48 protein-coding genes and 1 other RNA gene (2 of these 49 running past the window's edge) are annotated in these 56,841 nt (G+C 69.9%); 28 read left to right on the top strand and 21 right to left on the bottom strand.

Annotated elements, in window-relative coordinates:
- The 12 genes from NGK70_RS23210 to NGK70_RS23155 all read left to right on the top strand — a co-directional run.
- Window positions 1–1,023 carry the 3' portion of an MFS transporter gene (locus NGK70_RS23210; RefSeq protein ID WP_251970817.1) on the top strand. Its footprint begins 246 nt before the window's first position, so 1,023 of the gene's 1,269 nt are visible here — the last part of the coding sequence; its start codon lies off the left edge, out of view; its stop codon occupies window positions 1,021–1,023.
- A gap of 40 nt (window positions 1,024–1,063) precedes the next feature.
- On the top strand, window positions 1,064–2,719 hold the full coding sequence (locus NGK70_RS23205; RefSeq protein ID WP_251970816.1) for an MFS transporter: 1,656 nt from the start codon (window positions 1,064–1,066) through the stop codon (window positions 2,717–2,719).
- A 63-nt stretch (window positions 2,720–2,782) separates the two neighbouring features.
- Complete coding sequence (locus tag NGK70_RS23200) at window positions 2,783–6,580, top strand: nitrate reductase subunit alpha (RefSeq protein ID WP_251970815.1); 3,798 nt, start codon at window positions 2,783–2,785, stop codon at window positions 6,578–6,580.
- On the top strand, window positions 6,577–8,109 hold the full coding sequence (gene narH / locus NGK70_RS23195; protein ID WP_251970814.1) for a nitrate reductase subunit beta: 1,533 nt from the start codon (window positions 6,577–6,579) through the stop codon (window positions 8,107–8,109). The genes NGK70_RS23200 and narH overlap by 4 nt, the downstream gene beginning before the upstream one ends.
- Window position 8,110: 1 nt before the next feature.
- Window positions 8,111–8,824 carry a nitrate reductase molybdenum cofactor assembly chaperone gene (narJ, locus tag NGK70_RS23190; RefSeq protein ID WP_251970813.1) on the top strand — a complete coding sequence of 238 codons (714 nt, stop codon included), beginning with the start codon at window positions 8,111–8,113 and terminating at the stop codon, window positions 8,822–8,824.
- Complete coding sequence (gene narI, locus NGK70_RS23185; RefSeq protein WP_251970812.1) at window positions 8,821–9,546, top strand: respiratory nitrate reductase subunit gamma; 726 nt, start codon at window positions 8,821–8,823, stop codon at window positions 9,544–9,546. Before narJ ends, narI begins: the two co-directional genes overlap by 4 nt.
- Before the next feature lie 54 nt (window positions 9,547–9,600).
- Complete coding sequence (locus NGK70_RS23180; protein WP_251970811.1) at window positions 9,601–10,410, top strand: peptidylprolyl isomerase; 810 nt, start codon at window positions 9,601–9,603, stop codon at window positions 10,408–10,410.
- A 34-nt stretch (window positions 10,411–10,444) separates the two neighbouring features.
- Window positions 10,445–11,323, top strand: a complete 879-nt coding sequence (locus NGK70_RS23175; protein ID WP_251970810.1) for a Crp/Fnr family transcriptional regulator — start codon at window positions 10,445–10,447, stop codon at window positions 11,321–11,323.
- Between the two features lie 194 nt (window positions 11,324–11,517).
- On the top strand, window positions 11,518–12,531 hold the full coding sequence (gene ubiU, locus NGK70_RS23170; protein WP_251970809.1) for a ubiquinone anaerobic biosynthesis protein UbiU: 1,014 nt from the start codon (window positions 11,518–11,520) through the stop codon (window positions 12,529–12,531).
- Window positions 12,532–12,533: 2 nt separating this feature from the next.
- A complete protein-coding gene (locus NGK70_RS23165; protein ID WP_251970808.1) occupies window positions 12,534–13,517 on the top strand; it encodes a U32 family peptidase in 984 nt (327 codons plus the stop codon).
- Window positions 13,514–14,008, top strand: coding sequence for a ubiquinone anaerobic biosynthesis accessory factor UbiT (gene ubiT / locus NGK70_RS23160; protein ID WP_251970807.1), 495 nt, complete (start codon window positions 13,514–13,516; stop codon window positions 14,006–14,008). The genes NGK70_RS23165 and ubiT overlap by 4 nt, the downstream gene beginning before the upstream one ends.
- 82 nt (window positions 14,009–14,090) lie before the next feature.
- The gene (locus NGK70_RS23155; RefSeq protein ID WP_251970806.1) at window positions 14,091–15,275 is read left to right on the top strand and encodes an HPP family protein; all 1,185 of its coding nucleotides are present in this window, start codon (window positions 14,091–14,093) and stop codon (window positions 15,273–15,275) included.
- Between the two features lie 39 nt (window positions 15,276–15,314).
- Here the strand turns inward: NGK70_RS23155 and ccoG are convergent, their stop codons facing one another.
- Complete coding sequence (gene ccoG / locus NGK70_RS23150) at window positions 15,315–16,769, bottom strand: cytochrome c oxidase accessory protein CcoG (RefSeq protein ID WP_251970805.1); 1,455 nt, start codon at window positions 16,767–16,769, stop codon at window positions 15,315–15,317.
- 201 nt (window positions 16,770–16,970) lie between these two features.
- Window positions 16,971–18,590, bottom strand: a complete 1,620-nt coding sequence (gene norR, locus NGK70_RS23145; RefSeq protein ID WP_251970804.1) for a nitric oxide reductase transcriptional regulator NorR — start codon at window positions 18,588–18,590, stop codon at window positions 16,971–16,973.
- A 147-nt stretch (window positions 18,591–18,737) separates the two neighbouring features.
- On the opposite strand from norR, the gene NGK70_RS23140 reads away from it, so the two are divergent.
- A complete protein-coding gene (locus NGK70_RS23140) occupies window positions 18,738–19,649 on the top strand; it encodes a Crp/Fnr family transcriptional regulator (protein ID WP_251970803.1) in 912 nt (303 codons plus the stop codon).
- A gap of 22 nt (window positions 19,650–19,671) precedes the next feature.
- Here NGK70_RS23140 and NGK70_RS23135 read toward each other — a convergent pair whose 3' ends face one another.
- Window positions 19,672–20,814, bottom strand: a complete 1,143-nt coding sequence (locus tag NGK70_RS23135) for a M14 family metallopeptidase (RefSeq protein ID WP_251970802.1) — start codon at window positions 20,812–20,814, stop codon at window positions 19,672–19,674.
- Between the two features lie 11 nt (window positions 20,815–20,825).
- Window positions 20,826–22,322, bottom strand: a complete 1,497-nt coding sequence (locus NGK70_RS23130; RefSeq protein ID WP_251970801.1) for a glutamate-cysteine ligase family protein — start codon at window positions 22,320–22,322, stop codon at window positions 20,826–20,828.
- A 182-nt stretch (window positions 22,323–22,504) separates the two neighbouring features.
- On the opposite strand from NGK70_RS23130, the gene NGK70_RS23125 reads away from it, so the two are divergent.
- Window positions 22,505–23,752: an MFS transporter gene (locus tag NGK70_RS23125; protein WP_251970800.1), complete on the top strand. Its 1,248-nt coding sequence runs from the start codon at window positions 22,505–22,507 to the stop codon at window positions 23,750–23,752.
- 25 nt (window positions 23,753–23,777) lie between these two features.
- Here NGK70_RS23125 and NGK70_RS23120 read toward each other — a convergent pair whose 3' ends face one another.
- The 7 genes from NGK70_RS23120 to cobA form a co-directional block, all read right to left on the bottom strand.
- Window positions 23,778–25,781, bottom strand: a complete 2,004-nt coding sequence (locus NGK70_RS23120; protein ID WP_251970799.1) for a nitric oxide reductase activation protein NorD — start codon at window positions 25,779–25,781, stop codon at window positions 23,778–23,780.
- A complete protein-coding gene (locus tag NGK70_RS23115; protein ID WP_251970798.1) occupies window positions 25,781–26,800 on the bottom strand; it encodes a 4Fe-4S binding protein in 1,020 nt (339 codons plus the stop codon). Before NGK70_RS23115 ends, NGK70_RS23120 begins: the two co-directional genes overlap by 1 nt.
- A gap of 100 nt (window positions 26,801–26,900) precedes the next feature.
- Window positions 26,901–27,755: a CbbQ/NirQ/NorQ/GpvN family protein gene (locus NGK70_RS23110; RefSeq protein ID WP_251970797.1), complete on the bottom strand. Its 855-nt coding sequence runs from the start codon at window positions 27,753–27,755 to the stop codon at window positions 26,901–26,903.
- A 35-nt stretch (window positions 27,756–27,790) separates the two neighbouring features.
- A complete protein-coding gene (locus NGK70_RS23105) occupies window positions 27,791–29,242 on the bottom strand; it encodes a cbb3-type cytochrome c oxidase subunit I (protein ID WP_251970796.1) in 1,452 nt (483 codons plus the stop codon).
- Between the two features lie 15 nt (window positions 29,243–29,257).
- Window positions 29,258–29,692, bottom strand: coding sequence for a c-type cytochrome (locus NGK70_RS23100; protein ID WP_251970795.1), 435 nt, complete (start codon window positions 29,690–29,692; stop codon window positions 29,258–29,260).
- A 31-nt stretch (window positions 29,693–29,723) separates the two neighbouring features.
- Window positions 29,724–31,022, bottom strand: a complete 1,299-nt coding sequence (locus NGK70_RS23095) for an NnrS family protein (protein ID WP_251970794.1) — start codon at window positions 31,020–31,022, stop codon at window positions 29,724–29,726.
- Window positions 31,023–31,034: 12 nt separating this feature from the next.
- Window positions 31,035–31,931, bottom strand: a complete 897-nt coding sequence (gene cobA, locus NGK70_RS23090) for a uroporphyrinogen-III C-methyltransferase (protein ID WP_251970793.1) — start codon at window positions 31,929–31,931, stop codon at window positions 31,035–31,037.
- 157 nt (window positions 31,932–32,088) lie between these two features.
- Between cobA and NGK70_RS23085 the strand changes: the two genes are divergently transcribed.
- A complete protein-coding gene (locus tag NGK70_RS23085; protein ID WP_251970792.1) occupies window positions 32,089–32,505 on the top strand; it encodes a response regulator in 417 nt (138 codons plus the stop codon).
- 84 nt (window positions 32,506–32,589) lie between these two features.
- On the opposite strand, the gene dxs is transcribed toward NGK70_RS23085, so the two are convergent.
- From dxs to xseB, 3 genes are read right to left on the bottom strand one after another with little or no spacing between them, the layout of a single operon-like run.
- The gene (dxs, locus tag NGK70_RS23080; RefSeq protein WP_251970791.1) at window positions 32,590–34,524 is read right to left on the bottom strand and encodes a 1-deoxy-D-xylulose-5-phosphate synthase; all 1,935 of its coding nucleotides are present in this window, start codon (window positions 34,522–34,524) and stop codon (window positions 32,590–32,592) included.
- Between the two features lie 58 nt (window positions 34,525–34,582).
- Window positions 34,583–35,485 carry a polyprenyl synthetase family protein gene (locus tag NGK70_RS23075; protein ID WP_251970790.1) on the bottom strand — a complete coding sequence of 301 codons (903 nt, stop codon included), beginning with the start codon at window positions 35,483–35,485 and terminating at the stop codon, window positions 34,583–34,585.
- A 55-nt stretch (window positions 35,486–35,540) separates the two neighbouring features.
- On the bottom strand, window positions 35,541–35,756 hold the full coding sequence (xseB, locus tag NGK70_RS23070; protein WP_428985551.1) for an exodeoxyribonuclease VII small subunit: 216 nt from the start codon (window positions 35,754–35,756) through the stop codon (window positions 35,541–35,543).
- A gap of 350 nt (window positions 35,757–36,106) precedes the next feature.
- Between xseB and NGK70_RS23065 the strand changes: the two genes are divergently transcribed.
- The 4 genes from NGK70_RS23065 to NGK70_RS23050 all read left to right on the top strand — a co-directional run bounded on the left by NGK70_RS23065 (window position 36,107) and on the right by NGK70_RS23050 (window position 39,728).
- A complete protein-coding gene (locus NGK70_RS23065; RefSeq protein ID WP_251970788.1) occupies window positions 36,107–37,237 on the top strand; it encodes an aromatic ring-hydroxylating oxygenase subunit alpha in 1,131 nt (376 codons plus the stop codon).
- 86 nt (window positions 37,238–37,323) lie between these two features.
- Complete coding sequence (locus tag NGK70_RS23060; RefSeq protein WP_251973878.1) at window positions 37,324–38,211, top strand: DMT family transporter; 888 nt, start codon at window positions 37,324–37,326, stop codon at window positions 38,209–38,211.
- A 55-nt stretch (window positions 38,212–38,266) separates the two neighbouring features.
- Window positions 38,267–39,124 carry a sulfurtransferase gene (locus tag NGK70_RS23055; protein WP_251973877.1) on the top strand — a complete coding sequence of 286 codons (858 nt, stop codon included), beginning with the start codon at window positions 38,267–38,269 and terminating at the stop codon, window positions 39,122–39,124.
- 169 nt (window positions 39,125–39,293) lie between these two features.
- Window positions 39,294–39,728 carry a universal stress protein gene (locus NGK70_RS23050; protein WP_251970787.1) on the top strand — a complete coding sequence of 145 codons (435 nt, stop codon included), beginning with the start codon at window positions 39,294–39,296 and terminating at the stop codon, window positions 39,726–39,728.
- Window positions 39,729–39,826: 98 nt separating this feature from the next.
- On the opposite strand, the gene NGK70_RS23045 is transcribed toward NGK70_RS23050, so the two are convergent.
- From NGK70_RS23045 to ompA, 7 genes are all read right to left on the bottom strand, one after another.
- Window positions 39,827–40,645 carry a TIGR00266 family protein gene (locus NGK70_RS23045; protein ID WP_251970786.1) on the bottom strand — a complete coding sequence of 273 codons (819 nt, stop codon included), beginning with the start codon at window positions 40,643–40,645 and terminating at the stop codon, window positions 39,827–39,829.
- Between the two features lie 150 nt (window positions 40,646–40,795).
- Window positions 40,796–41,545 carry a hypothetical protein gene (locus tag NGK70_RS23040; protein WP_251970785.1) on the bottom strand — a complete coding sequence of 250 codons (750 nt, stop codon included), beginning with the start codon at window positions 41,543–41,545 and terminating at the stop codon, window positions 40,796–40,798.
- Window positions 41,546–41,556: 11 nt separating this feature from the next.
- Window positions 41,557–42,975, bottom strand: coding sequence for a M48 family metallopeptidase (locus NGK70_RS23035; protein ID WP_251970784.1), 1,419 nt, complete (start codon window positions 42,973–42,975; stop codon window positions 41,557–41,559).
- Window positions 42,976–43,122: 147 nt separating this feature from the next.
- Window positions 43,123–43,482, bottom strand: a transfer-messenger RNA (tmRNA) gene (ssrA, locus tag NGK70_RS23030).
- Window positions 43,483–43,496: 14 nt separating this feature from the next.
- A complete protein-coding gene (gene gph / locus NGK70_RS23025; protein ID WP_251970783.1) occupies window positions 43,497–44,162 on the bottom strand; it encodes a phosphoglycolate phosphatase in 666 nt (221 codons plus the stop codon).
- Window positions 44,163–44,261: 99 nt separating this feature from the next.
- The gene (ubiG, locus tag NGK70_RS23020) at window positions 44,262–44,969 is read right to left on the bottom strand and encodes a bifunctional 2-polyprenyl-6-hydroxyphenol methylase/3-demethylubiquinol 3-O-methyltransferase UbiG (protein ID WP_251970782.1); all 708 of its coding nucleotides are present in this window, start codon (window positions 44,967–44,969) and stop codon (window positions 44,262–44,264) included.
- A gap of 93 nt (window positions 44,970–45,062) precedes the next feature.
- Window positions 45,063–45,782, bottom strand: a complete 720-nt coding sequence (gene ompA / locus NGK70_RS23015; RefSeq protein ID WP_251973876.1) for an outer membrane protein OmpA — start codon at window positions 45,780–45,782, stop codon at window positions 45,063–45,065.
- Window positions 45,783–46,070: 288 nt separating this feature from the next.
- Between ompA and gyrA the strand changes: the two genes are divergently transcribed.
- The 9 genes from gyrA to lapB all read left to right on the top strand — a co-directional run.
- On the top strand, window positions 46,071–48,767 hold the full coding sequence (gyrA, locus tag NGK70_RS23010) for a DNA gyrase subunit A (RefSeq protein ID WP_251970781.1): 2,697 nt from the start codon (window positions 46,071–46,073) through the stop codon (window positions 48,765–48,767).
- Entirely contained in the window at window positions 48,767–49,324 is a 558-nt protein-coding gene (locus NGK70_RS23005; RefSeq protein WP_251970780.1) for a DUF2059 domain-containing protein, read from the top strand. The genes gyrA and NGK70_RS23005 overlap by 1 nt, the downstream gene beginning before the upstream one ends.
- Before the next feature lie 40 nt (window positions 49,325–49,364).
- Window positions 49,365–50,456: a prephenate dehydratase gene (gene pheA, locus NGK70_RS23000; protein WP_251970779.1), complete on the top strand. Its 1,092-nt coding sequence runs from the start codon at window positions 49,365–49,367 to the stop codon at window positions 50,454–50,456.
- Between the two features lie 13 nt (window positions 50,457–50,469).
- On the top strand, window positions 50,470–51,351 hold the full coding sequence (locus NGK70_RS22995; protein ID WP_251970778.1) for a prephenate dehydrogenase: 882 nt from the start codon (window positions 50,470–50,472) through the stop codon (window positions 51,349–51,351).
- 96 nt (window positions 51,352–51,447) lie between these two features.
- Window positions 51,448–53,460, top strand: a complete 2,013-nt coding sequence (locus NGK70_RS22990) for a bifunctional 3-phosphoshikimate 1-carboxyvinyltransferase/cytidylate kinase (protein ID WP_251970777.1) — start codon at window positions 51,448–51,450, stop codon at window positions 53,458–53,460.
- 176 nt (window positions 53,461–53,636) lie between these two features.
- On the top strand, window positions 53,637–55,364 hold the full coding sequence (gene rpsA, locus NGK70_RS22985) for a 30S ribosomal protein S1 (protein ID WP_251970776.1): 1,728 nt from the start codon (window positions 53,637–53,639) through the stop codon (window positions 55,362–55,364).
- A 147-nt stretch (window positions 55,365–55,511) separates the two neighbouring features.
- On the top strand, window positions 55,512–55,856 hold the full coding sequence (locus NGK70_RS22980) for an integration host factor subunit beta (RefSeq protein ID WP_251970775.1): 345 nt from the start codon (window positions 55,512–55,514) through the stop codon (window positions 55,854–55,856).
- Window positions 55,857–55,931: 75 nt separating this feature from the next.
- Window positions 55,932–56,252, top strand: coding sequence for a LapA family protein (locus NGK70_RS22975; RefSeq protein ID WP_251970774.1), 321 nt, complete (start codon window positions 55,932–55,934; stop codon window positions 56,250–56,252).
- Window positions 56,242–56,841, top strand: the 5' portion of a protein-coding gene (lapB, locus tag NGK70_RS22970) for a lipopolysaccharide assembly protein LapB (protein ID WP_251970773.1). Its footprint extends 549 nt past the window's final position; the window shows 600 of its 1,149 coding nt (coding positions 1–600); the start codon lies at window positions 56,242–56,244; its stop codon lies off the right edge, out of view. The genes NGK70_RS22975 and lapB overlap by 11 nt, the downstream gene beginning before the upstream one ends.

Raw genomic sequence — 56,841 nt, 5'->3', positions numbered from 1 at the left:
GTCACCGTGCCGCCGATCTTCCTGATGGGCTACGCCACGCAGTACTGGCAGTTCCTCGTGATCGGCCTGTTCGTCGGCCTGGCCGGCGGGGCGTTCTCGGTGGGCACGCCCTACGTCGCGCGCTGGTTTCCGAAGAACCGACAGGGTTTTGCGATGGGCGTGTTCGGCGCCGGCAACTCGGGGGCGGCGGTCAACAAGTTCGTCGCGCCCAGCCTGGTGGTGGCCTTCGGCTGGACGATGGTGCCGCAGGTCTATGCCGCGGTGATGCTGGGCACGCTGGTCCTCTTCTGGTTGTTCAGCCACAGCGACCCGGACCACCACGTCTCGCACGACGTGAAGTTCGTCGACCAGCTCAAGATGCTCAAGGACCCGAAGGTACTGAAGTACTGCCAGTACTACAGCATCGTCTTCGGCGGCTACGTCGCGCTGTCGCTGTGGATGGTGCAGTACTACGTCGGCGAGTTCGGGCTGGACATCCGCAGCGCCGCGCTGCTGGCGGCCTGCTTCAGCCTGCCCGGGGGCGTGCTGCGCGCCATCGGTGGTTGGCTGAGTGATCGCTTCGGCGCCCACGCGGTGACCTGGTGGGTCATGTGGGCCAGCTGGGTCTGCCTGTTCCTGCTGAGCTACCCGCAGACCGATTTCACCGTGCAGACGGTCAACGGGGCGCGGACCTTCCACATCGGCCTGAACGTCTACAGCTTCACCGCGCTGATGTTCGCACTCGGGATTGCCTGGGCCTTCGGCAAGGCCAGCGTCTTCAAGTACATCAGCGACGAGTACCACGCCAACATCGGCACGGTCAGCGGCATCGTCGGCCTGGCAGGAGGCATGGGTGGCTTCATCCTGCCGATCCTCTTTGGCGCGCTGATGGACTGGACGGGGGTGCGCTCCAGCGCCTTCATGCTGCTGTACGGCGTGGTCTGGGTCTCGCTGATCTGGATGTACTGGACCGAGGTGCGCCGCACCGAACTGATGGGCCACCAGGCGCCGGTGGCGCCGTTCACGCAGTCCTTCGCCCGCTGACGCCGGTGCACCGGCTTCCTCCCAACCTAGAAGACCATTCATGAGCACACGCACGAGCACGCTGCCGGCCGGCAGCGGCCATCGCAGCGCCGCCGACATCGAGGACTGGCGCCCCGAGGACGACACCTTCTGGAACCGCACCGGCAAGGCGATTGCCTACCGCAACCTCTGGCTGTCGGTGCCGGCGCTGCTGTGCGGCTTCGCCGTCTGGGGCATGTGGGGCATCATCAGCGTGCAGATGCTCAACCTGGGGTTCCCCTTCACCCAGGCCGAGCTGTTCACGCTCACGGCCATCGCCGGCATCTCCGGCGCGACGATGCGCATCCCGGCGTCCTTCCTGGTGCGCCTGGCGGGTGGGCGCAACACCGTCTTCCTGACCACCGCGATGCTGCTGTCGCCGGCCATCGGCACGGGCATCGCGCTGCAGCACCCGGAGTGGCCACTGTGGGTGTTCCAGCTGATGGCGCTGTGGTCGGGCGTGGGCGGCGGCAATTTCGCCAGCTCGATGTCCAACATCAGCACCTTCTTTCCCAAGCGGCTGCAGGGCACCGCCCTGGGCCTGAACGGCGGGCTGGGCAACTTCGGCGTCACCACGATGCAGATCGTCATCCCGCTGGTGATGACCGTCGGGCTGTTCGGCGCGCTGGGTGGCGACCCGACGGTGCTGAAGAAGGACAGCGGCTGGATCCTCGGCAAGATCGTGGCCGGTACGCCGACCTGGATCCAGAACGCTGGTTTCGCCTGGGTGATCTCGCTGCTGCCGCTGTCGATCGCCTGCTGGTGGGGCATGAACAACCTGAAGACGGTGTCGCCCTCGACCGGCAACCCGTTCACGGCGTTCGCCAAGATCATCTACCTGTACTCGCTGGCGTTCGTGCCCTCGATCGCCATCTTGTACATCTACCTGCCCAAGCCCACCGGCCTCGGGCTGATCAACATGTGGGTGGCGGTGCCGCTGGACATCGTCTGCGCCCTGATGGTGATGAAGCTGGCGGCCTTCGGCCCGATGAAGGAGAACATCGCCAAGCAGTTCGAGATCTTCAAGAACAAGCACACCTGGTCGATGACGGCGCTGTACATCGTCACCTTCGGCTCCTTCATCGGCTTCTCGATGGCGCTGCCCCTGGCGATCACGGTGATCTTCGGCATCAGCCACGTGCCCGATGCCAACGGCGTGATGCAGCACACGCTGAAGAACCCGAACGCGCCCTCGGCCTTCACCTACGCCTGGCTCGGCCCCTTCATCGGCGCCGCGGTGCGGCCCGTGGGTGGCTGGATCGCCGACAAGTGGGGCGGCTCGCTGGTCACACAGATCATCTCGGCCATCCTGGTGGGCGGCTCGGTGGCCACCGGCATGGTGATGACGCAGGCCTATGCCTCGGCCACGCCGGAGCAGTACTTCCCGACCTTCCTGGGCCTGATCCTGCTGCTGTTCTTCGCCAGCGGCATCGGCAACGGCAGCACCTTCCGCACCATCGGTGTGGTGTTCGACCGCCAGCAGGCCGGCCCCGCGCTGGGCTGGACCTCCGCGGTGGCCGCCTATGGCGCCTTCATCGCCCCGGTGGTGATCGGTGACCAGATCAAGCGCGGCACGCCGCAGCTGGCCTTCTACGGATTCGCGGTCTTCTACGCGCTGTGCCTGGTCCTGAACTGGTGGTTCTACCTGCGCAGCAACGCCTACGTGAAGAACCCCTGATCGCCGCACCCGGGCGCAGAAGCCGCGCCCGGCCGCCGGCCCCCCTTTTCTCAAGAGGACACGATGAGTCACTTTCTAGACCGCCTCAATCACTTCGCGTTGCCCAAGGAAAGCTTCTCCAACGGTCACGGCGTCGCCACCGGCGAAGACCGGACCTGGGAGGACGCCTATCGCAACCGCTGGGCGCACGACAAGATCGTGCGCTCCACCCACGGCGCCAACTGCACCGGCTCCTGCTCCTGGAAGATCTACGTCAAGGGCGGCATCGTCACCTGGGAAACCCAGCAGACCGACTACCCGCGCACCCGCTGGGACCTGCCCAACCATGAGCCGCGCGGCTGCCAGCGCGGCGCCAGCTACAGCTGGTACCTGTACAGCGCCAACCGCGTCAAGCACCCGATGGTGCGCGGTCGCCTGCTCAAGCACTGGCGCGAGGCCCGCCTGAAGCATGCCCCGGTGGACGCCTGGGCCGCCCTGATGGCCGACTCCGCCAAGCGCCGCGACTACCAGAAGGTGCGGGGCCTGGGCGGCTTCGTGCGCTCGAGCTGGGACGAGGTCAACGAGCTCATCGCCGCGGCCAACGTCTACACCGCCAAGCAGCATGGGCCGGACCGCATCGTCGGCTTCTCGCCGATCCCGGCCATGTCGATGGTCAGCTACGCCGCCGGCAGCCGCTACCTCAGCCTGATCGGCGGCGTGCCGCTGAGCTTCTACGACTGGTATTGCGACCTGCCTCCCTCCTCGCCGCAGATCTGGGGCGAGCAGACCGACGTGCCGGAATCGGCCGACTGGTACAACTCCAGCTTCATCATTGCCTGGGGCTCCAACGTCCCGCAGACCCGCACGCCAGACGCCCACTTCTTCACCGAGGTGCGCTACAAGGGCACCAAGACGGTGGCGGTGACGCCCGACTATTCCGAGGTCGCCAAGCTGGCCGACCTGTGGATGCACCCCAAGCAGGGCACCGATGCGGCGCTGGCGATGGCCATGGGCCACGTCATCCTCAAGGAGTTCTACTTCGACCGCCGCGCGCCGTACTTCGACGACTACGCGCGCCGCTACACCGACCTGCCGCTGCTCGTGCAGCTCGAGCAACAGACACTGGAGGACGGCAGCACCGCCCTGGTGCCGGGGCGCTTCGTGCGCGCCACCGACTTCGCCGACTCGCTCGGCCAGACCAACAACCCGGACTGGAAGACGGTGGCCCTCGACGCCAGCGGTCAGGTCGTCGTGCCCAACGGCTCGATCGGCTTCCGCTGGGGCCCGGACGGCCGGGCCGACCAGGGCAAGTGGAACCTGGAAGCCAAGGAAGGCGGCGCGGACGCGGAGGTGTCGCTCAAGCTGTCGTTGATGGAGGCCAACGCCGACGGCAGCAACGCGGCGCACCAGGTGGCCGAGATCGCCTTCCCGTATTTCGGCGGCGTGGTCAACCCGCACTTCAAGTCCAACAAGCAGGGCGGCGCGATCCGCCGCGTCAAGGTACCGGTCACCCGCCTGGGGCCGGATGGCCCGTGGGTGGCCACCGTGTTCGATCTGCAGGTGGGGCAATACGGCGTCGAGCGCGGCCTGGGCGACGGTGCCAAGAGCTTCGACGACAACGCCGCCTACACCCCGGCCTGGCAGGAGAGCATCACCGGGGTGCCGCGCCAGCAGGTCATCACGGTGGCGCGCCAGTTCGCCGAGACGGCCGAGAAGACCCACGGCAAGGCCATGGTGATCATCGGCGCGGCGATGAACCACTGGTACCACGCCGACATGAACTACCGCGGCGTCATCAACATGCTGATGATGTGCGGCTGCATCGGCCAGAGCGGCGGCGGCTGGGCCCACTACGTGGGTCAGGAGAAGCTGCGCCCGCAGACCGGCTGGACCGCGCTGGCCTTCGCGCTGGACTGGCTGCGCCCGCCGCGCCAGCAGAACGGCACCAGCTTCTTCTACGCCCACACCGACCAGTGGCGCTACGAGAAGCTGGGCATGGACGAGATCCTCTCCCCACTGGCCGACAAGCAGGCCTACAAGGGCAGCGCGATCGACTTCAACGTGCGCGCCGAACGCATGGGCTGGCTGCCCTCGACGCCGCAGCTCAACGTCAACCCGCTGACGCTGGCGCGTGAAGCCAAGGCCGCCGGCGTCGATGCGAAGGACTACACCGTTGCCGCGATCAAGGCCGGCAAGATCGACTTCGCCTGCCACGACCCGGATGCGCCGCAGAACTGGCCGCGCAACATGTTCGTCTGGCGCAGCAACATCCTGGGCTCCAGCGGCAAGGGCCACGAGTACTTCCTCAAGCACCTGCTGGGCACCAGCAACGGTGTGCAGGGCAAGGACCTGGGTCCGCAAGACGCCAAGCCCACCGAGGTGAAGTGGCACGCGCAGGCACCGGAAGGCAAGCTCGACCTGCTGGTCACGCTGGACTTCCGCATGAGCACGACCTGCCTGTACTCGGACATCGTGCTGCCCGCGGCGACCTGGTACGAGAAGAACGACCTCAACACCAGCGACATGCACCCCTTCATCCACCCGCTGTCCGCGGCGGTGGACCCGGCCTGGCAGAGCCGCAGCGACTGGGAGATCTACAAGGGCTTCGCCAGGAAGTTCAGCGAGCTCTGCGTCGGCCACCTCGGCGTCGAGCAGGAGGTGGTGCTCACGCCGCTGCTGCACGACACCCCGGGAGAGCTGGGCCAGCCGCTGGGCGTGGCCGACTGGAAGCGCGGCGAGTGCGAACTGATCCCGGGCAAGACCGCGCCCTCGATCTCGATCGTCGAGCGAGACTACCCGAACGTCTACAAGCGTTTCACCGCGCTGGGCCCCTTGATGAACAAGCTGGGCAACGGCGGCAAGGGCATCGGCTGGAACACCCAGGTCGAGGTCAAGCAGCTCGGCGAGCTCAACGGTGTGGTGCGCGACGAGGGCGTGACCAAGGGCATGCCGAAGATCGAGACCGACATCGACGCCACCGAGGTGATCCTGCAGCTCGCCCCCGAGACCAACGGGCACGTGGCGGTGAAGGCCTGGGAGGCGCTGGGCAAGGCCACCGGCCGCGACCACACCCACCTGGCGCTGTACCGCGAGGACGAGAAGATCCGCTACCGCGATGTGCAGGCGCAGCCGCGCAAGATCATCAGCTCGCCCACCTGGAGCGGCATCGAAAGCGAGACCGTTTCCTACAACGCCGGCTACACCAACGTGCACGAGCTGATCCCCTGGCGCACGCTGACCGGGCGCCAGCAGTTCTACCAGGACCACGCCTGGATGATCGCCTTCGGCGAGGGCTTCTCCAGCTACCGCCCGCCGGTGGACGTGAAGGCCACCGCCGAACTGCACAACCAGCGCGGCAACGGCAACCCGGAAATCCTGCTGAACTTCATCACACCGCACCAGAAGTGGGGCATCCACTCCACCTACACCGACAACCTGATGATGCTGACCCTCTCGCGGGGCGGCCCGATCATCTGGCTCAGCGAGGTGGATGCCAAGAAGATCGGCGTGGAGGACAACGACTGGGTCGAGCTCTTCAACGTCAACGGGGCGATCGCTGCGCGTGCGGTGGTCAGTCAGCGCGTCAATGAAGGCATGACGCTGATGTACCACGCGCAGGAAAAGATCGTGAACACGCCCGGCAGCGAGATCACGAACGTGCGCGGTGGCATCCACAACTCGGTCACCCGCATCGTCGTCAAGCCCACCCACATGGTCGGCGGCTACGCGCAGCTCAGCTACGGGTTCAACTACTACGGAACCATCGGTACCAACCGCGACGAGTTCGTGATCGTGCGCAAGATGAAGAAGGTCGACTGGCTGGACACGCCGGTCGGTGCCGAGCGCATCACGACCGTCCAGGCCCAAGGAGAAAACGCATGAAGGTCCGCGCCCAAATCGGCATGGTGCTGAACCTGGACAAGTGCATCGGCTGCCACACCTGTTCGGTCACCTGCAAGAACGTCTGGACCAGCCGTCCCGGCGTCGAATACGCCTGGTTCAACAACGTCGAGACCAAGCCCGGCATCGGCTATCCCAAGGAGTGGGAGAACCAGTCCAAGTGGAACGGTGGCTGGGTGCGCAAGGCCGACGGCAGCATCGCCCCGCGCCAGGGGGGCAAGTGGCAGCTGCTGATGAAGATCTTCGCCAACCCGAACCTGCCGGAGATCGACGACTACTACGAGCCCTTCACCTTCGACTACGACCACCTGCAGAGTGCGCCGGAGATGAAGGCCGCGCCGACCGCCCGGCCGCGCAGCCTGATCACCGGCCAGCAGATGGACAAGATCGTCTGGGGTCCGAACTGGGAGGAGATCCTCGGCGGCGAGTTCTCCAAGCGCAGCAAGGACGCGAATTTCGAGGGCTTCGATGCGGCGCAGAAGGCCATGGTGGGGGAGTTCGAGAACACCTTCATGATGTACCTGCCGCGCCTGTGCGAACACTGCCTGAACCCGGCCTGCGTCGCATCGTGTCCGTCCGGCAGCATCTACAAGCGCGAGGAAGATGGCATCGTCCTGATCGACCAGGACAAGTGCCGCGGCTGGCGCATGTGCGTCTCGGGCTGCCCGTACAAGAAGATCTACTACAACTGGAAGAGCGGCAAGGCCGAGAAGTGCATCTTCTGCTACCCGCGCATCGAGTCGGGCCAGCCGACGGTGTGCTCGGAAACCTGCGTGGGCCGCATCCGCTACCTGGGCGTGCTGCTCTATGACGCCGACCGCATCGCCGAGGCCGCCAGCGTCGAGAAGGACCGTGACCTCTATCAGGCCCAGCTCGACGTCTTCCTGGACCCGCACGACCCCAAGGTGATCGAGCAGGCCCGCCGTGACGGCATCCCCGAAGCCTGGCTGGAGGCTGCGCGCAAGAGCCCGGTCTACAAGATGGCGATGGAGTGGAAGGTCGCGCTGCCGCTGCACCCCGAGTACCGCACGCTGCCGATGGTCTGGTACATCCCGCCGCTGTCGCCGATCACCTCGGCGGCCAATGCCGGCCAGATTGGCGTCAACGGCCAGATACCGGACGTGAATCAGCTGCGCATCCCGGTGCGCTACCTGGCCAACCTGCTGACTGCCGGCGACACCGTGCCGGTGGTGAACGCCCTGGAGCGCATGTTGGCGATGCGGGCCTACAACCGCAGCAAGCACGTGGACGGCGTCAACAACCAGGCGGTGCTCGACCAAGTCGGCCTGACCCAGCACATGGTCGACGACATGTACCAGGTGATGGCGATCGCCAACTACGAGGACCGCTTCGTCATCCCCACCACGCACCGTGAGTACGCCGAGAACGCCTTCAATGTGCGCGGCGGCTGCGGCTTCAGCTTCGGCAACGGCTGCTCGGAGGGCGTGGGTGAGACCAGCCTGTTCGGCAGCGACAAGAAGCGCACCATTCCCATCAAGGCGGAGATCTGACATGGGCAACCTGTTCAAGGCGTCCCCTCCGCCTGCGTCGCGTACGCTGCGTGTGCTGGCCCGGTTGCTGGGTTACCCGGATGCGGAGTTGCGTGCCAACCTGTCGGCCATGAGCCAGGCGCTGCACGACGAGGCGGCGCTGTCGAAGCAGCGACTGGCCGAGCTGGATGCGCTGCTGGCGCAACTCGGCCGGCTCGATGCGCTGGATGTCGAAGCCGACTACGTGCAGTTGTTCGACAGCGGCCGGCGCACCTCGCTGCACCTGTTCGAGCACGTGCACGGCGACTCGCGCGAGCGGGGGCCGGCCATGATCGACCTGGCGCAGACCTACGAGAAGGGCGACCTGTACCTGGCCGAAGGCGAGATGCCCGACCACCTGCCGGTGGTGCTGGAGTTCGCCTCGACCCAGCCGCCGCGCGAGGCCACCGGCTTCCTCGGCGAGATCGCCCACCTGATCAACGTGATCTTCAACGCACTGGAAAAGCGCGAGAGCCGTTACGCCAGCGTGATGGGCGCGCTGCTCGACCTGGCGGGCGAGCCGTCCCGGCCGGTGCAGATCGCCGACGAGGAGCCGATCGACGAGAGCTGGGAGGAGCCCGCGGCCTTCGACGGCTGCCACTCCACCGGCCAGGAACGCCCGGGCGACGCCAAGCCCGTGCACATCGTCCGGCGCCCCGCCGGCTCTGATCCCCAGCGTTCGGGAGCTTCCGCATGAGCACCGCATACAACTTTCTCTTTGTTGTCTATCCCTACATCTGCCTGGCAGTGTTCTTCATGGGCAGCCTGGCGCGCTTCGACCGCGACCAGTACACCTGGAAGAGTGACAGCTCGCAGCTGCTGCGCACCGGTCAGCTGCGCTGGGGCAGCAACCTGTTCCACGGCGGGATCCTGTTCCTGTTCTTCGGCCACCTGTTGGGCCAGCTGACGCCACATGCGGTGTATGGGCTGCTGCTGACGTCGTCGCAGAAGCAGTTGGTGGCCGTCGTCGCCGGCGGCGTGGCGGGCACCGCCTGCTTCATCGGCCTGACGTTGCTGCTGCACCGCCGGCTGAGCGACCCGCGCATCCGGCTGACCAGCCACCGCACCGACATCGCCATCCTGGTGATCCTGTGGGTGCAGCTGGCGCTGGGCCTGTCCACGCTGCCGTCGTCGCTGCACCACGTGGCCGAGCCCGTCACCATGCTGAGACTGGCCACCTACCTGCAAGGCATTGCCACGCTGAACCCCGATGCGGCCCTGGTCGCCGGCGTGGAGTGGCACTTCCAGGTCCACATGGTGCTTGGCATGACGATCTTCCTGCTCTTCCCCTTCAGCCGCCTGGTGCACGTGTGGAGCGGCTTTGCTTCGCTGGGCTATGTGCTGCGGCCCTACCAGCTGGTGCGGGCTCGTCGCCTGAACCTGCCGGCAGGCCACAACACCCCGCGCCGGGTGATCTGAGCGGTCTTGCACGGCCGCGTACACCAGCACGAACGACCTTCGAGAGGAGCCGCAGTGACCACCCCTTCCACCGCTTCTGTATTGACCCAGCCGGCCAGCGTCAATGGCGTGGCGCTGCACCTGCCGGGTGAGGCACCCGACACCGGGACCCTGCGCCAGCGTGCCTGCAGCGAACTGCTGCGCCAGGCCGCGCAGGAGGCCGGCCTGCTCGGCATCGAGGACAGCGCCAGCCCCGATGGCGTGCTCAGCGCGGACGCCAGCGACGCCATCGAGCAGCTGCTCGAACGTGAGCTCACCCGCGCCGAGCCGGACGAGGCGGCTTGCCGGCGCCACCACGCGGCCCACGAGGCGACCTACCGTCAGGGCGACCGGGTGCTGCTGCGGCACATCCTCTTCGCGGTGACGCCGGGGGTCGATGTACGGCGCCTGCGCGAGCGCGCCGAGCAGGTCCTGCTCGAGGTGCGCTGCACGGACGCCGCCGACGCGCAGGCATCGGTCGACGACCTCTTCGGTCGGCGTGCCGCCGAGCTGTCGAATTGCCCCAGCGCCCAGGAGGGCGGCCACCTGGGCTGGGTCACGACCCCGGACCTCGCCCCGGAACTGGCGCGCGAGCTGTTCAGCGGCCAGGAGGTGGGTGTGCTGCCGCGGCTGGTGCACAGCCGCTTCGGCCTGCACGTCGTCGAGGTGCTGCGCCGCGAAGTCGGTACCGTCGCACCGTTCGAGTCGGTGCGGGCAGCGGTGCGGCTGTCGCTGCAGCAGCAGTCCTGGGCGACGGCGTTGCGCCAGTACCTGCAGTTGCTGGCCGGCCAGGCACAGGTGGTCGGGGTGCAACTGGATGCTGCCGACACCCCCTTGCTGCAGTGAGTCTTGCCCAACAGATTGAAGGATCGGAGCGACGATGCAACCCTTTGCCTTTCCCGCCGCAGCCGCTGAGGCTCGTTCCGGTCTGCGGGCAATGGCCTGCCTTCCCCTGGCGCAGCCGCCTGCCACGACGGTCGGCACCGGGGGGCGCCGCAATGCGCAGGGTGAAGCCGACATCGCCCTGCTGCGCCGGGCCTTCGACCCGGCCGAACCTGCCGAGGTGTCGCTCGACACCCTGCGCACGAACAGCCTGGTGGTGCGCCACCCGATCGGTCCGCTCCAACTCTCCAGTCCGGCTGCGCCCGTGCCCGCCTGGTGGCTGCTGCGCCGTGGGCGCATTGCACTGGGCTGGCAGACCGAGCAGGACCTCTTTGCCGAGAAGCGCCTGATCGGCCCGGGAGAGTGGCTGGACGTTGCCGGCGCCATGGCTGCGCCGGCGGCCTGGATCGAGGCGGCCCAGTGCCGTACCCCCGTCGAACTGCTGGCGGTGCCGGTCAGTGCGCTCCACCAGGCCTGCGCCCAGGATCTCGCCCTCATGCAGGCCGTCGGCAGGCTGCTCGCCACGAGGGTGCGAAGCCTCAGCGACACGCTGCACGACGTCGTGACCGCCGACGTGCCGGCGCGCCTGGCCCGTTGGTTGCTGCGCCGCCTGGAGGCGCGTGGCAACGACCAGCCGTTGCGGCTGGTGCTGACCGAACTGAAGCAGTCGATCGCCGCGCAATTGGGAACCACCTCGGAGACCTTCTCGCGCGCACTGCGAAAGCTGTCCGATGCCGGCATCGTGCAGGTGGAGGGCTATGCGCTGACCGTGCTGGATGTCGACGCGCTGGGTTGCATTGCCTGGCCATCCGTGGGGAGCGTCAGCGCTCGCCAGTCCTTTTCGGCACGTCGTCGCGTCGGGGCGTCGCCGGGTTGAGCTTGCGCAAGCGCGCCGCCGGTCGGCGAGGCGGGAGTTGACCCGCCGCAAATCCACACGTTGCGCGCCACCCAGAATCCCGCTCACCTTCTGGATGGACCGCATCGGGGGGACTGCTGTCCTCCGGTGTGCGTCCTCCGTGTGCCACGGCTGTGGCCTCGTGCCGGCCCGCCCGGGTCAACGTCCGACTCATCATGTCCCCACCCCGCAAACCCCAGCTGGTCTGCCCGGCCGGCTCCCTGCGCGCCCTGCAGTGCGCCGTGGATGCTGGCGCCGACGCCGTTTACCTCGGCCTGAAGGACGCCACCAATGCGCGCAACTTCGCCGGCCTGAACTTCGACGACGCCCAGGTGCAGGCCGGCGTGGCCCATGCCCATGCCCGTGGCGCCCAGGTGCTGATGGCGCTGAACACCTTTGCTGCGGCGCGCGACCCCTCGCCCTGGTTTCGAGCTGCGGACAAGGCGGTGGCGCTGGGCGCGGATGCGCTGATCGTGGCCGACACCGCGGTGATGGCCTGGTGCCGCCGCCGGCACCCGCAGCTGCGCCTGCACCTGTCGGTGCAGGCCTCGGCCACCAGCCACGCGGCGATCGAGTTCTACCGTGAGCGCTACGGCATCCAGCGCGCCGTGCTGCCGCGCGTGCTGACGCTGCAGCAGGTGGCGCAGGTGATCGAGCGCACCGAGGTGGACATCGAGGTGTTCGGCTTCGGCAGCCTGTGCGTGATGGTCGAGGGCCGCTGCGCGCTGTCCTCCTGGGCCACCGGCTGCTCGCCCAACAACGCCGGGGTCTGCTCGCCCGCCTCGGCGGTGCGCTGGAGCGAGGACGCCCGCGGCGTGCAGGCCCGCCTGAACGACGTGCTGATCGACGTCTACGCCCCGGACGAGGCGCGTGGCTACCCGACGCTGTGCAAGGGCCGCTTCGTGGTCGACGGCCGGCGCGGGTACGCGCTGGAGGAGCCGACCAGCCTGAACACCCTGGATGTGCTGCCGCAGCTGATCGGCATGGGCGTGGCGGCCATCAAGATCGAGGGCCGCCAGCGCAGTGCGGCCTACGTCGAGCAGGTCACGCGCGTCTGGCGTGCCGCCATTGACCGCGCGGCTGTCGCGCCCGAGCGCTACCAGGTGGCGCCGGAATGGAGCCACACCCTGGCGCGCCACGCCGAGGGCCAGCAACACACCCTCGGCGCCTACGACCGACCCTGGCGATGAACATGCCGACCTCCGCTTCCCTTGCGGGCACCGACGCCCCTGCCGAGCCGGGCCGCTTCGGCCTGACCATCGGCCCGGTGCTCTACCACTGGCCGCGCCAGGCGCTGATGGACTTCTACGCCGAGGCGGTCGAGACGCCGGCCGACACCATCGTGATCGGCGAGGTGGTCTGCGCGCGCCGGCGCGAGCTGCGCCTGCCGGACTGGCTGGCGCTGGGGGCCGACCTGGCCGCCGCCGGCAAGACGGTGGTGCTGGCCGCCCAGGCGCTGATCGAGACCGAGGCCGACCTGCGCCTGCTGGAGCGCCAGGCCGAGCAGACCGATTTCGCCGTCGAGGCGGCCGACGCCTCCGCGCTGCACCTGCTGGCCGAGCGCGTGCCGCTGGTGCTGGGGCCGCACCTGAACATCTACAGCCGCGCCGCGCTGGTCGAGCACGCCGCGCTGGGCGCCGGGATGGGCCTGGGCCGCTGGGTGGCGCCGGTGGAGCTGCCGCTGGACGACATCGCTGCCATCAATCCGGCCGCCGACCCGGTGTGCACCCCGGCGGGCGCGCCCGTCCAGACCGAGGCCTGGGCCTTCGGCCGGGTGCCGCTGGCCTTTTCGGCGCGTTGCTTCACAGCGCGCCACCACCACCTGCCCAAGGATCAGTGCGGCTTCCGCTGCATCGAGGATCCGGACGGCCTGGCGATGGACACCAGCGAGGCGCGGGCCTTCCTGGTGCTCAACGGCACGCAGACCCAGTCGGCCGCGGTGCAGTGCCTGCTCGGCGAGCGCGAGGCGCTGCGCGCCGCCGGGGTGAGCCGCCTGCGGCTGTCGCCCTGTGCGCGTGGCTTTGCCCGGGTGGTGGAGGACTTCCACGCCGTGGCCAACCAGGGGGCCAAGGCGGCCGAGCGCCTGGCGAGCTGGGCCGCACTCGGCGTGCCCGGGCCCTTTGCCAATGGATACGCCCGGCGCCGAGCCGGGATGGAATGGAGTGTCACCGCATGAACCCGATGCCCGCCACATCCCTTTCGGTGCCCCTCGCCGGTGCCGCCACACGCCCGCTGCCGCCCGGCCTGCCCGTGGCACTGGGGGCGATTCACCGCCGGATCTGTGACCTGGTCGAGCACCTGCCGAGCGCGCCGCCTTCCACACTGGCCGCGCTGGCGCTGAACCGCTGGCTGCTGCACCGGCTGCCTGACGATGCACGGCGCGCGCTGCAGGGCCGCATTGTGGCGCTGCATGTCAGCGACTTCGGCCTGCGCGTGCGCCTGTTGCTCGGGCCGGGTGGTTTCTCGGCAGCGGCCGAGCAGGGCGAGTGTGCGCTGTGCATCCGGGCCACCGCGGGCGGCTTCCTGCGGCTGGCGCGTGGCGAGGAGGATCCGGACCGGCTCTTCTTCGAGCGCGAGCTGGTGATGGAGGGTGACACCGAGCTCGGCCTGGTGCTCAAGAACTCGCTCGACGCGATCGGCCCGCTCTGGGAGCGCGGCTCGAATTGACGCCGGGGCACGCAGGCTCATCCAGGCGCGACGCACCTTGTTGGTGCAAGAATCGCGCATGACGTCTTCGCACCAGCCGCCCATGCCTGCCCAAACGGCCGCTTCTGAGCGCCGCCTGCGATGGTGGCAGCGCCTCGGCCTGCAGCGCCAGACCGTCGATTGGCGCGAGCGGCTGCGCGACAGCCTCGGCGCGGCACTGGGCGTGGGCGTATCGGGCAGCGTGGGCTGGTGGTTGCTGGGGGGGCAGGGTGGCGCCCTCTGGCTGGCGGCGCCGATGGGCGCATCCGCGGTGCTGCTCTTCGCGGTGCCCAGCAGCCCGTTGGCGCAGGCCTGGCCGGCGCTGGCCGGCAACGTGGTCGCAGCGCTGGTGGGCACCGCCGTGTACCAGGCCTGGGGCGCCGGGCCGGCTGCGGCCGCGGCGGCGGTGGGCCTGGCGCTGCTGCTGATGTTCCCGCTGCGCTGCGTGCACCCGCCGGGTGGCGGCACCGCCCTGGTGGCCGTGCTGGGCGGGCCAACGGTGCATGCGCTGGGCTGGGGCTTCGCCTTCGTGCCCGTCGGGTTGAATGCCGCCCTGCTGGTCGCGGTGGCCAAGCTCTATCGCCGTGCCACGGCGCCGCAACGCGCGCACACGCCGCCGGTCCACGACAACCGGCACCAGACCCGCGACGCCGCACCGCAGGACCGCATCGGCCTGACGCGAGCCGACCTGGATGCCGCGCTGCGCGATTTCAACCAGTTGGTCGACATCGACCGCGACGCACTGGAGGACCTGCTGCGCCAAGCCCAGGCACAGGCCTGGCAGCGCCGCTTCGGCAGCGTGCGATGCGTGGACATCATGTCTCGCGACCTGGTGACCGCCGAGTTCGGCACCCCGCTGGAGGAGGCCTGGCAACTGCTGTACGTTCACCGCATCAAGGCGCTGCCGGTGGTGGACCGGGCGCGCCGGGTGATCGGCATCGTCACGCTGATCGATTTCATCAAGCAGGCAAGGCTCGACCCGCGCGACCCGCGCAGTTTCGGCGAGCGGGTGCGGCGCCTGTTGAACGCCACCCCTGGGCCCAGTTCGGACAAGCCGGAGGTGGTCGGCCAGATCATGGCCCACCCGGTCCACACCGTGGCCAGCGATGCGGTGGTGGTGGAGCTGGTGCCGCGGCTGTCCGACCTGGGCCTGCACCACGTGCCGGTGGTGGACGCCGAGCGGCGGCTGGTCGGCATGGTCACGCAGTCGGACCTGGTGGCCGCGCTGTACCGGGCGCAGGCGGGCTGATCGGCCGGCGGGTGCCTGGCCGCGTGTTCCCGAGCAGATTCAGCGCGGCACGAGGAAGGTGGTGGCCTCGCGCACGGCGATACCCTGCACCCCCGGGCTGGCCAGCGTCAGCGTGACGGGGTGGGCGCCTGGGGTGGCAGCGGCCTCGGCGGGCAGCGACAGCCGCACGGTGTAGGAGCGCACCTCGCCGGGCTGCAGGGTCCAGACCTGCGGCTCGTCCAGCGCCAGGCCGTTCAGCCCCTTCAGGCCGTTCGGTCCTTCGACGCCGAGCTGGTAGGGCGTGGCCGTCTCGCGCCGGTTCATCAGCTGCACGCGGTAGAGGTTCTCGATGCGGCCGGTCTCGCCGATGCGCGCCATCATGCCGCGGTCGCGGATCACGTCCATGCCCACCACCGGGCGCATCGCCATGCCGTAGCCGAAGGCCGCCAGCGAGCCCGCCAGCAGCGCACCGTAGATCAGCACGCGCGGGCGAATCACCCGGGCGAGCTGCTGCTGGCGCGTCCAGCCCTGGGCCACGCCGTTGCCGGTACCGTAGCGGATCAGGCCGCGCGCGTAGCCCATCTTGTCCATCACGTCGTCGCAGGCGTCGATGCAGGCGGCGCAGCCGATGCACTCGGCCTGCAGGCCGTCGCGGATGTCGATGCCAGTGGGGCAGACCTGCACGCACAGCGTGCAGTCGATGCACGAGCCCAGGCCCAGCGCCTTCGGGTCGGCCTTCCTGGAGCGCGAGCCACGCGGGTCGCCGCGCGCCGTGTCGTAGGCGATCACCAGCGAGTCACCGTCCAGCAGCGTGCTCTGGAAGCGCGCATAGGGGCACATGTAGGTGCAGATCTGCTCGCGCAGCCAACCGGCGTTGCCGTAGGTGGCAAAGCCGTAGAAGACGATCCAGAAGGTGGCCCAGGGCGTCAGCGCCAGCGTGGCCACCTGCATGGCCAGCTCGCGGATGGGCAGGAAGTAGCCCACGAAGGTGAAGCCGGTCACCGCCGAGAAGGCGATCCAGGCCGCGTGCTTGCCGCCCTTGCGGCGCAGCTTGTCCAGGCCCCAGGGCTGCTGGTCCAGGCGCATGCGGGCGAGCCGGTCGCCTTCGGTCTTGAGCTCCATCCACAGGAAGATGTGCGTGTAGACCGACTGTGGGCAGGCGTAGCCGCACCACAGCCGCCCGGCCACGGCGGTGAAGAAGAACAGCGCCAGCGCGCTGATCACCAGCAGGCCGGCCAGGAAGATCAGGTCCTGTGGCTGCAGCACCAGCGCGAAGAGGTAGAAGCGCGGCGTTTCCAGGTCGAACAGCACCGCCTGGCGGTCGTTCCAGCTCAGCCAGGGCACGCCGTAGAAGATGATCTGCGTGACCCAGACCATGATCCAGCGCCAGCGCGCGAACACGCCGCTGACGGCGCGCGGGTAGATCTTGGCGGTTGCCTGGAACAGGGAGGTCGTGGCGGCTGGCGAGGCCACTGGCGAGGTGGCGGGCGCGGCGGGGCCGGGCGGTGGCGTCATGGAGTGGGGCGTGGATGGGGACGCGGATGGGCACGCGTCAGGGCGATGGCAAGGGGCTCGCATGGCGCGGCAAGCGCGGGCTGGCGAGGCGCCGAAGTGTATCGGCGCCCTGTCCCTAAACCGGGAATGTCCCCAGGCCTCTGCCCGCTGGCTTGCGTTTCGGCAGGCGTTGTGGCGCGTGCGGACCGCCGTGCCGGCAGGTCAGCGCAGCGGCTTCAGTTCCAGCCGGCGGGCCAGCTTGTGCAGGTTGCTCGCGTCCACGCCCAGGCGCCGTGCGGCGGCGGCCCAGTTGCCGTCGCAGGCCTGCAGGGCGGCCTGCACGCAGGCGCGCTGGGCGGCGTCGGTGGCCTCTTTCAGGGTCGTGGCCGTGAGGCTGGCGGCGAGGTGGGCGGGCAGCGACGCCGCAGCATCGGGCAGGGCTGCGCGCGTGCCGGCTGCCGTGCCCATGGGCGACCCGCTTGGCTGCTCCAGCGGATCGAGGCCGAGCAGGTCCAGCCCCAGGGTGACGATGTGGTGGCGGTCCTCCAGCCGGCCGGCGGCGCGCAGCGCGGCGCGGCCGATCACGTGCTCCAGTTCGCGCACGTTGCCCGGCCAGCCGTAGGCCAGCAGCGCGCGCTCGGCCTCGGCGGACAGGCGCAGGCTGCGCAGCCCCAGGCGGGCGCGATTGAGCTCCAGGAAGCGCCCGGCCAGCGGCAGCACGTCGTCGCGGCGCTCGCGCAGCGGCGGGATCGGCAGCGGGTAGACCGACAGGCGGTGGTACAGGTCAGCGCGGAAGTGGCCGTCGCGCACCGCCGCGCGCAGGTCGCGGTTGGTGGCCGCGACGATGCGGATGTCCACCTTGCGCGGGCGGTCCGAGCCCAGGCGCTGGATTTCGCCGTTCTGCAGCGTGCGCAGCAGCTTGGCCTGCAGCGGCAGCGGCAGCTCGCCCACCTCGTCGAGGAAGAGCGTGCCGCCCTGTGCGGCCTCGACCCGCCCGGCGCGCTCGCCGGTGGCGCCGGAGAAGGCGCCGCGCACATGGCCGAACAGCTCGCTCTCCGCCAGCGTCTCGGGCAGGGCGGCGCAGTTGACCTGCACCAGCGGCTTCTCGTGCCGCGGCGAGAGCCGGTGCAGCCGGCGCGCGAACAGTTCCTTGCCCACGCCGGTCTCGCCCAGCAGCAGCACCGGCAGGTCGCTCTCGGCCACCACGCGGCTCTCCTTGAGCAGCTGGCGCATGGCCTGGCTGTGCGCGGTGATCTCCCAGTCGGCGTCGGCCGGCATGGCCAGCGCCGGGGCATCCTCCTGGGGCCGCACCGTCCAGTCGCGGCCGTGGCGCAGGGCGTGGTTCTCGCGCTCCAGGCGGGTCACGCGCACGGCGGCTTCCACCCACAGGGCGGCCTGGCGCAGCGCGGCGTGGGCGGCGGCGTTGAAGCGCCCGGGCGTCAGGCCGTCCAGCGTCAGCACACCCCAGGGGCGATCGTCCTGCATCAGGCGGATGCCCATGCAGTCGTGCACCGGCAGGGGCTGGCCCTGGCGCGCGTCGATCAGGCCGTCGTAGGGGTCCGGCAGGCGGCTGCCCTGCTCAAAGGCCACCACCTCGGCGCTGGCCAGGATGGCCGCCAGCCGCGGCTGCTCGTGCAGGCGGAAGCGCCGCCCCAGGGCATCGCGCACCAGCCCCACCGTGGCCAGCGGGCGCAGGCAGTCCGGCGGCTCGCCCGGCTCCAGCGCCAGCAGGGCCACCGCGTCGCAGTCGAAGGCGCCGCTCAGGTGGTCGACCACATGCTGCAGCCGCACCGCCGCCGGCAGCCAGACCGCCAGGTCACGCAGCAGATGGGATTCCGTCATGGTCTAAATCACCCTCTGTGGTGAATTATACCTTCTTCGGATGATGGTAAAAAAGACCCATGCCGAGCTAACTCGTTGATCTCACGTGGAAGATGCCTGGCCCGGGTCTTGCCCTGTAAGGGTGCATCGACGCAAAGGATGTTTCCCATGCAGACCTCGCCCCTCACCTGGACCCGTCAAGACGCTCCTGCCCGGCCGCTGCTGGCCGATGGCCCGCTGCCGTCGCCCGGTCGCGAGGCCTGGGCGGTGCCCGACCTCGCCGGGCTGCCGGTGCGAGCCCACCCGGACATCGCGCTGCTGCGGCGTGCTTTCGCCCCGGCCCGGCCGAGCGAGGCCACGCTGGAGCGGCTGCGCACCCACAGCCTCGTGGTGCGCCACGGCATCGGCAACCTCGACCTGCCGGGCGGCCCGGTGCACCCGGTGCCGGCCTGGTGGCTGCTGCGGCGCGGGCGCATGTCGCTGGGCTGGCTGGCCGAGCAGGGCGGCTTCGTGGAGAAGCACATGATCGGCCCGGGCGAGTGGCTCGACGTGGCCGGTGCGCTGTCGGAGTCGCCCGCCTGGGTGGACGCCGCGCAGTGCCGCACCCCGGTGGAGCTGCTGGCCATCCCGCTGCGCACCCTCTTCGACGCCGCCGCGCAGGACCCCGAGCTGATGCGCGCGGTGAGCCAGCAGCTGGCCAGCCGCGTGCGCACGCTCAGCGACACCCTGCACGACGTGGTCACCGCCGACGTGCCGGCCCGGCTGGCGCGCTGGCTGCTGCGCCGCGTCGAAGGGGCGCTCGACGGGCTGGGTGGGTTGGGCGGCCTGGGCGGCATGGCCGCACCCAAGCTGGTGCTCACCGAACTGAAGCAGGCGATTGCCGCGCAGCTGGGCACCACCTCGGAGACCTTTTCGCGGGCGCTGCGCCGCCTGGCCGATGCCGGCATCGTCAAGGTGCAGGGCTACGAGCTGACGCTGCTGGACCTGCCGGCGCTGCAGGCCATCGCCTACCCCGCGCAGCGCGGCGGCAGTGCGCGCCAGTCGTTTGCCGGCACACGGGGGCAGCGCCTGGCCGGCTGATCGGCCGGGTCGACCGAGGTGCTCAGGCGGCGCCGGCCGCCTGCACCCGCTCGAACGGTACGCGCTCCATCAGGTAGCACAGGCAGTCCTGCCGCACCACGCGCTCGTCCAGGGTCAGCATCGCGGGCATCAGGGGCAGCGCCAGGCGCAGGCGCCCTTGCTCGGTGCGGAAGCAGGCGGCGGCCACGTCGGTGCCGGCCTCGTCGCGCACGTCCAGCGGCATCGGGTGGCGGGTGTGGCCGAACGCGGCACCGGCTTCCAGCTCCCTGAAGTTGAGGTGGTCCAGGCGGGCGTCGAGCAGCAGGTCGGCGGCAGCGGAGGCAGGGTCGTCGTCTTCGCCGACGAAGGCGAAGCGCACGTCCTCGCGCACCTTCACCAGCGCGACGGTGTGGTATAGGTCGATGTCGCTCTCGCGCAGCGGGTGGGCGGGGAACTCGGCCAGGTGCAGGCAGGCGTCGAGGAAGCGCGCCGCGGCTGCCTCGTTGGCCGGCACGCCGGGCTTGCCGCACTCGACGGCCACGGCCGGGCACAGCGGCGCAAAGGCCGCCGTCTGCGTGCCCGGCACGCCGCGGAACAGCACCACGGTGCGCGCGAACATGCGCGCCAGGTGCAGGCTGGCCGCGTCCAGGTGGTTGACGATGCCGTAGTGCGGGTTCAGCCCGGTGTTGTTGTGGAGGTCGATGGCGGCGAAGAGCGCGCCCCCGTCGGCCGCGGCCCGCTCGCGCATCCGGGCGTGCACCTCGGCCATCAGCGCCTGCTCGGGTGTGCCGAGAGCGCTCTCGCCGCCGGGCCAGACGCGGTTGTAGTCGGGCTGGCCGTCCAGGCGGCGCAGGCCGTGGCGGGCGGCGCTCACGTTGCCCACCAGCACCGTCATCGCACGCGGCAGCTCCTGCCGGCCGTGGGCGAGCGCGTGGCGCAGCACCTGCTGCAGGGCCACCCAGCCCACGTCCTCGTTGCCATGCAGCAGCACCGAGACGAACAGCTCCGGCCGGCGCTGGCCGGGCAGGTGCAGCAGCAGCGGGCCGGGAAACAGGCGATGCAGGTCGCTCGCCCGGGTGTCGAGCAGCCCGGGCGGCAGATCCGCCAGGCGGGTCAGGTCGAGGCGGGTGAGGGGCGGGGGCGGAGTGAGGGGTGCAGCAGCAGCGAGGTCGGCGATCACAGGCATCAGGCGATTTTCTACAGGGGCCACTCGTGCACCGGCCGGCCGCTGCGCTGGTGCGCCAGGTAGTCGGCGGTGAGGTGGAAGAAGTCGTGGTGGCGGGCGTGGTGGGCCAGCTGCCAGGCCGCACCGTTGCGGCGGGTGCGCAGGCGCGCGGCGAGCAGGTCCAGGCTGCGTTCGCGGTCGGCGGTGTCGATGTCCAGCCGGGCCAGGCCCTCGCGCGCCTGCGCCAGCAGCTCGGCCAGTACCTCGGTGACCGGGTGGTCGCGGCCATCGAGCCAGCGGATCGTCGCGCCCAGGCCGTCGCGGGCGGCGAGGTAGAAGTTGCGCCGCGCGGCGTCGAAGGGCAACTGCGCCTCGGGTGGCTGCGCCGCAGTGGCGAGCATGTGGGCGCAGCCGTAGTAGAAGGCCGCGTTGGCGATCATGTCGGCCACGCTCGGGCCAGCGGGCATCACGCGCTGCTCGATGCGCAGGTGCGGCCGGCCGTCGGGCTCGAAGCCGATCAGCAGCCGGTTCCAGCGCCACAGCGTGCCGTTGTGCAGCCGCAGGTGGGCAAAGCGCTGCGGCGGCTCCTCGCTCACCAGCGGCAGCAGCACCGGGTAGCGCGCCAGGTTGTCGGCAAACAGCTCGGTCGGGTCGGTGCCGACGTAGCCGCTGCCGAAGCTGACGCGCCGCCGCCCGAGGTGCGCCAGGTCGGTCCGGCCCAGGTCGTGCGGCAGGCCGGCGCCGTCACTGTCGTCGCTGCCCTCGCCGCAATCCACCGCCTGCTCGAACAGCGGGATGCGCGTCTCGTGCCAGAGCGCGCGGCCGAACAGGAAGGGCGCATTGGCCGCCAGCGCCACCAGCGGCGCGCTGAGGATCATCGAGGCGTTGAGGTGCCGTGCCACCTGGGCGGCCGGCACCTGCAGGTGGACCTGGAAGGAGGTGGTGGCGGCCTCCAGCATGACGTCTGCGTGACTGGTGTCCAGCGCACCCCGGGCGGCATCGTCGGTGGCCTGCCCCGGCGCGATGCGCAGGCGCAGCGGCCGGCCGCCGCGTGCGGCCAGCACCTGCTGGTTGAGCGCCAGGTAGCGCCGTGCGGGCGTCATGCTGGCCAGGTCGAGGTCCGCCTCGCGCAGCGTCGGCAGCGTGCCGATGGCCACCACCGTGGCCTCGTCCGCCTGGGCGTTGGCCAGGCAGCGTGCCCAGGTGTTGGCCAGCTCGGTTTCCAGCAGCGACAGCGCCGCGCCCTGCAGCGGCCGCGGCGTGCCGTTGAGCTCGATGTTGAAGCGCGACAACTCTGGCACCACCAGCGGGTCAGCCATGCGCGCCAGGAAGCTCTGATTGCAGGGCTTGGGGAAGCCGTTGTGGTCCAGCAGCCAAGCCTCCAGCTCGAAGCCCGCCATGCGCGTGCGCGGCGCATAGCCATGCCGGGCGAACAGCTCGCGCGCCAGCGCCGTCTCGGCGCGCAGGGCCTGCTCGAAGCGGGCGACATCGTCGGCGCTGAACTCGCTGGCGCTGATCTCCTGGCCCATGGCGGTGGCTCCTCGTTCGGGTCTGGCGGCTGCGCCTATCGTCCGCCCAGCGCTGGCCGATGGCGCAGGCGAGCCCGCGCGCCGCTTGATGGTCATCAAGCCCCCTGGCCGGCTAAGCTCGGTTCCGCACCTGCCGGTCGTTGACCGCACGCTCCCCGCTGAAGTCTGAAGTCTGCCGCCTGATGCCCCGCCATACCCCTTTGCTCTCGCCGGAACTGGTCGTGATCCTGGCCGGCGTCACCGCCGCGCTGCACGTGGGCAAGCTGCCGCCGGCGCTGCCGCTGCTGCGCGAGACGCTGGGCGTCACGCTGCTGCAGGCGGGCTTCCTGCTCTCGCTGGTGCAGGTGGCCGGCATGGCGCTGGGCCTGGTGGTGGGGCTGACGGCCGATGGCCTGGGCCTGCGGCGCAGCATGCTCGCCGGTCTGGTGATCCTGGCCGTGGCCAGTGCGCTGGGGGGCTTTGCCGACACGCCGACGCAGTTGCTGCTGCTGCGCGCGGCGGAAGGCTGCGGCTTCCTGCTCGCCTCCCTGCCTGCGCCCAGCCTGATCCGCCGCCTGGTGCCCGGCGAGCGCCTGAGCCGCCGGCTCGGCCTGTGGGGCGCCTACATGCCCACCGGCACCGCGCTGGCGCTGCTCGCCGGGCCCTGGGTGATGGGCGCCGGCAGCTGGCCGCTGTGGTGGTGGCTGCTGGCGGCCTGGAGTGCGGTGATGGCGCTGTGGCTGGTGCGTGCGGTGCCGGCCGATCCGCCGCGGACGGTGCGCCCGTCTCCGGCGGCTGCGGCCCCTGCTGCGGCGCCAAACGGCTGGGCGCAGCGGCTGCGCCTGACGCTCGGCTCGCGCGGGCCCTGGCTGGTGGCGCTCGCCTTTGCCGCCTACTCCAGCCAGTGGCTGGCGGTGATCGGCTTCCTGCCGTCGATCTACGCCCAGGCGGGGCTGGCCGGTCCGGTGGCCGGGTCACTCACCGCGCTGGCCTCGGCGGCCAACATCCTCGGCAACGTCGGCGCCGGCCGGCTGCTGTGGCGGGGCTGGCGTGCGCCGCGCCTGCTGGTGATCGGCTATGTGGCGATGGCGCTGGGCGCGTTCATCGCCTTTGCGCTGCCGGCGGGCGAGGGCGCCTGGCGCCCGGTGCTGCGCTATGCCGCGGTGCTGGTCTTTTCGTCGGTGGGCGGGCTGATCCCGGGGGCGCTGTTCTCGCTGGCGGTGCGCCTGTCACCGAGCGAGCAGACTGTGTCGACCACGGTCGGCTGGGTGCAGCAGTGGTCGTCCCTGGGCCAGTTCGCCGGCCCGCCGCTGGTCGCGGCGGTGGCCGCGGCCGTTGGGGGCTGGCAGTGGACCTGGGGGGTGACGGGGACCGCGTCGCTGCTGGGGCTGGGGCTGGCGGGGTGGATCGCCGTTGCGCTGCGGGCGATCGATCCCGTGACACCGCGCTGAACGCTGGCCCGGGCCGTGGGTAGGCCTACCGTGTCAGCCCCGCGTACACCTGCGCCAGCCGGTGCACCAGGTCCTGCGGGCGGTGCACCAGGGCGTAGCCCTGCTGGCCGAAGAGCATGGGCAGGTAGTCGTTGGCGGCTTCGTCGATGGTGACGCAGAAGGGCGTCAGCCCGGCTTCGCGAGCGGACTGCACGGCGTGGCGGGTGTCCTCCAGGCCGTAGCGGCCTTCGTAGACGTCCAGGTCGTTGGGCTTGCCGTCGGTGAGGATAAGCAGCAGGCGCTGGCGCTCGGGCCGCTCGGCCAGGCGCAGGGTGGCGTAGCGCAGCGCCGCGCCCATGCGGGTGTAGTAGCCCGGCTTGATGGCGCCGACGCGCGCGCGCGCCGGCTCGTTCCAGGCGTCGTCGAAGCCCTTGAGGTGCTGGATGCGCACGTTCTGCCGCCGCACCGAGCTGAAGCCGAGCATCTCGAAGGGGTCGCCGCCGGCGTGCAGGGCCTCGCCGAAGACGTACAGCGCCTCGCGGATGATGTCGATCACGCGCTGCTCTGGGGCGGCGCTGGCGGCCTCGGCCACGGCATCGACGCGGCTGCCGATCTTCCAGAGCTTGCTGGAGGCCGAGCTGCGCGGCGCGTGGCCGCCGCCGTTCCAGACGTAGGCGTCGGTGGACAGCGACAGGTCGGCCAGCAGCAGCGTGGCGAGGCTGCGCTCGCTGCGCACGCGGCGGGTGTAGACGGACGGGGCGGCGCTGCGCGGGGCGCCGCTGCCGCCTTCGACCTGGTGGCGCACCCAGGCGTCCAGGTCGATCTCCTCGCCGTCGGGCTGGGCGCGCGCCGGGCGCGGCGCGGCACGCAGCACCTCCAGGCGGCGGCGCACGCGCCGGGCGGTGGCGCGCAGCGCGGGGGTGGGCGTGAAGGGCTCGCCGGGGTGGGCGATCAGGCACTGCACGCTGCAGTGCTCGGGCTGGAGCACGCCGCGCTTCCAGTCCCACTCGGGCAGGCGGATGCCGGGGCCGAGCGGGCTGTCGTCGGCGGCGGCGCTGGGCAGGTCGAGGTCGAACTTGACGCGCGAGGCGGCCCGCTCGCCGTCAGGTGCCACCGCGATGGCCTCCATGTCGTCGGCGGCGGCCAGGGCGTCGGGGTTCTCGTCCTCGTCGCTGGCGCGGTTGACCTTGACGAAGTCGCCCCAGCTGAGGATCGACTCGGCGCGGAAGAACATCATCAGCGGCGCGTTGTTGCGCTCGTCCTTCACCTCTTCGGCGTGGCGGCGCTTGCGATCGGACTGGGTGGCAGCCTGCTGGCCGGCAGCGTCCTCGCCCCCCTCACCGGGCTCTCCGGCCTGGCGGGCGTTGGCGGCTGGTGCGGGCGCCGGGGCCGATTCGAGCCAGAGCCACACGGGGGCGACGTCGCCGGGCTGCAGCCGGGCAGCGGTCGCGTCAAGCGGCAGCTGGGGTGCCAGCGGATCCTGGCGCAGGGCAGCCTGGACGGCGCGCTCGGCGTCCACCGCTGCGCCGCGCAGGCGCTGCAGCTCGGGGCGCAGCGCGAGCTGGGCCTCGACGAGGCGGGCGTGGCGGCCGCGCAGGCCTGGGAAGCGCTGCAGCGCGCGGCGGGTGGCGCGCAGGTTGAGGCCGATCCAGCCGGTGGCGGTGGCGTCGAATCCGTCGTCGTCACCGTCGAACGCAGGGCCGTCAGACCCGCTGGCGGCCAGCGCGGCCAGCCAGAGGTAGAGCGCACGGTTGAGTTCGGGGTCGGGGAAGACGGCGATGCGCGCCGGCAGCGCCAGGGTCTCGGGCTCCAGCCGGGGCAGCTCGGCGTGGGTGCCGCTGCCGGCGATGCGCTGCAGCAGGCCGCGCGCGCCGCCGATGCGCTGGGCAGCGGCGGTGGACACCCGCACCGCGCTCGCTCCGCCGCCGGCACGGAAGAGCATGCCGATGGCGCGCTCCATGTCGGGCAGGGCCACTGCGGCGGGGGCATGGTTGCGGTCCGCGGCGCGGGTGATGAAGCGATGCCATTGCTGGCCGACCCATTCTTCCATCAGGGCACCTCGGTAGTCGTTGGTGGGCGGTGGGACCGGGGTTGGGATGGGGGTTGCCGGTCGGCGTCCAGCTCGGCACGGCGCTGGCGCAGCGTCTCGGCCACCGCGTCGGCGCCGATCTGCCAGGTCAGCAGCGGCTCGCGCTGGTGGGCGGTCTGCGAGGTTTCGCAGGTGCTCAGGCACTGGCCGCACTGCACGCAGGAGAACATCATGCGCTTGATGTTGCGGGCGTTCAGCCGCATCGGGCAGCCGCCGTCGCAGGCGGCGCCGTCGGGGAAGGCGGTGGTGCTGCAGCTGCGGCAGTCGCGCGCCTTGCTGCGCTGGAAGGCCACGACCATGCCCTTCGGGTTGGCCATCCAGACCAGGCTCTGGAACAGGCCCACGGCGCAGCCGAAGCGGCAGAACAGGTGGCGGGCCAGCGCGAATTCGAGCGTGAAGACGGCGGTGCCGATGGCCAGGAAGCGCGCCTGGTTGGGCGTGGAGCTGCCGCTGAACAGCCTGCTCCAGAGCTCGGCCGGCGGCAGCAGGTAGCTCAGCAGCGTGATGCTCCAGAGGAAGCCGAAGGCGACGCAGCCGAGGAAGAACAGCGGCCACCAGCGGCGCTGCGGGGCACGGTCGGCGCGTGGCGTGCGCTTGCGGTCCCAGAGGCTGTACTTGGCGCTGGCGCGGTGCAGGGTCTGGTTGAGCGTCTCGACGATCGAGAAGTGCGGGCACAGCCAGCCGCAGTACAGGCGCCCGTAGCGCCAGGCCACGCCGAGGAAGGTGGCGATCAGCAGAATCGCGGGCAGGAAGGCGCGCAGCAGGATCGAGAGTGCGGCTTCGTTGGCGCTGAGGCGCCCGGCCAGGAAGTCATCGATGCCCAGTGACCAGCGCTGGCCGAGGAACCACAGCTGCGTCTGGTTCAGGTCGAAGCGCAGCCAGTCGAGGATGGGCGCGACGAGGAACAGGGCGAAGAAGCCCACTTGAAAGAGGCGACGGCGACGCTGCAGGGGCAAGGAGGAGGAGGCAGGAGCAGCCAAGGATGTCGCCGTCGCGCAAAACGGTGGGGTGCGCATGGACTGTTCGCGTGCATGCGACCCGAGGGAATGGATCGGATCGAGCCGGGCTCGATCCGGGGCGTCACTCGCCGATCACGGCACTGACCACTTCGGCCAGTGCTGCGGCGGTGTCCGCATCGTCCGTCAGCGCGTCGACGATGGCGGCGCGGCAGGCGGTGGGCAGCGATACGCCGGAGGCGACGAGCCGGGCGGCCATCACCAGCAGGCGGGTGCTGACGGTTTCTTCGAGGTCGTGGTCGGTCAGGCGGCGCAGTGACTCGGCGAGCTGCACGAGCTGCTGCGCGACCGGGGCGGCCACGCCGGCTTCGGTCTCGACGATGGTGCGTTCCACCGCCGGGGCCGGGTAGCCGAAGTTCAGCGCGATGAAGCGCTGGCGGGTGCTGGGCTTGAGGCTCTTGAGCAGGTTCTGGTAGCCCGGGTTGTAGGAGATCACCAGCATGAACCCGGGCGGCGCGGCGAGCAGCTCGCCGGTACGTTCGATCGGCAGCACGCGCCGGTCGTCGGCCAGCGGGTGCAGCACCACCGTGGTGTCCTTGCGCGCTTCCACCACCTCGTCGAGGTAGCAGATGGCGCCCGAACGCACCGCGCGGGTCAGCGGGCCGTCGTTCCACACCGTGTTGCCGTCGCCGATCAGGTGGCGGCCGACCAGGTCGGCTGCACTCAGGTCGTCATGGCAGCTCACGGTGATGAGCGGTCGGCCCAGGCGCGCGGCCATGTGCTCGACGAAGCGGGTCTTGCCGCAGCCGGTCGGTCCCTTGATCAGCACCGGCAGGCGCTGGCGGAAGGCGTGCTCGAAGAGCGCTGCCTCACCGCCCTGCTCGGCGTAGAACGGGACCGACCCGCTCGCCAGGTCGAGCCTGGCGGGCAGCGCGGCGACCGTGTCGGCCACGTGGCGGGCGCTGGTGAACTCCATCATGGGCTCCGATTGTCCTGCTTTGGCTCAGGCGCTGATCAGGCGCGCTTGGCCGGCACGGCGCGGGCGGAGGCGCCGTTGCCAGCGCTGCCCACTTCAGCCACGTCAGGCTCGTTGGAACCGACGAAGAAGCTGCTCAGGTAGATGATCAGCCCGATCAGGAAGCCCACACCACCGGCCAGGCGCAGCCAGTAGAAGAAGGCCAGCTGGTCCTGCGTGGCCATGAAGCCCATCGCACCGGTTTCCGGCAGACGCTGCAGCCAGACTTGCAGGATGCCTGCGCCGGTCAGGGCCAGCACCATCACGCTCATGCCGATGGTCATGATCCAGAAGGACCACATCTCATAGCTCTGCGCCGTCTTCGGGGCCGACAGGCGGCCACGCAGGGTGGGCATGGCATAGCTGATCATCGTGATGACGACGAGCACGTAGGCGCCGTAGAAGGCCAGGTGGCCGTGCGCCGCGGTGATCTGCGTGCCGTGGGTGTAGTAGTTCACCGGCGACAGGGTGTGGATGAAGCCCCACAGGCCAGCGCCCAGGAAGCCCATCACCGAAGTGCCCACCGCCCAGAGCACAGCGGCCTGGTTCGGGTGTTCACGGCGGCGACGCTGCACCATGTTGAAGGCGAAGACCGTCATCATGAAGAAGGGGATGGGTTCCAGCGCCGAGAAGATGCTGCCGATCCACTGCCAGTAACCCGGCGTGCCGATGAAGTAGAAGTGGTGGCCGGTACCCAGGATGCCGGTCATCAGCGAGAAGGCGATGATGACGTACAGCCACTTGTCGATCACCTCGCGGTCCACGCCGGTGGTCTTCACCAGGACGAAGGCCAGCAGGGCGCCGAGGATCAGTTCCCACACGCCTTCCACCCAGAGGTGGACGACGAACCACCAGTACATCTTGTCGCGCACGAGGTTGTGCGGGTTGACGAAGCTGAACAGGAACATCACCGCCAGGCCCCACAGACCGATCAGCAGCACGAGGCTGATGCTGGTCTTGCGGCCCTTGAGGATGGTCAGCGTGATGTTGTAGAGGAAGGCCAGCGCCACGACGACGATGCCCAGCTTGGTCGGCAGCGGCTGCTCCAGGAACTCGCGTCCCATGGTCATCAGCAGGTCGTTGCCGGTCAGCTCGGCGAGCTTCGCGTAGGGCACCGCCAGGTAGCCGACGATGGTCAGGGCCCCGGCGACCAGGAAGATCCAGAACAGCGCGATGGCCAGCTTCGGACTGTGCAGCTCGGTTTCGGCCTCTTCAGGCACGATGTAGTAGGCCGAGCCCATGAAGCCGAACAGCAGCCAGACGATCAGCAGGTTCGTGTGAACCATGCGGGCCTGGTTGAAGGGGATGTACGGGAACAGCAGGTCCCCGATCAGGTATTGCAGACCGAGCGTGACCCCGAACAGGATCTGCGCGGCAAACAGTGCCAGCGCCGCGATGAAGTACAGCTTCGCGACGGACTGGCTCTTGTACTTGAGCACTGCGGTTGTCATCAGAGTTCTCCTCGCTCAACCTTCGATATTGGGAGGCCACTTTTCAGTGTTGATCTCGCCGGTCCACTTGAGGAACTCGACCAGGTCGCTGAGCTGCTGCTCATCGAGATTGAACTGCGGCATCTGGCGGCGGTGCGCTGTTCCCGTGGGTTGGGCCTTCATCCAGGCCTTGATGAAATCACCGCCGCGGCGCTTGTAAACGTTGCCCAGCTCAGGCGCGAAATAAGCGCCTTCGCCCAGCAGCGTGTGGCAGCCGATGCAGTTGCGGGTCTCCCATATCTTCTTGCCGGCCACCACCGCGGGGGTGATCGCTTGTGCATTGGATCGCTGGGGGATCTGCTTTTCGGTGTGAAACACCAGGGCTACGAACAGCAGTGCGAAGAACACTGTGCCGCCGTAGAAGATGTTGCGGGCCATTTGCTTGGTGAACCCGCTCTGACTTTGGCTCATGAAGGCCTCCTCGGATCGTGGTTCGCGTAGGCTAGGGACGCAGGGGGTCTTTTTCCTTGAAGCGGTTCAAGGATCCAGGCGTTCGGGGCGCGGCGGCCAGCAATCGGCCTGGATGAACCATCCACGCAACGGCGATCAGGGCCAATGAGACCGCTGCACCGGGCAGCCACCAGGCCGGCGCACCGGTCCAGAGCGATGCGGCCAGGCGCGCCAGCGCGGTGGCCTGCAGCAGCCGGAACAACCAGCGCAGCGGGCGGTCGACCGCCACCGCGCGCCCCTGCTGCGTGGCCGTGACCCGGCTGGCCATGGCCAGCAGCGTGGTGAGCATGAAGCCCAGCGTCGCGGCATGCAGCGCGGCCAACGCGATGTCGCCCCAGCCTCCGGGCTGCCCGCGGGCCGCGGTGCCGTGGGTGAGCGCCTGCAGCGCGCACGACGCTGCCAGCCAGACGACGGCGACATGCAGCAAGCGCACGAAGGCGGTGCGCCGGGCCACCCGCAGCGCCGGGTCGAACGCGGCGGCGAGGGTGGCTGCGGCGAGAGTGGCCTGCCCGGCTGCGGCCCCCAGGTGCGCCGCAGCGGGCCAGGCCGGGCCGAGGCCCAGCGCCGCCATGTCGGCCGCTGCGCGCAGTGCCAGGCCCACCTGCAGCGGTCCGAGCAGCCCGCCGGGCAGGCGGTGCAGCCAGGCGGGGTGGAAGAAGGGCGTGAGCCGGTGCGCGGCCGTGATGAACACGCTGGCCACGCCCCAAAGCCCCAGCCGGGCCGCGGCACGCAGGGCCTGCGGGTCCGGCCCGGTGACCAGGGCCAGTGCGGCGGCGGCCAGGGCCGCGGCGATCCACCAGAGCGCCCAGCCGATCGCACGGGCATGCAGGCGGTCGGCAGCGGGCAACCGGCTGGCCCGCAGCAGCCGCTGCTGCTGCACGCACAGGCCGGTCCAGCCCAGGGCGGCCAGCGTGGTGCCGGCGGCGGCCCCGCGTGCGTCGAGATGCAGGCCGGGCAGGGCCAGGGCCCAGCCGGCCAGCCATAGAGCGGCGGGCCCGCGCAGGGGGCGCACCGCCACTGGTGGCAGCGCCAGCCACTTCGGCCCGGCGGTGAACAGGAAGCCGGCGATGAAGGCGGGCATGAAGCCCAACGCCAGCACCAGCGCGTGGGCGCCCGCCGGGGCGACGGCCCAGGGCGGGGCGTGGCCGAGCGCGGTCAGCACCGAGACCACCGCCCACCACAGGGCGATGCCCACCCAGGCCAGGGCACCCGCCGTGAACAGCAGGCGGTGCGGGGCACTCAGCAGCCGGGCCAGCAGCTGGGCCAGCAGCCGGGATGCGGATGCGGCCAAGGCAGTGCCAGATCAGCGGGAACGCAGCTCGGTGAGGGCCATGGCGGCACCCCTGGTGGCTGTGCCGCACAGGGCCGCCATGCGGGCCGGATTGAGCTGCGCCTGCAGGCCGACCACCGTGCCGACCAGGATCAGGGCCGGGGCCTTGATGCCCTCGGCCACAGCCAGGGCCGGCAGGTCGCGCAGGCAGCCGACGACGCAGCGCTGGTCGGGCAGCGAAGCGCGTTCGACCAGGGCGGCCGGGGTGTCCATCGGCATGCCATGGGCGATCAACTGGGCGCTGATCTGCGGCAGCCGACCCAGGCCCATGTAGATCACCAGCGTCTGGTGCGGACGGGCCAGGGCGGCCCAGTCCACGTCCGGCGCGTCGGGGTCATCGCCAGGGGCTGTGGTGTGGCAGCGGTCGGCGCGGCCGTGGCCGGTCACGTAGGTCACCGCGGTGGCGTGGTCGCGGTGCGTCAGCGGGATGCCGGCGGCCGCCGCGGCGCCCTGTGCCGCGCTGATGCCGGGCACGACCTCGAAGGGGATGCCCGCCGCGGCCAGTGCGAGCGCTTCCTCTCCGCCCCGGCCGAAGATGTAGGGGTCGCCGCCCTTGAGCCGCACCAGGCTTCGCCCGCTGCGCGCCAGGCGCAGCATCAGCTCGACGATCGCTTCCTGCCCCAGCGTGTGCTGCCCGGCTTCCTTGCCGACGTAGATCAGGTCGGCATCGTCGGGCACCAGCCGCAGCACCTCGCGCGAGACCAGGTGGTCGTAGAGCAGCAGCCGAGCGTTGCCGAGCAGGCGGGCGGCCTTGAGGGTGAGCAGTTCCGGGTCGCCCGGGCCGGCGCCGATCAGGCTCACGAAACCAGGGGCCTGGGGCGCGGCATCCGCGGCGGGGCGCAGACGTGAGCGGTCATCCAGCATGTTCATGGCCACATCGTCGGCCTCGTGGGGGCCGGGCGTCCTTGAACTGGTTCAAGGCTGGGGCGGTCGCTTGGGGGTGGCGGGCTTCCCCCTTTGGGGGGAGGCCGGTTGTGTCCGGGCGTCACTAGCATCGCTTCATCCGCCACCCGACCCGCCACCTGCCATGCAAGCCGTCCTCCTCAGCGATCACCCGCCCCTCCTCGCCGGCCTGCGCGCCACCCTGTCCAGCCTGGGGGGTGAGGTGACGGTGCAACGGGCCACGCGGCTGCCTGCGCGGGCCGATCACCACCCCGACCCGGTTGTCGGCGCGCGTGAGGGTTCCACCGCGGCGCAGGCCTGCACGACCGACATGGTCTTCGTCGATCTGGCCTGGTGCGGGCTGCCGCGGTTGTCGCGGGTCACGCAGGGCCTGCGTGCGCGCCTGGCCGACACGCCCGTGGTGGTGCTGCTGGACCGGCCCGAGCAGGTGGCCCAGCTGCTCCAGGCCCACATCGACGCCGACCTGCTGGTGGCCAAAAGCGCGGCGCCGACGGTGGTATGCCGCTCGGTCCAGCGCTTCCTGGTGTGCCGGCCCCACTGAACCGGGTGAAGCGGGCGCACGGCCTGCGAGGCCTTGCGCCGACCGGGCGCCTCAGCCCGATCCATGGGTCAGTGGCTTGGCCGGTCAGCCGTTCGCGACCGGGCGCAGGTGGCTGCCGCCGAGGGTGCCGGCGAAGCGCTGGCGGATCGAGGCCTCGATGCCCGCGGCATCCAGCCCGCACTGCGCCAGCAGCAGCGCCGGGTCGCCGTGCTCGATGTAGCGGTCGGGCAGCCCCAGGTTGAGCACGGGCACCTTGATGCCCGCTGCCTGCAGGGCCTCCAGCACGGCAGAGCCGGCCCCGCCTGCCAGGCAGCCTTCCTCCACCGTCACCAGCGCGTCGTGGCTGCGGCCCAGGCGCTCGACCAGGGCCGTGTCCAGCGGCTTGATGAAGCGCATGTTGGCCACGCTGGCGTCCAGCGCCTCGGCGGCTTCGAGCGCCGGGTAGAGCAGGCTGCCGAAAGCCAGGATGGCGATGCGCCGGCCGCTGCCGGGCGCTGCGGCGCTGTCGCGGCGGACCTCGCCCTGGCCCCAGGGCAGCTCGTCCAGCTCGCTGCCCACCGCCAGGCCGGCGCCGCTGCCGCGCGGATAGCGCACCGCCACGGGTGCGCCGTGGTGGTGGGCGCTGGTCAGGGCGCGGCGCAGCTCCGGCTCATCGGCGGGGGCGATCAGCGAGACGTTCGGGATGCAGCGCAGGTAGGCGATGTCGTAGGCGCCCGCATGGGTGGCCCCATCGGCACCGACCAGGCCGGCGCGGTCGAGCGCGAACACCACCGGCAGGTTCTGCAGCGCCACGTCGTGGATCAGCTGGTCGTAGGCGCGCTGCAGGAAGGTGGAGTAGATCGCCACCACCGGCTTGAGGCCCTCGCAGGCCAGGCCGGCGGCGAAGGTGACCGCATGCTGCTCGGCGATGCCCACGTCGTGGTAACGGTCCGGGAAGCGCCGGTGGAACTCCACCATGCCGGAGCCCTCGCGCATGGCTGGCGTGATGCCGACCAGCTTCGGATCCGCCTCGGCCATGTCGCACAGCCACTGGCCGAAGACCTGGGTGAAGGTGGGCTTGGGCGGCGTGGCCGGCTTGACCAGGCCGATGCGGGGGTCGAACTTGCCGGGACCGTGATAGGAGATCGGATCGGCCTCGGCCAGCTTGTAGCCATAGCCCTTGCGGGTGACCACGTGCAGGAACTGCGCGCCGGACTTGTCGCGCAGGTTCTCCAGCGTCGGGATCAGCGCATCGAGGTCGTGGCCGTCGATCGGGCCGACGTAGTTGAAGCCCAGCTCCTCGAAGATCGTGCCCGGCACGACCATGCCCTTGGCGTGTTCCTCGAAGCGGCGCGCCAGCTCGAACAGCGGCGGCGCGTTCTTCAGCACGTTTTTGGCGCCCTCGCGCGCGGCGGCGTAGAACTTGCCGCTCATCAGCCGGGCCAGGTACTTGTTGAGTGCGCCCACCGGCGGGCTGATCGACATGTCGTTGTCGTTCAGGATCACCAGCAGGTTGGGCACCTTGCCGGCGTGCGGCATGCCGGCGTTGTTCAGTGCCTCGAAGGCCATGCCCGCGGTCATCGAGCCGTCGCCGATGATGGCCACGGCGCGGCGCTTCTCGCCCTTGAGCTGGGCCGCCATCGCCATGCCGAGCGCGGCCGAGATCGAGGTGGACGAGTGCCCGGTGCCGAAGGTGTCGTACTCGCTCTCGGCCCGGCGCGGGAAGCCCGACAGGCCGTCCAGCTGGCGCAGCGTGTGCATGCGGTCACGCCGGCCAGTGAGGATCTTGTGCGGGTAGGTCTGGTGGCCCACGTCCCACACCAGCCGATCCTCGGGGGTGTGGAAGACGTGGTGGAGCGCGACGGTCAGCTCCACCGTGCCGAGGTTGGATGACAGGTGGCCGCCGGTGCGCGACACGCTCTGCAGCAGGAACTCGCGCAGCTCGACGGCCAGCTGCTTGAGCTCCGCGCGCGCGAGCCGGCGTACGTCGGCCGGGCTGTCGATGCGGGAGAGCAGCGGGTGGGCGGAGGAGGTGTTCATCGCAGGAGAGGTTCCATCGGGAGGCGGCGCACGGGCCGGCGTCTGGGCAGTGCGTGGCTCAGGATTCGCGGTCGACCACGCGGTCGGCCAGCATCGCCAGCCAGCGCTGGTCGGGGACGCCACTGGCCTCCAGCGCGACACGGGCGCGCCCGTGCAGTTCCACGGCGCGGGCGCGGGCGCCCTCCAGGCCGAGCAGGGAGACGTAGGTGGGCTTGTTCTGATCGGCGTCCTTGCCGGCGGTCTTGCCGAGCACGTCGGAAGCCTGGGTGACATCGAGGATGTCGTCGACCACCTGGAAGGCCAGGCCGATGGCGGCACCGTAGTCGGCCAGGGCCGCCCAGGCCGCGGGCGTGGTGCGGCCGCAGGCAGCCCCCATCAGCACGCTGGCCTGCAGCAGGGCGCCGGTCTTGCGGCGGTGCATGTCCTGCAGGGACTGCTCGTCGAGCTGGTGGCCGACGCTGGCCAGGTCGATGGCCTGTCCGCCGGCCATCCCGAACACGCCCGAGGCACGCGCCAGCAGGCTGCACAGCCTGGCCTGCAGCGCCAGGGAGGGCAGGTCGTCGGCGGGGGTGTCGGACGGCGTCAGCACCTCGAAGGCCAGGGCCTGCATCGCGTCGCCGGCCAGCATCGCGCGGGCTTCGCCGTACTGCACGTGCACGGTGGGCTTGCCGCGGCGCAGCACGTCGTTGTCCATGCACGGCATGTCGTCGTGGATGAGCGAATAGGCGTGGATCAGCTCGACCGCGCAGGCTGCGCGCAGGGCGATCGCACATTCACCCTGCACCGCCTGGGCGGCGGCGAGCACCAGCAGCGGGCGCAGGCGCTTGCCGCCGTCGAGCACGCCATAGCGCATCGCATCGCCCAGGCCGGCCGGGGCGTCGGCGAGCACCAGCGCGTCGAGCTGGGCCTCGACGCGGGCGAGTTGTTCGCCAGCCCAGGCATCGAATGCCAATCGTGTCATGACGGGATTCCTTGCGAAGGGCGCAGCCGCGCGGGCCACCGGGGCATCGGCCTGCTCATGCCGCGTCGCTCCAAGCCTGGAGCTGACCGTTCTCCAGCACCTTGACCTGCTGTTCCACCGCGTCCAGGCGGCCACGGCACCAGCCCAGCAGTTCGGCACCGCGCCGGTAGCTGTCCAGCAGCTGGTCGAGCGGCAGCTGGGCACTTTCCATCGCCTGGACCAGGCGGTCCAGTTCGGCCAGGGCAGCCTCGTAGCTGGCGGGCTCGGCCATCGGGGCGGGTGAGGAAGGGGAGGGCGCGCGCTTCGACATGGGCGGGGGAGAAACTTTCGATTGTAGGCGTCGGGAACGGCCGGACCTGGTTGGCTTGCCTGGCTGGGCGAGGTGTCTTCGTCGTGCAGGCACATCGGCGCGGCAGACTGCACGCCCCCCGGGCCCGCAGGAAGACGCCGGCTACAATCCGCAATTCGCCTTGGGCAACCGCCCACCCCGGCCCAACCGTGTGATCGGGTGAGCTGCCACGTTCAATTCGCAACGTCCGGTTGCACACGGTTTCCCTTCCGCCCAGGCCCGGGCCGATCCGGGTGGTGGTTCGACATGCATTTTTGGAGATCCTGGGGATCATGTCCGACCTGAGCCTTGCGCAGACCGCGCTGCAAAGAAGTCGCACTCAACTGCCGGTGTCGAGTTATTTCGACCCGCTGCTCTTCGATCAGGAGGCGCGACTCATCTTCCAGTCCGGTCCGCGCTACCTGGGGCATGAGCTGATGGTCCCCCAGGTCGGCGATTTCCATGCGCTCGCGCAGGAAGGCGAGGGCCGTGCGCTGGTGCGCACCGCCAACGGGGTCGAACTGGTCTCCAACGTCTGCCGTCACCGCCAGGCCGTGATGCTCAAGGGCCGCGGCAACTCGGGTGGCGCTGTGGTGTGCCCGCTGCACCGCTGGACCTACGACCTGCACGGCAAGCTGCTGGGTGCGCCGCACTTCGTCGAGGATCCCTGCCTGAACCTGCGCAACTACCCGGTGCGCACCTGGAACGGGCTGGTCTTCGAGGACAACGGACGCGACATCGAGGCGGACCTGGCCGGCATGGGTCCGCGTGCCGACCTGAGCTTCGACGGCTACGTCTTCGACAAGGTCATCCAGCACGAGTGCAATTACAATTGGAAGACCTTCATCGAGGTCTACCTGGAGGACTACCACGTCGGCCCCTTCCACCCCGGCCTGGGCAACTTCGTCACCTGTGACGACCTGCGCTGGGAGATGGGCCGCGAGTACTCGGTGCAGACCGTGGGCGTGGCCCAGGGCATCGGCAAGGCGCTGGGCAAGCCGGGGTCGGAGGTCTACCGCCGCTGGCACGAGCAGGTGGCACGCTTCCAGAACGGGGTGGTCCCACGGCACGGCGCGATCTGGCTGACCTACTACCCGAACGTGATGGTCGAGTGGTACCCGAACGTGCTGACGGTCTCGACCGTCTACCCGATCAGCCCGGAGAAGACGCTCAACACGGTGGAGTTCTACTACCCCGAGGAGATCGCCGCCTTCGAGCGCGAGTACGTCGAAGCCCAGCAGGCCGCCTACATGGAGACCTGCATCGAGGACGACGAGATCGGCGAGCGCATGGACGCCGGGCGCAAGGCGCTGCTGGCGCGCGGCGACAACGAGGTCGGTCCTTACCAGAGCCCGATGGAGGACGGCATGCAGCACTTCCACGAGTGGTACCGCCGTCGCATGGGCGAGCACGCGCCTGAATGACGTCGCCTGACCCGTCTCCCGGCCATGCCCCGTCGGCGGGGCGCAGGGCCGGGCGGCGGGCCGCGCTCACCTCCGCCAGCGCCCTGATGGTGGCGGCCGCCTTCCTGTTCGCCACCATGGGCGTGTGCGTCAAGCTGGCCTCGGCCTACTATGGCAGCGGCGAGATCGTGATGTACCGCGGCCTGGTCGGCGTGCTGGTGCTGGCCGTGCTGGCACATGCGCGCGGCGAGACGCTGCGCACCCGCGTGCCGGGCATGCACCTGTGGCGCGCCATCGTTGGTGTGTCGGCCCTGTCGTTGTGGTTCTATTCGATCTCGGGCCTGCCGCTGCCCACGGCGATGACGCTGAACTACATGTCGTCGGTGTGGATGGCGCTGTTCCTGATCGGCGGGGGCATCCTGGCCGGGGGATCGCGCATCGACGGCCGGCTGATGGCCTCCGTGTTGGCCGGCTTTGCCGGCGTGGCGATGGTGCTGCGCCCGACCATCGAGGCGCAGCAGCTCTGGCATGGCCTGCTCGGGCTGCTGTCGGGCGTGCTGTCGGCGATGGCCTACCTGCAGGTCACGGCACTCGGCCGGGTCGGCGAGCCGGAGAGCCGGGTCGTCTTCTACTTCTCGCTGGGCGGGCTGGTGGCCGGGGCGGTGCTGTCGCAGTTCACCGGCGGCCTACACACACACACTTGGCGCAGTGCGGCACTGCTGCTGGCGGTGGGCGGCCTGGCGACGGTGGCGCAGCTCATGATGACGCGCGCCTACGCGACCGGCCGGCCGCTGGTCAACGCCAGCCTGCAGTACCTGGGCATCGCCTTTGCCTTCGTCTACGGGGTGCTGCTGTTTGGCGAGCCGGTGCACCTGGTCGCGCTGGGTGGCACCCTGCTGATCGTCGCGGCCGGCATCGCCGCGGCCAGCCTGCGCCAGGACAACCAGGCGCGCGTGCGCCCGGCCGAAACCCTGCCGCCCGACATCGAGCCCTGATCCTTCCGACCCTTCGCCAAGGAGCCTTGCCGTGACTGTTGCCGTGAACGTGACCCTGCCCAGCCCCCTGATCAGCGCGGCCGAGTTGCAGCCTCTGCTTGACCGCATCGGCCGCGTCTGCCTGCTGGATGCACGTTTCGACCTCGCGCAGCCGGAGGCGGGCGAGTCGGCCTACCGGCAGGCCCACCTGCCCGGCGCGCTCTATGCCCACCTGGAGCGAGACCTCAGTGCCATGCCGCCGGCGCCGGCACTGTGTGGCGGGCGCCACCCGCTGCCGACGCCGCAGGCCTTTGCGCGCACCGTCGCGGCCTTTGGCATCACGCCAGCCACGCCGGTGGTGGTGTACGACGCCAGCGGCGGCATGTACGCCGCGCGGGCCTGGTGGCTGCTGCGCTGGCTCGGTCACCAATCCGTGGCGGTGCTCGATGGCGGCCTGCCCGCCTGGGTGGCCGCGGGCGGCGCCCTGGAGTCGGGCGAGCGCCGGCCGGTGCCTGCCGCCGAGCCGTATCCGCTGCCGGCGGCACCCGCCCTGGCGACGATCACGGCCGACGAGCTGCAGCGCGGCCTCGGTGCCGTCACCCTGGTCGATGCGCGTGGTCCGGAGCGCTACCGCGGCGACGTCGAGCCGCTGGACCCCGTGGCCGGCCACATCCCCGGGGCGCTGAACCGGCCCTTCACCAGCAACCTCGGGCCCGACGGCCGCTTTCTCGACGCGGCGGCCCTGCGCGCGGCCTTCACTGCGCTGCTGGGCGAGCGTGCGGGGGGCGAGGTCATCCACCAGTGCGGCTCGGGCGTGACGGCCTGCCACAACCTGCTGGCGATGGCCGCGGCCGGCCTGGGCGACGGGGTGCTCTACGCGGGCTCGTGGAGCGAGTGGTGCCGCGACCCGGCCCGCCCGGTCGCACGCGGCTGAGCCCTGCGCCGATGCTGGCGTGGCGGCAACGGACGCGGGTCGGCCCGCTTGTCCGCCCGCAAGCCGCCGTGCACACTCGTTGCCGGCATGCACCGGCCTTGATGGGTATCAAGACTGCCCGACCGGGCCGGCGCATGATTGCTTTGCTCCCCTCATTTCGGAGGCCTCCATGTACCAACGCATCCTCGTTCCCACCGACGGTTCCGACATCACGGCCAAGGCCGTGGAGACTGCCATCAACCTGTGCAAGGCCTTCGGGGCGCAGTTGAGTGCCCTGGCGGTGAAGGAGCCCTTCCCGTACAGCGCGATCTCCGAGATGCAGCCCATCCCGCCGCAGGAGTTCTTCGACTCGCAGGAGCGCATCGCCAACAAACACCTCGACGCCGTCAAGGCCGCCGCCGCTGCCGCCGGTGTGGCCTGCACGGCGGCCTCGGTGGAGGCGCTGCACCCCTGGGAGGCCATCCTCGACTTCGGCAAGCAGCAGGATGCCGACCTGATCGTGATGGCCTCGCATGGCCGCCGCGGCGTGGCCGCGCTGCTGCTGGGCAGCGAGACGCAGAAGGTGCTGACGCACAGCAGCGTGCCGGTGCTGGTGGTGCGCTGACACAACTCGGCACAACGCAGCGCAAGGCGGCGCCCAGCGGCGGCGCAGCAAAAAGGGGACGGCATGCCGTCCCCTTTTCGCGTTGATGCCGGTGCGCGTCAGTCGTCGTCGCCGCCACCGAACACGCTGCCAAGCAGACCGCCCGCGGCCACGCCGCTGAGCAGCGAGCCCTCCTCGCGGCCACCGCCACCGGTCTGCGGCGCGGCTGCGAAGATGCGGCTGGCCAGGCGCGAGAAAGGCAGGCTCTGCAGCCAGACGGTGCCCGGGCCGGTCATCTTGGCCAGGAACAGGCCTTCGCCGCCGAACAGTGCGGTCTTGATCTTGCCGACGTACTGGATCTCGAAGTTCACGTCCGGCGTGTGTGCCACGACGCAGCCGGTATCGATCAGCAGCACCTGGCCGGGCTGCAGGTCGCGGCGCATCACGGTGCCGCCAGCGTGCACGAAGGCGAGGCCGTCGCCTTCGAGCTTCTGCATGATGAAGCCCTCGCCGCCGAAGAAACCCACCGACAGCTTCTGCTGGAAGTGGATGCCCAGGCTCACGCCGCGGGCGGCGCAGAGGAAGGCGTCCTTCTGGCAGATCAGCAGGCCGCCGAGCTTGCGCAGGTCCATCGGCAGGATCTTGCCCGGGTAGGGTGCTGCAAAACCGACGCGCTGCTTGCCGCTGCCGTGGTTGGTGTAGACGGTGGTGAACAGCGACTCGCCGGTGATCAGCCGCTTGCCCGCGCCCAGCAGCTTGCCGAAGAAGCCGCCGGTCTGCTGCGAGCCGTCACCAAAGACGGTGTCCATGCCGATGCCACCGTCCATGAACATCATCGAGCCGGCTTCGCCCACGGCGGCCTCTCCCGGGTCGAGTTCCAACTCGACGAACTGCATCTCGGCGCCCTTGATCTCGTAGTCGATCACGTCCATCGCCATCGTGTGTGCTCCTTGTGTGACAAAGGGGGGTGAGGGAAGGCGCGCATTGTGCGGCAGCCTCCGTGACAGGCGCAGCGCAGGTGGTGAAGGCTGTCACGGACGCGGCCTGCACCCGCGGGCGCGTCGGGTGGGGGGGCCGCGCGGTGCGCGTCAGGGGGCGCTGGCAGCAGGCGGGGCCGATGCGGCGGCGTCCAGCGGCGCGCGCAGCCGTTGCTGGAAGTCAGCGGGGGCCACGTACTGCAGCACGGGCCGCTCGCGGCCCTCCGTGGTCAGGGTGATCGCCAGGCCCCGGTCCGGGTAGAGCAGGTGCACCGCTGCGTCGGCCGTCGCCAGCCGCTGTGCGGGCATGCCGAAGCGCTGCTGCACCGTCGCCTCGTCCAGGCGGGCGGCCGGCAGGAAGACCACCCCGCCGAGCACGCTGCGGCGTGCTTCGGCGAGGTCCTCGGCGCGCAGGCTGGCCTGCCGGGCCCCGCTGGGCAGGATCTCGCCGCGCAGGCTGCGCTGCGCCCAGGCCGTCAGGTGGGCGGGGTCGGCCTGGGCGGCCAGCACCAGCTTGCCCTGCAGGCCACCGACGCGCACGGATTCGAGGTAGGCCTCCAGCGCCAGGTGACCCGCGCTGCTGCTCAGCAGGGCCACCTTCATCACCTCCTGCGGCCACAGGGCCTGGGCCTCCTCCAGCCGGCTGGGGGCCGAGCCGCCCAGGCGCAGCCCGAAGACCTGGGTGCCGCCATCCGGGCGCAACTGGATCTGCCAGGGCAATTGATCGGTGGCGGTGCTGGCGTCTTGGCGTGAAGGCGGCATCAGCCAAGGGAGCACGAACGCGGCAGCAACCAGGATCAGCACCCCGGCCACCAACCCCAGGACGATCTGCCACATCGGGCGGGGGGGACGGTCGGGCATCGTTGACATGGTCAGGGGGGGTATCCGAGGGCCTTGAGGCGGGACAGGGCGTATTGAGCGGCCTGCCCTTCACGGGTGAGGCGCAGGTAGGTCCGGTAGTGTTCGGCCGCATGCCGGGTACGCCCCAGCGCTTCCAGGGCGACGCCTTGAAGGAAGATCACGCCCGGGTCGCCCGGCAGCAGCCGGTCGTATTGTTCCAGAGCCAGCCAGGCCTTTGCCGCGTCGCGCAGGCTGAGCTGCAGCGTGGCGACCAGACGGTGGGCCTGGGCCTCGCCGGGATGCAGCTCCCGCGCCACCTGTGCATGAAGCAGGGCCTCCCGACTGTGACCCTGCGCCTGAAGGCACTGCGCCAATCGCACCCGGGTGGCGTAGTCGTCGCTGGCGATCTGCAGGGCCCGCCCGAAGTGCGTCGCCGCCGTGACCAGGTCCTGGCCCAGCATCGCCAGCTCGCCGAGCTGGCAGGCCTCGATCGCCGGGACCTGCCGCTGCAGCCAGGCCAGTTGTGCCGACCAGAGCGCCGGGGCGGTGCGGCGGCGTGTCGTGCTGTCACGCAACTGGCCGACACTTTCGTGGGCGCGCCGGCGGCGTGCATCGTCCAGCGGGTGGTGCCGGTTGATCGTTGCAAGCAGTCCCGGCTGGGCCTGGGCTCGTTCGGCCAGTCGGTCCAGCACGCGCGGCCATGCCTGCGCCGGGTAGCCCGCGCGTGTCAAGTAGCGCATGGCCAGCACATCCGCTTCGATCTCCTGCTCCGGGGTGAAATCGCGCAGTAGTGGACTGTCCCCCAGCGGATCGACCAGGCCGATCACCGGGGTCCAGGCCGAGTCCTGGCTCACCGACACGGTGCTGGCAAGCAGACGCCGGCGCCACTCGCTGCGCGACAGGGCCTGCGCAACCTGCTGGCTGCCCAGGTGGCCCAACTGGTGCGCGAGGACCGCGGCCAGTTCGGACTCATCGCGCAGCATCACCAGCCAGCCGCGCGTGATGCCAATGCTGCCGCCGGGGAAACTGTAGCTGTTCACATGATGCGCATTCACCACCCGCACCGTGCAGGGCTGCGCTTGCGAATTGGCTGCCGCCTGCAGGTCGCGCCCCACCCGCTCGACATAGGCGTGCAGGTCACCGTCCTGCACGAAACCGAGGTCCAGCGAGAACTGGTGCGGTGCCAACTGTGCATCCACGGCCGGGTCGGCCGACTCGCGCCCCGGTGCCGCGGGCAGGGGAGCGCTTGTGGCCGGGCTGGCATCACCGCTTGAGGCGCCGGGTCTGCGGTCGGCCAGCGCACAACCTGCCAGAGCCAGTCCGCAGCCCGCTGACCAAGCCTGCCGCAGCCAGCGCCGCCGCGGTGATTCTGCCCCCGGCCAGCCATCTGCGTCGCGACCCGCTTCGCCCACATCGAATGACCGCCTGGGTTGTCTCAGCCCGCCTGCCATGATCCCGCCTGCCACATGTGATTGCATTTTTTGCAATTCTAGGCTGGCATGAGGGCGCCCATCGTGTAATGGCCGCTCAAAAGCGTTTGCCGCCACTCCGAGAGGCAAAGAAAAACGCCAAGTCCGGTCAGGGACTTGGCGTCGATTTGGTGGAGCCGGGGGGGATCGAACCCCCGTCCGCAAGCCATCCTCAGGCAGTTCTACATGCGTAGTTCTCTGATTTGAGTCTCGCGTCGCAGACGGGCAGGAACACCCTTCAGACAACGCCAGTCACAAGATCTCGTACCCGGTTGTGTGACCCCACCGGATACCAGCCAATGTGAATTACCTCTCAGCCCTTGCGGGCCCGGCCCATCGGCCAACCGTTGAGAGGCTCGCTGGTGTTAAGCAGCGAGAGCGTACGTAGAGTCGTTCGCAGTTACTTTGTTTCCAGTGGATTTACGAGCGAACTGGTGCTCGGCATGCCCTGCTCCGATTCCGCACCCACGTCGAAACCAGGTCGGCCCCTAGAACGCTCTATTTTAGTCCAGTCCCAGCAGTTTCAAGAGGTCGGAGGGACTTTGTGCGAGGTGATCGGCGCCCCAGTGCCCGATGGGGGCACCGTCTCCCAGGTAGCCCCAGGCTGCGGCGATGGTGGCCATGCCGGCGGCCCGGCCGGCCTGGATGTCGCGCAGGTCATCGCCGACGTAGATGCAGGTGGCGGGTGCGAGGCCCAGTTGGTCGGCCGCCAGCAGCAGCGGATCGGGGTGGGGCTTGGCTCGGGCGGCGCTGTCGCCACAGACCAGCACGGCGCAGCGTTGGTCCAGGCCCAAGCCACTCACCAGGGGGGTGGCGAAGCGGCTGTGCTTGTTGGTCACGATGCCCCAGGCGGTGCCGCGGCGTTCCAGTGCCTGGAGGACCGCATGCATGTCATCGAACACCCGGGACAGTTGCGTCAGGCGGCGGGCGTAGGCGTCGAGGTACTCTGCTTTCAGGGCCTCGAAGTCGGCATGCTCCGGGCGGCTGTCCAGCGCGATGGACAGCATGCCGCGCGCACCGGTGCCGGTCAGCGGGCGGTAGTCGTCCAGTGGCCGGGGCGGCAGGCCGCGCTGTTCACGCAGATCGTTGCCGGCGCCGGCGAGATCAGGGGCACTGTCGACGAGGGTGCCATCCAGGTCGAACAGGACGGCGTGGTGGGGAATCGCCATGGGGGAGGTCGGGCAAAGCGGGTGCGAGGGGCGCAAGCAGGCGGCTGCTGTGGTCGCACTGGCAAATCAAAGGTCAGATCTCAGCTCGGACGGCTCAGGTCAGATGGCGGCCTTGCGGCAGGCCACCAGGTAGTTCACGCTGGTGTCGGCATTCAGCTGGTAGCGACGCGTGAGCGGGTTGTAGCCCATGCCGCGGGTGTGTTGCAGATCGAGCCCGCTGTACCGGCACCACCGGGCCAGCTCGCTCGGCCGGATGAAGCGCGCGTACTCATGCGTGCCGCGTGGCAGCAGGCCGAGCAGGTACTCGGCACCGAGGATGGCGTGCAGGAAGGCCTTCGGCTGGCGATGGATGGTCGAGAAGAACACCCAGCCACCGGGCTTGGCGAGCGTGGCACAGGCCTGCACGATGGAGGCCGGGTCGGGCACATGCTCCATCATCTCCATGCAGGTGACCACGTCGAACAGGCCGGGTTGTTCAACGGCCAGGGCTTCGGCAGCGATTTCGCGGTAACGCAGCGAGGCGACGCCGGCTTCCATCGCATGGAGCTGGGCCACTTTCAGAGAGCGCTCGGCCAAGTCGATGCCCAGCACGTCGGCGCCCTGGCGGGCCATGCTTTCGGCCAGGATGCCGCCACCGCAGCCGATGTCGACCACCCTGCGCCCGGTCAGTGGCCCAGCGCACTGCTCGATCCAGCCGAGCCGCAGTGGGTTGATCTCGTGCAGGGGGCGGAACTCGCTGTCCGGATCCCACCATTTGTGGGCCAGGTCGCTGAACTTGGCCAGTTCCTGGGCGTCGACGTTGCTCATCGGAGTGTGGTGGCGAGGGGACGGGTGATGAAACGGGAGGCGGCAACGAAAAACCCCGCCGCAGCGGGGTTTCCTGATGCAAGCCGCGAGAGCTTACTTCTTGGTGCGAGTACCGACCACTTCGATTTCGACGCGGCGGTTCTTCTGCTTGCCTTCCTTGGTCGAATTGTCGGCCACCGGCTGCTTCTCACCCTTGCCTTCGGTGTACACGCGGTTTTGCTCGATGCCCTTGCTGGTCAGGTACTGCTTGACCGCTTCGGCGCGAGCAACCGACAGCTTCTGGTTCATCGCGTCGGAGCCGTCGGAGTCGGTGTGGCCGACTGCGATGATGACTTCGAGGTTGATGTCCTTGACCTTGCCGACCAGATCGTCCAGCTTGGCGCCGGCTTCCGGCTTGAGCTTGGACTTGCCCGTGTCGAAGAAGGCGTCGGCAGCGAAGGTGACCTTCTCGCTGACCGGTGCAGCCGGAGCAGCGACCGGAGCGGGAGCGGGCGTCGGTGCCACCACCGGTGCCGGGGCGGGCGCCGGAGCGGGGGCAGGTGCCGGAGCGGGGGCAGGTGCCGGAGCGGGCGCCGGTGCCGGTGCAGGCTCCGGGGCGGGCGCCGGTGCCGGGGCAGGCACGCCATCGCATTTCTGCACGCCAGTGGCCTGAGTGAAGCCGGCATCGCGCCAGCACAGATCGCCAGCACCGTTCTTCACCACGGTGCCGTCGGCGGAGCGCCAGTTGTCAACGGCGCCAGCGCCACCGCCGGTTGCGCAAGCCGCCAGCGCGGCCGATGCGAACAGCAAGGCCACTTTATTGAGTTTGTTCATGGTTCTCCTCTCGAGAAAAGCCGCGGAGGGCTGCAAAAACGCACTGAGACCCGGCGGCCCCTGTGTCTCAAATGTGCAGGCAGGGCACGATGGGCCGACCAAATCATTGTGCCATAGGCCATTTAAACAACAACCCGTGGCTGGCCTGACGCCGGAGTGCTCCCCGGCCTGTTGCAAATGGGCGACATCGGCGCGACCGTAGAATCGCGGTTTGTCCAGCCCGGGCTGGCCTGCCTGCACTACGCAGACGCAGGCCGAGCAGGACCGGGCGCCGGAACGCACCGACGCATGAGCTCCTTCGCCAAAGAAACCCTGCCCATCAGCCTCGAAGAAGAGATGCGGCGGTCCTACCTCGACTACGCGATGAGCGTGATCGTGGGTCGGGCGCTGCCGGATGCGCGTGATGGCCTCAAGCCGGTGCACCGGCGCGTGCTCTTCGCGATGCACGAGCTGAACAACGACTGGAACCGGCCTTACAAGAAATCGGCGCGCATCGTCGGTGACGTGATCGGTAAGTACCACCCGCATGGCGACACGGCGGTGTACGACACCATCGTGCGCATGGCACAGGACTTCAGTCTGCGCCACATGCTGGTGGACGGCCAGGGCAACTTCGGGTCGGTCGACGGCGATGCGGCCGCGGCGATGCGATACACCGAAATCCGTCTGTCGAAGGTGGCGCACGAGATGCTGGCCGACATCGACAAGGACACCGTCGATTTCGGTCCGAACTACGACGGCAGCGAGAAGGAGCCGCTGGTGTTGCCCAGCCGGCTGCCGAACCTGCTGGTCAACGGCAGCGCCGGCATCGCGGTGGGCATGGCCACCAACATCCCGCCGCACAACCTCAACGAGGTCGTCGATGCCTGCCTGCACCTGCTGAAGGCCCCCGAGGCCAGCCTCGACGAGCTCATGCAGATCATCCCGGCGCCGGACTTTCCGACCGCCGGCATCATCTATGGCATCAACGGCGTGCGCGAGGGCTACCGTACCGGGCGCGGCAAGGTGGTGATGCGCGCCAAGGTGCACTTCGAGGACATCGACCGTGGCCAGCGCCAGTCGATCATCGTCGACGAGCTGCCCTACCAGGTCAACAAGAAGACGCTGCAGGAGCGCATGGCCGAGCTGGTGCACGAGAAGAAGCTCGAAGGCATCAGCCACATCCAGGACGAGTCGGACAAGTCAGGCATGCGCCTGGTCATCGAGCTCAAGCGCGGCGAAGTGCCCGAGGTGGTGCTGAACAACCTGTACAAGCAGACGCAGCTGCAGGACACCTTCGGCATCAACATGGTGGCGCTGATCGACGGTCAGCCGCGCCTGTGCAACCTCAAGCAGCTGCTGGAGATCTTCCTGGAGCACCGCCGCGAGGTGGTGACGCGGCGCACCGTGTTCGAGCTGCGCAAGGCGCGCGAGCGTGGTCATGTGCTCGAAGGCCTGGCGGTGGCGCTGGCCAACATCGACGAGTTCATCCGCATCATCAAGGAGTCGCCGACCCCGCCGGTGGCCAAGCTGGCGCTGATGAATCAGAGCTGGGACAGCTCGCTGGTGCGCGAGATGCTCGCCCGCGCCGAGTCCGACACGCCGGGCGGGCGCGCAGCCTACCGGCCCGAGGGCCTGGCGCCGCAGTTCGGCATGCAGACCGACGGGCTGTATCGCCTCTCGGACGACCAGGCCGGCGAGATCCTGCAGATGCGCCTGCAGCGCCTGACCGGGCTGGAGCAGGACAAGATCGTCGGCGAGTACAAGGAGGTCATGGCCCAGATCGCCGACCTGCTGGACATCCTCGCCAAGCCCGAGCGCGTGACCTTCATCATCGGCGAGGAGCTGGTGGCGCTGCGCCAGGAATTCGGCCAGACCAAGCTGGGCGCGCGCCGCTCGGTGGTCGAGCACAACGTGCAGGAACTCGGCACCGAGGACCTGATCACGCCGACCGACATGGTGGTCACGCTCAGCCACACCGGCTACATCAAGAGCCAGCCGCTGGCCGAGTACCGCTCGCAAAAGCGCGGCGGGCGCGGCAAGCAGGCCACCGCGACGAAGGACGATGACTGGGTCGACCAGCTCTTCATCGCCAACACGCACGACTGGATGCTGTGCTTCAGCAATCGCGGGCGGGTCTACTGGCTGAAGGTCTGGGAGGTGCCGCAGGGCGGGCGGACCAGCCGCGGCCGGCCGATCGTCAACATGTTCCCGCTGCAGCCGGAAGAGAAGATCAACGTGGTGCTGCCGCTGACCGGCGAGTTCCGCAGCTTCCCGGCCGATCACTACGTCTTCATGTGCACGGCGCTGGGCACGGTCAAGAAGACGGCGCTGGACGAGTTCAGCAACCCGCGCAAGGCCGGCATCATCTCCGTGGACCTGGACGAGGGTGACTACCTGATCGGCGCCGCACTCACCGACGGGCGGCACGATGTGATGCTGTTCTCCGACGGCGGCAAGGCGGTGCGCTTCGACGAGAACGACGTGCGGCCGATGGGCCGCAATGCGCGCGGCGTGCGCGGCATGGCGCTCGACGAGGGCCAGAGCGTGATCGCGATGCTGGTGGCCGAGCAGGACGACACCCAGTCCGTGGGGCCTGACAACACGCCGGTGAGCGTGTTGTGCGCCACCGAGAACGGCTTCGGCAAGCGCACCTCGATCGTCGAGTACACCCGGCACGGCCGAGGCACCAAGGGGATGATCGCCATCCATCAGAGCGAGCGCAACGGCAAAGTGGTAGCCGCCACGTTGGTGCGCGCCAACGACGAGATCATGCTGATCACCGACCGCGGTGTATTAGTTCGCACCCGCGTGGCGGAAATCCGCGAACTGGGCCGCGCGACCCAGGGGGTGACCCTGATCGCCCTCGACGAAGGTGCCAAGCTGTCGGGGCTGCAGCGCATCGTGGAAAACGACGCCAATGACGTCGCTGATGCCGGCGATCCGGGCAGCGAATCCGACAATGAACCCCGTGCGGCCGGAACCCCCGGCGAGGAGAACCCTTGATGTTGCGTTTGTGTGTTTTGGCGGCGGCGCTGACCGCCAGCGGGCTGACCCTGGCGGCGGATGCCTCGGCAGCGAAGAAAGACCTGGTCAAGAAAGTGCTGCAGCTGCAGCAGCCGGGCATCGAAGGCGTAGGCAACGTGGTGGCCGGCCAGACCGCGCAGCAGATGCTGCAGGCCGCCAGCCAACAGGCCGGGCGCGTGCCGGCCGACAAGCGCGAGCAGGTCGGCAAGGAGATCCAGGAAGAGGTGCGCAAGTTCTACGAGGAAACCGCCCCGATCCTGCGTGCCATGGCGCTCAAGCAGGCCCCCGGGACGGTCGGTGTGGCGCTCGAAGAGAAGTTGAGCGAAGACGAATTGAAGGCGCTGATCGCCTGGCTGGAGTCGCCGGTCAGCAAGAAGTACCAGCAGCTCAGCGCCGAAGTGCAGCCGCAGCTGACTCAGAAGGTGGTGGCCGAGTCGCGCGCCAGCGTCGAGCCCAAGCTCAAGGCGCTGGACCAGTCGATCGCGAAGAAGCTCGGCCTGCCGCCCGCCGACGCGGCCGCCTCGAAGAAGAAGTGATCCCCTCGATCCCGACCTGACCTGAACCGACGAGCCGCCCGTGCAAGCTCCCGCCGACCTGTTGGCCCTGCGCGGCCAGATCGATGCCCTCGACCGCGACCTGCTCGCGCTGCTGAACCGCCGCGCGCAACTGGCGCAGGAGGTCGGCGAGCTCAAGAAAAAGGAGGGCTCCGTCGTTTTCCGCCCCGAGCGCGAGGCGCAGGTCATCGACGGGCTCAAGGCGGCCAACCCGGGGCCGCTCAAGAACGACAGCGTCGCGCCCATCTGGCGCGAGATCATGTCGGCCTGCCGGGCGCTGGAAACGCCCACCCGGGTGGCCTACCTCGGCCCGGCCGGCACCTTCAGCGAGGAGGCAGCGCTGGGCTACTTCGGCTCGTCGCTGGTGCGCGTGCCCTGCGCCAGCATCGACGAGGTGTTCCGCAGCACGGCGGCGGGTGTGGCCGACTTCGGCGTGGTGCCGGTGGAGAACTCCACCGAAGGCATGGTGGCGCGCTCGCTGGACATTTTCCTGACCACCCCGCTGTTCATCATCGGCGAGACCAGCCTGTTCGTGCGCCACAACCTGCTGCGCCGCGAGAACTCGCTGGAGGGCATCGAGGCGGTCTGCGCGCACCCGCAGGCGCTGGCGCAGTGCCACGAGTGGCTCTCGCTGCACCTGCCCCACGCCGAGCGCCGGCCGGTGGCCAGCAACGCCGAGGGCGCCCGCCTGGCCGGGCTCGACCCGAAGCTGGCCGGCATCGCCAGCGCCCGCGCGGCCAGCGAGTACGGCCTGCACGTCGTGGCCCCGGCGATCCAGGACGACACGCACAACCGCACCCGCTTCGCGATCGTCACCGACCCGCATCGCCACCCGGCACCCAAGGCCTCGGGGCACGACTGCACCAGCCTGGTCGTCTCGGTGGTGAACCGCCCGGGCGCGATGTACGACATCCTGGCTCCGCTGAAGCGGCACGGCGTGTCGATGAGCCGGCTGGAGTCCCGCCCGGCGCGCTCGGGCCAGTGGGAGTACTACTTCTTCATCGACCTGCAGGGCCACCCGGACCAGCCGGCGGTCCAGACGGCGATGCACGAGTTGCGCGACGCCTGTGCCTTCTTCAAGGTGCTGGGCACCTACCCCATCGACGTGCACTGAGCTGCGCCACGCCATGTTCAATCAACTGGGGGTCATCGGCGTCGGCCTGATGGGTGGCAGCTTCGCGCTGGCGCTCAAGCGGGCCGGGCTGGTCAAGCGCGTGGTCGGCTACAGCAAGTCGCCCGCGACCACCGAGAAGGCGCGCAAGCTGGGCGTGATCGACGCGGCGGCGGATTCCGCGCTGCAGGCGGTGGCCGGCTCCGACCTGGTGCTGGTGGCCGTGCCGGTGGCGGCGATCGAGGCGACCTTCAAGGCGATCCGCCAGCTCATCGAGCCGGGCGTGCTTGTGATGGATGTGGGCAGCACCAAGCGCGACGTGGTCGACGCGGCGCGGCGGGTGCTCAAGGACCGCCTGACCGGCTTCGTGCCAGCGCACCCGATCGCCGGCAAGGAGGTCTCGGGCGTCGAGCACGCCGACGCGCAGCTCTACCTGGGCAAGCAGGTGATCCTGACGCCGCTGGCGCAGACCGACCCCAACCAGGTGCAGCAGGCCACCGACGTGTGGTCGGCGATCGGCTGCCAGGTGCTGCGCATGACGCCCGAGAACCACGACACCGCCTACGCGGCCGTGAGCCACCTGCCGCACCTGCTGGCCTTCGCCTATTTCAACGCCATGCTGGCGCAGCCGGCGGGGCGCGAATTCCTCTCGCTGGCCGGGCCTGGCTTTCGCGACTTCACCCGCATTGCCGCCAGCGACGTGTCGGTGTGGCGTGACATCCTGCTGGCCAACCGCGAGGAGGTCATCAAGCAGACCCAGCGGCTGCGCCACGCGCTGGACGCCTTCGAGGTGGCGATGCGCTCTGGCAATGCCGAGGCGCTGTCCGACCTGATCCGCACGGCATCCGACGGCCGCTCCGGCTGGCAGATGAACGCCCGACCCACGCCGCCACGCTGAGTTCGGCGGCCGCCGGATCCGCCCCTCCTCGCATGGTCCCGGGCTGCACTGCTCGCCGGCCGTGCGATGCTTCACGCCTTGCCTTCTGTTCGCACCATGTTTGCCCTTCCTTGCCTCGATCTCCCGCCGCTCGGTCATGCCGCCGGCACCGTGCGCCTGCCGGGTTCCAAGAGCATCTCGAACCGCCTGCTGCTGCTGGCCGGCCTGAGTGCCGGGCAGACCACGCTGGTCGACCTGCTCGACTCCGACGACACGCAGGTGATGCTCGATGCGCTGCGCACGTTGGGCTGCGCCATCGAGCGTGATGGCGACACCACCCGCATCACCGGCCTGGGCGGGCGGGCTGCGGTGGCCAGCGCCGAGCTCTTCCTCGGCAACGCCGGCACGGCGATGCGCCCGCTCACCGCGGCGCTGGCGGTGCTGGCCTGCGAGCACGGTGGCGACTACACCCTGCGCGGCGTGCCGCGCATGCACGAGCGGCCCATCGGCGACCTGGTCGACGCCCTGCGCGGCTTGGGGGCCGAGGTGGACTGCCTGGGGCAGGAGGGCTATCCGCCGCTGCACCTGCGCGGCGGCCGGCTCGACCTGGGCCAGCCGGTGAAGGTGCGCGGCGACGTCTCCAGCCAGTTCCTCACTGCGCTGCTGCTGGCACTGCCGCTGGCCTGTGCCGAGCGCGACGTGACCATCGAGGTGGTCGGCGAGCTGATCTCCAAGCCCTACATCGAGATCACGCTGAACCTGCTGGCGCGCTTTGGCATCGCGGTGCAGCGCGAGGGCTGGCAGCGCTTCGTCATCCCGCGCGGCAGCCGCTACCAGACGCCGGGCACGCTGCCGGTGGAGGCGGATGCCTCGTCGGCGTCCTATTTCATCGCGCTGGGGGCGATCGCGGGTGTGGACGCGCCGGTGCGCATCGAGGGCGTCGGCGCCGGGTCCATCCAGGGCGACATCCGCTTCGTCGAGGCCGCGGAGGCGATGGGCGCGGTGGTGAGTGCGGAGCCGAATGCGCTGGAAGTACGCCGCGGTGCCTGGCCACTCAAGGCCATCGACCTGGACTGCAACCACATCCCCGACGCGGCCATGACCCTGGCGGTGATGGCGCTCTACGCCGACGGCCCCTGCACGCTGCGCAACATCGCCAGCTGGCGCGTCAAGGAGACGGACCGCATCGCCGCGATGGCCTGTGAGCTGCGCAAGGTCGGTGCCACGGTGGAGGAGGGCGCCGATTTCATCCGCGTGCACCCGCTGGCGCAGTTCCGCGCAGCCAGCATCCACACCTACGACGACCACCGCATGGCCATGTGCCTGTCGCTGGCGGCCTTCAACGGCCTGCAGCAGGCCGAGCCGGTGCCGGTGCGCATCGAGGATCCGAAGTGCGTCGCCAAGACCTTCCCGGACTACTTCGAGGCGCTGTTCTCGGTGGTGCGCAGCGAGCCGCGCCACATCCCGGTGATCACGATCGACGGGCCGACCGCCTCCGGCAAGGGCACCCTGGCCGCCGGCGTGGCCGCGCGGCTGGGCTGGCACACGCTGGACTCCGGCTCGCTCTACCGCGTCAGCGCGCTGGCGGCGCGCCGAGCCGGCGTGGCGCCGGATGACGAGGCGGGCCTGGCGCGCGTGGCGGCCGGGCTGAACCTGCGCTTCGAGGGCACGAGCGTGTTCCTCGACGGCGCGGACGTGACCGATGTGCTGCGGGAGGAAGCCGTGGGCACGATGGCCTCGCAGATCTCGGTCTGGCCGGCGCTGCGGGCGGCGCTCTACGAGCTGCAGTGCAGCTTCCGCCGCCTGCCCGGCCTGGTGGCCGACGGGCGCGACATGGGCACGGTGATCTTCCCGGCCGCACCGCTGAAGATCTTCCTGACCGCCTCAGCGGCGGCGCGCGCCGAGCGGCGCCACCGCCAATTGCTGGAAAGAGGGATTTCTGCTAACCTCGACAGTCTTCGCGCCGACTTGGAGGCACGCGACGAGCGCGATCGGCATCGCGCCACCGCGCCGCTCAAGCCCGCCGAAGATGCGTTGGAGCTGGACAACTCGGGCATGACGGTCGTCGAATCGGTCGAGCTCGTGCTGGATTGGTGGCTGCAGCGCAGGCCGTTCGATCTCCTGGGCTGAGCGCTCGAACGCGTTCGCCCGGTCCCGCGCAGCCACTTCGCCCGCCGCCCGGCGGCCCCGCCGCCCGGTGGGTCCGCCGCGTAGCGATTCCTGCTTCATCCATCTCAGCGCCTTGCTGAATCACCCGCCGGCATTCACCTCACTTGGCTTTCGCCGGCACCAAGGAACTCCCCCCCATGTCCGAAATCATCCCCGACAGCCCCTTCGCCACCCCTGAAGTGGAGAGCTTCGCCGCTCTGTTCGAAGAATCGCTCCAGAACGCCGACCTGCGTGCCGGTGAAGTGATCTCTGCCGAGGTCGTGCGCGTCGAGCACAACTTCGTGGTCGTGAACGCCGGCCTGAAGTCCGAGGCCTATGTGCCCATCGACGAGTTCAAGAACGACCAGGGCGAGATCGAAGTCCAGGTCGGGGACTTCGTGTCGGTGGCGATCGACGCCATCGAGAACGGCTACGGCGACACCATCCTGTCGCGCGACAAGGCCAAGCGTCTGGCTTCCTGGCTGAGCCTGGAGACCGCGCTGGAGTCCGGCGACTTCGTCACCGGTACCGTCTCCGGCAAGGTCAAGGGTGGCCTGACCGTGCTGGTCAACGGCATCCGCGCCTTCCTGCCCGGCTCGCTGCTCGACACGCGCCCGGTCAAGGACATGAGCCCGTTCGAGGGCAAGACCATGGAGTTCAAGGTCATCAAGCTCGACCGCAAGCGCAACAACGTTGTGCTGTCGCGTCGCGCGGTGGTCGAGGCTTCGATGGGCGAAGAGCGCGCCAAGCTGCTCGAGACGCTGCGCGAAGGCGCCTTCGTCAACGGCGTGGTCAAGAACATCACCGAATACGGTGCGTTCGTGGACCTGGGTGGCATCGACGGCCTGCTGCACATCACCGACATGGCCTGGCGCCGTGTGCGTCACCCGAGCGAAGTGGTGACGGTCGGTCAGGAACTGACCGCCAAGGTCCTGAAGTTCGACGCCGAGAAGAACCGCGTCAGCCTGGGCCTGAAGCAGATGGGCGACGATCCGTGGATCGGCGTCTCGCGCCGCTACCCGTCGGGCACCCGCCTGTTCGGCAAGGTCACCAACATCGCCGACTACGGTGCCTTCGTCGAGATCGAACCGGGCATCGAAGGCCTGGTGCACGTCTCCGAAATGGACTGGACCAACAAGAACGTGGCCCCGTCCAAGATCGTGGCCCTGGGCGACGAGACCGAAGTCATGGTCCTGGAGATCGACGAGGACAAGCGCCGCATCAGCCTGGGCATGAAGCAGTGCCGTCCGAACCCCTGGGACGAGTTCGCGCAGAACTTCAAGCGCGGCGACCGCGTCAAGGGCCCCGTCAAGTCGATCACCGACTTCGGCGTGTTCGTCGGCCTGGCCGCTGGCATCGACGGCCTGGTGCACCTGTCCGACCTGTCCTGGAACGAGCCGGGCGAAGCCGCGGTGCGCAACTACAAGAAGGGTCAGGACGTCGAGGCGATCGTCCTGGGCATCGACGTGGAGCGCGAGCGCATCTCCCTGGGCATCAAGCAGCTCGACACCGATCCGTTCACCAGCTACACCACGCTCAATGACCGTGGTGCCACGGTGACCGGCAAGGTCAAGACGGTCGACCCGCGCGGCGCCGAGATCCAGCTCAACGCCGACGTCACCGGCTACCTGCGTGCCTCCGAGATCGCCCGCGAGCGCGTCGAGGATGCCCGCAACGTGCTGAAGGAAGGCGACGAGGTCACCGCCCTGATCATCAACATCGACCGCAAGCTGCGTTCGATCCAGCTGTCGATCAAGGCCAAGGACAACGTCGAGCAGCAGGAAGCCCTGCAGCGCCTGTCGGCCGACAACCGCGAGACCGTCGGCAACGCCGGCACCACCAGCCTGGGCGCCCTGCTCAAGGCCAAGCTGGATCAGGGTCACTGATCCAGTCGCGTGTCGCTCTGTGCCCACGGGCGCAGGGCGCCGGCCACTCCGCAAGCCCCGGCGCTGGTCCGTTCTGGACCGTCCGCACGGGGCTTGTTACATTGGCAGCCTCGCTGAAACGCAGATCACTGGCCGAGGGCCACGCGCATGACCCGATCCGACCTCGTCACCCTGTTGGCCGAACGCTTCACGCAACTGGCCCATCGCGACGCCGAGTTCGCCGTCAAGACCATGCTCGACGCGATGACCGACGCCCTGTCGCGCGGCCACCGCATCGAGATCCGCGGCTTTGGCAGCTTCTCGATCAACCGTCGCCCGCCGCGCATGGGCCGCAACCCGCGCTCGGGCGTCCAGGTGACCATCCCCGAGAAGCTGGTGCCCCACTTCAAGCCGGGCAAGGCGCTGCGCGAGGCTGTCGATGAGCGCAGCCCGGGTGCGGACGATGACGCCCAGGTGGTGCATGTGATGCCCCTGCTTGGCAGCCCGCGCTGACCGATCCGACTGAACGACGTCACTGACGGGCGCGATGGCGGGCGCGTCCTGCCCGCGCACTAGAATCCACGCGTCATGCGTGTGATCACCTGGCTCTTTCGGGCCGCCGTCTTTTTCGTGCTGTTCGCCTTTGCGCTGAACAACCAGCACGAGGTCCGCCTCCACTGGTTCTTCGGCTTCGGCACGCAGGCACCGATGGTCTTCGTCGTGCTGGGCGCCTTTGCCGTGGGCTGCGTGGTGGGTGTGCTGGCCATGCTGCCGCAGTGGTGGCGCCAGCGCCGCCGCGCCCGCGAGCGCGTGCCTGAGGCCCCGGCTGTGCCGGAACCGGCCCCCGCCACCCGCCCGGCGCCGCTGGCCGACATCGACCTCTCCGCTGCCCGTCGCGATGGAATTTGACCTGCAGTGGCTCCTGATGGGGCTGCCCGTGGCCTTCGGGCTCGGCTGGCTCGCGTCGCGCCTGGACCTGCGGCAGTGGAAGCGGGAGGTTGAGTCCTCCCCGCGCGCCTACTTCAAGGGGCTGAACCTGCTGCTCAACGAACAGCAGGACAAAGCCATCGACGCCTTCATCGAGGCCGTCCAGCACGACCCCGGCAGTTCCGACCTGCACTTTGCCCTGGGCAACCTGTTCCGCCGCCGTGGCGAGTACGAGCGCGCGGTGCGGGTGCACCAGCACCTGCTGGCCCGCGCCGACCTGCCCACTGCCGAGCGCGACCGCGCCCAGCACGCGCTGGCGCAGGACTTCCTCAAGGCCGGCCTGTTCGACCGGGCCGAGGCCGCCTTCCAGGCGCTGGAGGGCACGGCCTTTGCCACCGACGCCCGGCTCGCGTTGCTGAGCCTGTACGAGCGCTCGCGCGACTGGACCGCAGCCATCGAGGTGGCCGCGCAGCTCGAAAAGAGCGGCACCGGCTCCTTTGCCGAGCGCAGCGCGCACTTCCACTGCGAGCTGGCCCAGACCGCCGATGACCGCGGCGACGCCCCGGCCGCC

Source organism: Sphaerotilus microaerophilus, from assembly GCF_023734135.1.
Lineage (GTDB): Bacteria > Pseudomonadota > Gammaproteobacteria > Burkholderiales > Burkholderiaceae_C > Sphaerotilus > Sphaerotilus microaerophilus.
The sequence above is the reverse complement of the archived record's forward strand: the minus strand, read 5'-3'. Positions and strand labels throughout refer to the sequence as shown.

Excerpts from the sequence above, each read along its gene's own strand:
- NGK70_RS23035 (WP_251970784.1), bottom strand. The coding sequence starts at position 42,975 with ATGGCAGGCGGGCTGAGACAACCCAGGCGGTCATTCGATGTGGGCGAA.
- NGK70_RS23105 (WP_251970796.1), bottom strand. The coding sequence starts at position 29,242 with ATGACAACCGCAGTGCTCAAGTACAAGAGCCAGTCCGTCGCGAAGCTG.
- NGK70_RS23085 (WP_251970792.1), top strand. The coding sequence starts at position 32,089 with ATGCAAGCCGTCCTCCTCAGCGATCACCCGCCCCTCCTCGCCGGCCTG.
- NGK70_RS23110 (WP_251970797.1), bottom strand. The coding sequence starts at position 27,755 with ATGATGGAGTTCACCAGCGCCCGCCACGTGGCCGACACGGTCGCCGCG.
- gyrA (WP_251970781.1), top strand. The coding sequence starts at position 46,071 with ATGAGCTCCTTCGCCAAAGAAACCCTGCCCATCAGCCTCGAAGAAGAG.
- ubiG (WP_251970782.1), bottom strand. The coding sequence starts at position 44,969 with ATGAGCAACGTCGACGCCCAGGAACTGGCCAAGTTCAGCGACCTGGCC.
- NGK70_RS22975 (WP_251970774.1), top strand. The coding sequence starts at position 55,932 with ATGCGTGTGATCACCTGGCTCTTTCGGGCCGCCGTCTTTTTCGTGCTG.
- xseB (WP_428985551.1), bottom strand. The coding sequence starts at position 35,756 with ATGGCCGAGCCCGCCAGCTACGAGGCTGCCCTGGCCGAACTGGACCGC.
- cobA (WP_251970793.1), bottom strand. The coding sequence starts at position 31,931 with ATGAACATGCTGGATGACCGCTCACGTCTGCGCCCCGCCGCGGATGCC.
- rpsA (WP_251970776.1), top strand. The coding sequence starts at position 53,637 with ATGTCCGAAATCATCCCCGACAGCCCCTTCGCCACCCCTGAAGTGGAG.
- NGK70_RS23075 (WP_251970790.1), bottom strand. The coding sequence starts at position 35,485 with ATGACACGATTGGCATTCGATGCCTGGGCTGGCGAACAACTCGCCCGC.
- NGK70_RS23060 (WP_251973878.1), top strand. The coding sequence starts at position 37,324 with ATGGTGGCGGCCGCCTTCCTGTTCGCCACCATGGGCGTGTGCGTCAAG.
- NGK70_RS23165 (WP_251970808.1), top strand. The coding sequence starts at position 12,534 with ATGCCGACCTCCGCTTCCCTTGCGGGCACCGACGCCCCTGCCGAGCCG.
- NGK70_RS23135 (WP_251970802.1), bottom strand. The coding sequence starts at position 20,814 with ATGCCTGTGATCGCCGACCTCGCTGCTGCTGCACCCCTCACTCCGCCC.
- narI (WP_251970812.1), top strand. The coding sequence starts at position 8,821 with ATGAGCACCGCATACAACTTTCTCTTTGTTGTCTATCCCTACATCTGC.
- NGK70_RS23065 (WP_251970788.1), top strand. The coding sequence starts at position 36,107 with ATGTCCGACCTGAGCCTTGCGCAGACCGCGCTGCAAAGAAGTCGCACT.
- NGK70_RS23100 (WP_251970795.1), bottom strand. The coding sequence starts at position 29,692 with ATGAGCCAAAGTCAGAGCGGGTTCACCAAGCAAATGGCCCGCAACATC.
- gph (WP_251970783.1), bottom strand. The coding sequence starts at position 44,162 with ATGGCGATTCCCCACCACGCCGTCCTGTTCGACCTGGATGGCACCCTC.
- narH (WP_251970814.1), top strand. The coding sequence starts at position 6,577 with ATGAAGGTCCGCGCCCAAATCGGCATGGTGCTGAACCTGGACAAGTGC.
- ompA (WP_251973876.1), bottom strand. The coding sequence starts at position 45,782 with ATGAACAAACTCAATAAAGTGGCCTTGCTGTTCGCATCGGCCGCGCTG.
- ubiU (WP_251970809.1), top strand. The coding sequence starts at position 11,518 with ATGTCCCCACCCCGCAAACCCCAGCTGGTCTGCCCGGCCGGCTCCCTG.
- narJ (WP_251970813.1), top strand. The coding sequence starts at position 8,111 with ATGGGCAACCTGTTCAAGGCGTCCCCTCCGCCTGCGTCGCGTACGCTG.
- NGK70_RS23140 (WP_251970803.1), top strand. The coding sequence starts at position 18,738 with ATGCAGACCTCGCCCCTCACCTGGACCCGTCAAGACGCTCCTGCCCGG.
- ccoG (WP_251970805.1), bottom strand. The coding sequence starts at position 16,769 with ATGACGCCACCGCCCGGCCCCGCCGCGCCCGCCACCTCGCCAGTGGCC.
- NGK70_RS23175 (WP_251970810.1), top strand. The coding sequence starts at position 10,445 with ATGCAACCCTTTGCCTTTCCCGCCGCAGCCGCTGAGGCTCGTTCCGGT.
- NGK70_RS22980 (WP_251970775.1), top strand. The coding sequence starts at position 55,512 with ATGACCCGATCCGACCTCGTCACCCTGTTGGCCGAACGCTTCACGCAA.
- NGK70_RS23155 (WP_251970806.1), top strand. The coding sequence starts at position 14,091 with ATGCCTGCCCAAACGGCCGCTTCTGAGCGCCGCCTGCGATGGTGGCAG.
- dxs (WP_251970791.1), bottom strand. The coding sequence starts at position 34,524 with ATGAACACCTCCTCCGCCCACCCGCTGCTCTCCCGCATCGACAGCCCG.
- ubiT (WP_251970807.1), top strand. The coding sequence starts at position 13,514 with ATGAACCCGATGCCCGCCACATCCCTTTCGGTGCCCCTCGCCGGTGCC.
- norR (WP_251970804.1), bottom strand. The coding sequence starts at position 18,590 with ATGACGGAATCCCATCTGCTGCGTGACCTGGCGGTCTGGCTGCCGGCG.
- NGK70_RS23040 (WP_251970785.1), bottom strand. The coding sequence starts at position 41,545 with ATGCCCGACCGTCCCCCCCGCCCGATGTGGCAGATCGTCCTGGGGTTG.
- NGK70_RS22990 (WP_251970777.1), top strand. The coding sequence starts at position 51,448 with ATGTTTGCCCTTCCTTGCCTCGATCTCCCGCCGCTCGGTCATGCCGCC.
- NGK70_RS23120 (WP_251970799.1), bottom strand. The coding sequence starts at position 25,781 with ATGGAAGAATGGGTCGGCCAGCAATGGCATCGCTTCATCACCCGCGCC.
- NGK70_RS23045 (WP_251970786.1), bottom strand. The coding sequence starts at position 40,645 with ATGGCGATGGACGTGATCGACTACGAGATCAAGGGCGCCGAGATGCAG.
- NGK70_RS23200 (WP_251970815.1), top strand. The coding sequence starts at position 2,783 with ATGAGTCACTTTCTAGACCGCCTCAATCACTTCGCGTTGCCCAAGGAA.
- NGK70_RS23005 (WP_251970780.1), top strand. The coding sequence starts at position 48,767 with ATGTTGCGTTTGTGTGTTTTGGCGGCGGCGCTGACCGCCAGCGGGCTG.
- NGK70_RS22995 (WP_251970778.1), top strand. The coding sequence starts at position 50,470 with ATGTTCAATCAACTGGGGGTCATCGGCGTCGGCCTGATGGGTGGCAGC.
- NGK70_RS23050 (WP_251970787.1), top strand. The coding sequence starts at position 39,294 with ATGTACCAACGCATCCTCGTTCCCACCGACGGTTCCGACATCACGGCC.
- NGK70_RS23205 (WP_251970816.1), top strand. The coding sequence starts at position 1,064 with ATGAGCACACGCACGAGCACGCTGCCGGCCGGCAGCGGCCATCGCAGC.
- NGK70_RS23125 (WP_251970800.1), top strand. The coding sequence starts at position 22,505 with ATGCCCCGCCATACCCCTTTGCTCTCGCCGGAACTGGTCGTGATCCTG.
- NGK70_RS23130 (WP_251970801.1), bottom strand. The coding sequence starts at position 22,322 with ATGGGCCAGGAGATCAGCGCCAGCGAGTTCAGCGCCGACGATGTCGCC.